Raw genomic sequence first — 56,191 nt, 5'->3', positions numbered from 1 at the left:
ACCTGGCGCTGTTCTTCGGGTATCACGTGCTCTGGCCGGAGGGCTTTGCCGGGGCGTTCGATTGGGTGTCGGCGCTGATCACCCTCGGTGCGGGCGTGGCGTTGCTGGGTTTCAAGCGTGGGGTGATCGAGACCATTGCCGGGTGCGCTGTCGTCGGGCTGGTGGCGCATCTGTTGGGTTGAGTGGTGGGTTATTCGGTGCATTGCGTGGCGGCGCTGTTGCGCGTCGCCACCCACTGGGCTGGCGGGGCTGTGATGGCCGGGCGCGCTGTTCGGCAGGCGCCATGTGGTGGCTTGAGGAGGGTGTGGCGAGTGAATCGAAATATTCTTTAGTTATAAATAAATCGTTATTTATTCTTTTTGTTTCGTTTCGTTCCTGAGCATAGTGAGCACCACGCAAGCGACTGCCAAGGAGCACGATCATGACCATCCGCCTGGGCGATATCGCCCCCGACTTCGAGCAGGACTCCAGCGAAGGCCGCATTCGTTTTCACGAGTGGCTGGGCGACAGCTGGGGCATCCTTTTCTACCATCCGGCTGACTTCACCCCGGTGTGCACCACCGAACTGGGCTTCACCGCCAAGCTCAAGGATGAATTTGCCAAGCGCGGCGTCAAGGCCATTGCCCTGTCCGTCGACCCGGTGGATTCGCACATCAAGTGGATCGACGACATCAACGAGACGCAGAACACGGCGGTCAATTTCCCGATCATCGCCGATGCCGACCGCAAGGTATCCGACCTCTACGACCTGATCCACCCGAACGCCAACGACACCCTGACCGTGCGCTCGCTGTTCATCATCGACCCGAACAAGAAGGTGCGCCTGACCATCACCTATCCGGCCAGTACCGGGCGCAATTTCCACGAAATCCTGCGCGTCGTCGATTCGCTGCAACTGACCGACAACTACAAGGTGGCCACCCCGGCCAACTGGCAGGACGGTGATGAGGTGGTGATCGTGCCATCGCTGAAGGATGAAGCCGAGATCGCTCAGCGCTTCCCGAAAGGTTATCGCGCGGTGAAACCTTATCTGCGCCTGACCCCGCAGCCGAACAAATAAGGAGCGATCTGCTGCGCGTCGGCCCTACTGCGTTAAAACCGGGCTCGGACTGCTCATTTACAGCTCGTAAACTCCGCGCCCTCGCCCGGTTTTGCCTTGTATGGCTCTAGCTCGCGAGATCGTAAAAACGCTTAAGGAATCATCATGCACGTCGTGTTGCTCTCCGGCAGCCCTGCGGCGCGTTCGCGCACCGAGGTGCTGCTGGATTATGTACGCCAGCGTCTCGAGGCGCAGCGGGTGGAAGTGAGCTTGCTCAAGGTGCGCGACTTCCCGGCTGAAGATCTGCTGCATGCGCGCTTCGACAGCCCGGCTGTTCAGCAGCTGCAGGCCGTGGTGGCCAGCGCCGATGGCTTGGTGGTCGGTACGCCGGTGTACAAGGCGTCGTTCACGGGTGCGTTGAAGGTGTTGCTGGATCTGCTGCCCGAGCGCGCCCTGGCGCACAAGGTGGTTCTACCCCTGGCCAGTGGTGGCAGCCCGGCGCATCTGCTGGCGGTGGACTACGCGCTCAAGCCGGTGCTGGCCGCGCTGAAGGCACAGGAAATGCTCTCCGGTGTGTTCGCTGTGGACAAACAGATTGCCTACCCGGAAGGAGACAGGCCCGCGCAGATCGACGACGAATTGCGCGAACGCCTCGATGATGCGCTGGAACAATTGGGCGCAGCCCTGGCGCGACGGCCGAAGCCGATCGACCCGAACCTATTGAACGACCGGCTGGTAAACGCCCGCTGGAGTATTTGATTCACCCCGTAACACCTCGCCTTACTCGCCCGCCAACGGGCAAGCAGGTTGCCAACCAAGACATCACCGCAAAGGGAGAGCGCCATGCGCACCATTACTTTGCGTCGAAGCCTGGTCGCCCTGTTTGCTGCGGCCATTTCCTTCGGCGCCATCACTCAAGCTCAGGCCGAGACGTTGCGTATCGGCTACCAGAAATACGGCACCCTGGTGCTGCTCAAGGCCAAGGGCACCCTGGAAAAACGCCTGGCCGAGCAGGGCGTGGAGGTCAAGTGGACGGAGTTCCCGGGTGGCCCGCAGTTGCTCGAAGGGCTCAACGTTGGCTCCGTGGACTTTGGCGTCACCGGGGAAACCCCGCCGGTGTTCGCTCAGGCGACTGGCGCCGACCTGCTTTACGTCGCCCACGAGCCGCCGGCGCCAACGGGCGAGGCGATCCTCGTACCCAAGGACTCGCCGATCCAATCGGTAGCTGAGCTCAAGGGCAAGAAGGTCGCCCTGAACAAGGGTTCCAACGTGCATTACCTGCTGGTGCGCGCGCTGGAAGACGCCGGCCTCAAGTACGGCGACATCACCCCAATCTACCTGCCGCCGGCCGATGCCCGCGCTGCCTTCGAGCGTGGCAGTGTCGATGCCTGGGTGATCTGGGATCCCTTCCAGTCCGCCGCCGAGAAGCAGTTGCAGGCGCGCACCCTGCGTGACGGCAGCGGTTTGGTCGACAACCACCAGTTCTACCTGGCGACCCGCAGCTATGCCGAGAAGAACCCGCAAGTGGTCGGTGCGCTGGTCGAAGAAATTCGCGGTGTCGGCGAGTGGGTCAAGGGCAACCTCGACGAAGCCACCAGTCAGGTCGCGCCGCTGATCGGTCTGTCCCCGGAGATCACCCGCCAGGCCGTGGAGCGCCAGGGCTATGGCGCGCAGTTCATCACCCCGGAGGTGGTCGAGGCGCAGCAGAAGATCGCCGACACCTTCACCGAGCTGAAGCTGATCCCCAGGCAGCTGACCATCAAGGATGTGATCTGGACTCCGCCGGCCAAGGTCGCGCAGGCCCAATAGAACCCTCACCCCCAGCCCCTCTCCCGGTGGGAGAGGGGAGCGAATCCAAGGAGACAACTCCATGAGCCTCAACATCTTCTGGTTCCTGCCTACCCATGGTGATGGCAAGTACCTGGGCACCGCCGAAGGCGCGCGCGCCGTCGACCATGGTTATCTGGCGCAGATTGCCCAGGCGGCTGACCGCCTCGGTTTCGGCGGCGTACTGATCCCCACCGGGCGTTCCTGCGAGGATTCCTGGCTGGTGGCGGCTTCGCTGATCCCGCTCACGCAGAACCTGAAGTTCCTCGTCGCCCTGCGCCCAGGGATCATTTCGCCGACCGTGGCCGCGCGCCAGGCGGCGACCCTGGATCGTCTGTCCAACGGCCGTGCGCTGTTCAACCTGGTGACCGGGGGCGACCCGGACGAGCTGGCCGGCGATGGCCTGCACCTGTCGCATGCCGAACGCTATGAGGCATCCGTCGAATTCACCCGCATCTGGCGCCGCGTGCTGGAAGGCGAAACCGTCGACTACGCCGGCAAGCACATCCAGGTGAAGGGCGCCAAGCTGCTCTACCCGCCGATCCAGCAGCCGCGTCCGCCGCTGTATTTCGGTGGTTCCTCCGACGCCGCGCAGGATCTGGCCGCCGAGCAGGTCGAGCTGTACCTGACCTGGGGCGAGCCGCCGGCCGCCGTGGCCGAGAAGATCGCCCAGGTGCGCGAGAAGGCGGCCAAGCAGGGGCGCGAAGTGCGCTTCGGCATTCGCCTGCACGTGATCGTGCGCGAGACCAACGAGGAAGCCTGGGCGGCGGCGGATCGCCTGATCAGCCACCTGGATCAGGACACCATCGACCGCGCGCAGGCGTCGCTGGCGCGCTTCGACTCCGTCGGCCAACAGCGCATGGCTGCCCTGCACGGCGGCAAGAAAGACAACCTGGAAGTGTCGCCGAACCTCTGGGCCGGTGTCGGCCTGGTGCGCGGCGGCGCCGGCACCGCCCTGGTCGGCGATGGCCCGACCGTGGCGGCGCGGGTCAAGGAATACGCGGAGCTGGGCATCGACACCTTCATCTTCTCCGGCTACCCGCATCTGGAGGAGTCGTACCGGGTCGCCGAACTGCTGTTCCCGCATCTGGATGTGGCCCAGCCGGAGCGTCCGGAAAGTCGCGGCTATGTCAGCCCGTTCGGCGAAATGATCTCCAGCGACATTTTGCCGAAGGCGGCTTCGGCGAGTTGAGGGGAGCGCGGGTACGGGGCTTCCCGGATTTCATCCGGGCTACGGGGTGAAAAGCGCCCTCTCCCCCAGCCCCTCTCCCGCAAGCGGGAGAGGGGAGCCAAAGCGTGCCGCTGGGTATTCCGACGGCACCTGATAGCTCCCTCGTCCCTTTGGGGAGGGTAGGGGAGAGGGGGCAGGCGCACGACTTTCCCGGATTGCATCCGGGCTACATCCAGCGCCGTAGCCCGGATGCAATCCGGGGACAGAGACACAGAATTCTTCGAGGCAATCATGAGCAACACGACCCTTCACACACTGGCCCTGCGCGCCGCGCCCTGGGCCTTGCCGCTGGGGCTGCTGGCCGCCTGGCAACTGGCGGTGGTCAGTGGCTGGCTGTCCAGCCGTATCCTGCCGGCGCCCAGCGCCGTGCTCGCCGCCGGCTGGCAACTGCTGGCCTCCGGCGAAATCTGGCAGCATCTGGCGATCAGTGGCCAGCGCGCCGGGATCGGCTTCGCCATCGGCGGTGGTATCGGCCTGCTGCTGGGCTTTATCACCGGCCTGTCGAAATGGGGCGAGCGCTTTCTCGACAGTTCGGTGCAGATGATCCGCAACGTGCCGCACCTGGCGCTGATCCCGCTGGTGATCCTCTGGTTCGGCATCGACGAGGCGGCCAAGGTGTTCCTGGTCGCGCTCGGCACGCTGTTCCCGATCTACCTCAATACCTACCACGGCATCCGTAACGTCGACCCGGCGCTGGTGGAGATGGCGCGCAGCTATGGCCTGTCCGGCTTCGCGCTGTTCCGTCAGGTGATCCTGCCCGGCGCATTGCCGTCGATCCTGGTCGGTGTGCGTTTCGCCCTCGGCTTCATGTGGCTGACGCTGATCGTGGCCGAAACCATCTCGGCCAGCAGCGGCATCGGCTACCTGGCGATGAATGCCCGTGAGTTCCTGCAGACCGACGTGGTGGTGCTGGCGATCCTGCTCTACGCGGTGCTCGGCAAGCTGGCCGACGTCGCTGCCCGTGGCCTCGAACGTGTGTGGCTGCGCTGGCACCCGGCCTATCAGGCCAAGGCAGGTGGCCAATGACAGCGCTGCATAACATTCGTCAGGGCATTCCCCTGGCGATCGAGAACATCGAGAAGTCCTTCGGCGAGCGCCAGGTGCTCAAGGGCATCGACCTGCATATCCCGGCCGGCCAGTTCGTCGCCGTGGTCGGCCGCAGTGGCTGCGGCAAGAGCACCTTGCTGCGTCTGCTGGCCGGGTTGGATCAACCCAGCGGCGGTCAGTTGCTGGCCGGCAGTGGCTCGCTCAACGCGGTGCGTGAGGACATTCGCCTGATGTTCCAGGACTCGCGGCTACTGCCCTGGAAGCGGGTGATCGACAACGTCGGCCTGGGCCTTTCCGGCAACTGGCGCCAGCAGGCCGAGGAAGCCCTGGCTGCGGTCGGCCTGGCTGATCGCGCAGGTGAATGGCCGGCAGCCCTGTCCGGCGGGCAGAAGCAGCGCGTGGCCCTGGCCCGGGCGCTGATCCACCGGCCGCGCCTGCTGCTGCTCGACGAGCCGCTGGGTGCACTGGATGCCTTGACCCGCATCGAGATGCAGCAACTGATCGAACGCCTGTGGCAGCAGCATGGCTTCACCGTGCTGCTGGTGACCCACGACGTGGCCGAAGCGGTCGCCGTGGCCGATCGGGTGATCCTGATCGAGGACGGCCAGATCGGCCTCGACCTCGATGTGCAACTGGTACGCCCACGCCCACATGGCTCGCCGTTGCTGGCGGCACTGGAAGCGCGCGTGCTCGACCGGGTGCTGGCGCAGCCGCAATTGCCGACGCCCCCGGAACCCGTATCACCCCTGCCCACGCAATTGCGTTGGGCGCTGTGACGCCGTAGCCCGGAGGCAATCCGGGGCGGCTGAAGAATTTCCCGGATTGCATCCGGGCTACATCAGTGAACCATCAGGAGAAACACCATGACCATCAAAGCCATCAACGTGCGTAACCAGTTCAAGGGCAACATCAAGGAAATCGTCATCGGCGACGTGCTCTCGGAAATCGACGTGCAGACCGCTGCCGGCATCGTCACGTCGGTGATCACCACCCGTTCCGTGCGCGAGCTGGAACTGCAGGTGGGCAGCGAGGTGATCGCCTTCGTCAAATCCACCGAGGTGTCCATCGCCAAACTCTGATCAGCAGCCGATGGCTCCCTCGCGTCAGCGTGGGAGTCCAAGCCTGGCCGCTCTGATGCTGCACCAGCATCTGACGCGGAGCGTCTCTGGATGCATTCCCACGCGGAGCGTGAGGAACGATCAGAGCCTGGTTATAAGAAGAAAAGAAAAAGATATTTTTCAGCTATATGTTTTTTCTGCAGAATCACGCCATCAAATAGCCTGCCTGCAGGTTCCTCTCGCGATAAGAAGGACGCCATAGATGCTGAAGAAGATCGTTCTGGCCACCGTGGCCAGTGCCACCCTGCTGACTGGCTCGCTGAGCCATGCTGCGGCCGATACGCCATTCCACAACGCCTCCTACGACATCGCCCGCGAGCTGTTCGGCGAGATCAACCCGCTGTTCGTCGAGCACTGGAAGCAGCAGAGCGGCAAGGAAGTGAAGATCATCCAGTCCTTCGCCGGTACTTCGCGCCAGGCGCAGGACATCATTCAGGGCAAGAAGGTCGACGTGGTCACCTTCAACCAGGTGACCGACGTGGACATCCTGGCCAAGCGCAAGCTGCTGCGCGAGGACTGGGCCGAGCAGTTCCCCAACAACAGCTCGCCGTACTACAGCACCACCGCCTTCCTGGTGCGCGAAGGCAACCCGAAGAACATCAAGAGCTGGGATGACCTGATTCGCGATGACGTGAAACTGGTATTCCCCAACCCCAAGACCTCCGGCAACGCCCGCTACAGCTACCTGGGCGCCTGGCTGTTCGCCAACGAGAAATTCAACGGTGACCAGGAGAAGGTCAAGGCCTTCGTCGGCAAGCTGCTGAAGAACGTCGAGAACTTCCCCACCGGCGGCCGTGGCGCCACCGTAGCCTTCGCTCAGAACGGCCAGGGCGACGTGCTGCTGACCTTCGAGTCGGAAGTGATCAACATCGCCAAGGGTGACGAGTTCAAATCCGCCAACCTGGAAATCGTGGTGCCGGAGGTCAGCGTACTGGCCGAGTTCCCGGTGGCCATCGTCGACAAGGTGGCTGACGAGCGCGGTACTCGCGAGCAGGCCAAGGCCTTCCTCGACTTCCAGTACAGCAAGGACATCCAGCAACTGCTGACCCGCTACAACTACCGTGTGCACAACCCGGAAGTGGTCGAGGCGACCAAGGCGCAGTTCGCTCCGGTGCGCCTGATCAACCCGACCGAGGTACTGGGCACCTGGGACGAGATCACCGCCAAGCATTTCGACAACGGTGGTATTCTTGACCAACTCTTGGCTGAGGGCCGTTGATACTCGCCCTGGATAGCCGATTTTCAGGTTCGTTGGCCGCCCTATTGGCGGCCAACTGCATTTGTAGAGCCGAGCTTTTTCGTGAGTAAACCAACGCTGTTCTTCCTGCAGACTCCGCTGCTGCCTGGCTTCGGCCTGAGCTTCGGCGTCAGCGTGCTGTACCTGTCGCTGGTGATCCTGCTGCCGCTGTCGGCGCTGCTGTTGTACGTCAGCGACATGAGCTGGGCGCAATACTGGTTCGCCATCAGCGATCCGCGCGTGGTGCAGACCTACAAGGTGACCATCTCCGCGGCGTTCTACTCGACTCTGGCGGTACTGGTGATCGGCCTGCTGCTGGCCTGGATCATCACCCGTTACGATTTTCCTGGTCGGCGCATCGTTGATGCGCTGGTCGATCTGCCCTTTGCCCTGCCCACCTCGGTCGCCGGCCTGACCCTCGCCGCGCTGCTCGTGCCCAATGGCTGGATCGGCCAGTGGCTGGGCTTCAAGGTGGCTTACGCCTACGCCGGTATCGTGGTGGCGATGGTGTTCACCAGCATTCCCTTCGTGGTGCGCACGGTACAGCCGGTGCTGCAGGACCTCGGTTCGGAATACGAAGAGGCCGCGCGCACATTGGGTGCCAGCCGCATGCAGACCTTTCGCAAGGTGATCCTGCCGACCCTGACCCCGGCGCTGGTCACCGGCGGTTCGCAGGCATTCGTGCGCAGCCTCGGTGAGTTCGGCGCGGTGATCATGATCGCCGGCAACATTCCCTACCAGACGGAAGTCAGCTCGCTGATGATCTTCGTCCGTCTGCAGGAGTTCAATTACCCGGCGGCGGCGGCCATCGCTTCGGTGATTCTGCTTGCGTCGCTGGCTCTTCTGTTCCTCCTGCAGGTCGTGCAGGGGCGTCTGTTCGCATGGCAACGGCAAGGTCGATGAAAAAACCTCAGGATTGGCGCCAGTGGGCGCTGGTAGTGCTCGGCCTGATGGTCGTCACGTTGATGTTGCTGGTGCCGCTGGCGCTGATCTTCACCAAGGCGCTGGCCGGCGGGCTGGATCTGCTGTGGAGCAACCTCGGCGAGGACTACATGCTCCACGCCATCGGCCTGACGCTGCTGGTGGCGGCGATCACCGTGCCGCTGAACCTGTGCTTCGGCATCTGCCTGGCCTGGTGCGTGACCCACTACGACTTTCGCGGGCGCAAGCTGCTGACCACGCTGATCGACATTCCCTATGCGGTGTCGCCGGTGGTCGCCGGTCTCTGCTACCTGGTGGTCTACGGCCTGGAGAGCTTCGTCGGGCGCTGGTTCTACGATAACGGCATGCAGCTGATGTTTGCCTGGCCGGGCATCGTCATGGTCACGGTGTTCGTCACCGCCCCTTACGTGGCGCGCATCCTGATTCCGGTCATGCAGGCCCAGGGGCAGGACGAGGAGGCCGCCGCCATGTGCCTGGGGGCCAGCGGCTGGCAGATTTTCCGGCGTATCAGCCTGCCGAAGATCAAGTGGGCGTTGCTGTATGGCGTGGTGGTGACCAACGCCCGTGCGGTCGGTGAGTTTGGTGCGGTGTCGGTGGTCTCCGGCACCATCATCAACCAGACCCTGACGTTGCCGCTGCTAGTCGACCAGCTCAACAACGACTACAAGCCGGCAGCGGCCTTTACCGCCGCCGGTCTGCTGGCGTGCATGGCGCTGCTCACGCTGTTCCTCAAGACCTTCATGGAGTGGCGTCAGCGCCAGCTGATGCAGCGCGCCGAGGCGTAAGCCGAGCGCAGCCCCGTGTGAGCGTACTGCACGGGTTCATCTGGTGTCGGTAGCGGGTGCAAACCGGGCAGATAAGGTCGCCAGGGCGGCCTTGCGCAGCTCTCTTCCTTCACTGGTGCATCGTCCTGATTGCGCCGCGGGCGCCGCTTGTGCGCATCGCAGCGTCTGACAGGCATCAGGCAGTGGGCTGGTTTTTTCCGGCCTCGTCGGGCGAGCTGATGTCGGCGCATATAGCGCCTACTGGCTGTGGCCGACCGAAATGGTAGCCCTGGCCATAGTTGCACCCCAGTCCGCGCAGGAAGTCGGCCTGCTCGGGTTGCTCGATACCTTCGGCCAGCACCTTGAGGCCCAGGCTCTTGCCCAGCGCGATCACCGCGCGGGCGATGGCGGCGTCCTCGGGATCATCGGGCAGGCCGCGCACGAAACTCTGATCGAGCTTGAGCTTGTCTACCGGCAGGCGTTTCAACCGCGCCAGCGAGCTATAACCGGTGCCGAAGTCGTCGATGGCCAGGCGCACGCCCAGGGCGCGCAGGCTGGTGAGCAGTTTCAGGGCTGCATCAGGGTCTTCCATGATCGCGCTCTCGGTTACTTCCAGCTCCAGCTGCTCGGGTAGCAGGCCGGTGGCAGCCAGCACGCCGGCAACTTTCTGGTCCAGCTCGCCTCGGCTGAACAGGCGGCTGGAGACGTTCACTGCGACGAAGCTGAGCGTGCTGCCTTCGGCGTTCCAGCGCACCATCTGGCGACAGGCCTGCTCCAACACCCAGGCGTCGATGGCGCCGATCATGCCGTTATCTTCGGCAATCGGGATGAATTCGCCAGGCGCAATCAGCCCGCGCTGTGGGTGCTGCCAGCGTACCAGCGCCTCCATGCCCACCTGGCGGCCGTCGCGCAGGTCGTGTAGTGGTTGGTAGTAAACGCGCAGTTCCTCGTTGTCGAGGGCGTGGCGCAGGCTGCTGGCCAGCTCCACGCGCTGGCGGGCGTAATCGGTCAGTTCCTGAATATAGAAGGCATAGCCTTCGCGGCCGCTGCTCTTGGCCTTGAACAGCGCCGAATCGGCATTGCGCAGGATCTGCTCGACGCTATCCCCATCGTCGGGGAACAGGCTGATGCCGATGCTGGCGCCGATGTAGAGTTCATGACCGTCGAGGCGAAAGGGCGCGTCCAGGCTGCGCAGCAGACGCTGCGCCAGGTCGGCAGCCTGGGCGGCTTCCGTGCAGTTTTCGCTGAGCAGGCCGAATTCGTCACCGCCCAGCCGGGCCAGGGTGCAGCCGGCAGGCAGATCGTCCTGCAGGCGCTCGCCAACGCCCTTGAGCAGCAGATCGCCGACGTTGTGGCCGAGGCTTTCGTTGATGTGCTTGAAGTGGTCGAGGTCGATCAGCAGTACCGCACCCTGCAGTTCTTCGTTGTGGCTGCGTTCCAGGGCATGGGCAACGCGCTCGGTGAACAGCAGGCGGTTGGGCAGGTTGCTCAGCGGGTCATGGTGGGCCAGGTAGTCCAGCTCGCGCTGCGAACGCTTGAGCGCGGTGATGTCGGAGAACACCGCCACGTAATGGCTGATGTTGCCCTGTTCGTCATGGATCATGCGGATGCATTGCCACTGCGGGTAGATTTCGCCGCTCTTGCGTCGGTTCCACACCTCGCCACTCCAGGCGCCGCGGCTCTCCAGGGCATGCCACAGGCTGTGGTAGAAGGCCGCGTCGTGACGCCCGGATTTGAGCAGGGTGGGGCGCTGGCCGAGAATTTCCTCGCTGTTGTAGCCGGTGATGCGGCTGAAGGCCGGGTTGACGTGAACGATGCGCTGCTCGGCATCGGTGACCAAGACGCCTTCCTGGGTCGCATCGAAGACGGCTGCGGCCTGGCGCAGGCTGTCATCGAGGGCGCGTTGCCGGGTGATGTCACTGGCGATGCCAATGAAGCGCATCGGCTTGCCATCGATGTCACAGAGCAGGCGGCCGCGTGACTGAATCCAGCGATAACTGCCATCGGCGTGGCGCATGCGGTAGGTGTTCTGGTAGTCGCTACGTTGCAGGTTGATCTCGATCTTCTGCATGACGCGCTCGCGGTCATCGGGGTGCAGGTACTGGGCCCATTGCTCGCGGGTATCGCCAAGCGCGGCTTTGTCGAGGCCGAGCAGGGCACTGTAGCTGTCCGAGTAGAAAACGCGCTGGGTGGCCATGTCCAGGTCCCACAGGCCGTCACGGGTTGCGTCCAGTGCCAGGCGCAGGCGCTCTTCGCTGGCGGCCAGCGTCTGCTGGGCGCGGCGATAGTGCACGGCGTGCCGCTGCAGGATGGCGTAGAGCAGGATGGCGCTGAGGCATACGAAGAACAGGCCCTTGAACGACTGCAGGGATTTGTATTGGGCGGGGGCGAGCAGGTCGAGCAGGTGGTCGCTGAGAAGCACCCAGAGCAAGGCAGCCAGCAGGTAGGCCAGGGTCAGGCGCAGGGCGGTTCGGTCGATGTGCATGGCGAGCAATGTCGTTCCTGAATTGTGGGCTGGCCGTGGTGGTGGCAGACCAGGCCGAAACATTCTTATCTAAAAGACCAACTGGTTTTCTGACATGGCTCGGGGATAATGCAATAAGTTTCGTCCTTGTAGGACAAACTGCTTACACCTATCAAGAGGCAACGGCACTCATGTGGTACAACGGTTTACTCGACCTGTCGGTCTGGCAATTGGTGGCAGTCACTCTGCTAATGACGCATGTCACCATCGTCAGCGTCACCGTCTACCTGCACCGCTACTCCGCGCACCGTGCGCTGGAGCTGCATCCTGCACTCAAGCATTTCTTCCGCTTCTGGCTGTGGTTGACCACCGGCCAGAACACCCGTGAGTGGACGGCCATCCACCGCAAGCATCACGCCAAGTGCGAAACCGTCGATGACCCGCACAGCCCGGTCATCAAGGGGTTGGGCACTGTGCTGCGCAAGGGCGCAGAACTCTATCAGGAAGAGGCGAAGAATCAGGAGACGTTGCGCATCTACGGCAAGAACTGCCCGGACGACTGGATCGAGCGCAATGTCTACAGCTGCTACCCGATTGGCGGTGTGACCCTGATGGCGATCATCGATCTGGCCCTGTTCGGTGTGCTCGGCATGACCGTCTGGGCGATCCAGATGATGTGGATTCCGGTATGGGCCGCGGGCGTCATCAACGGTCTTGGCCATGCTGTCGGCTACCGCAACTTCGAATGCCGCGACGCTGCCACCAATCTGGTGCCCTGGGGCATCCTGATCGGCGGTGAAGAACTGCACAACAACCACCACACCTACCCCAACAGCGCCAAGCTGTCGGTGAAGAAGTGGGAGTTCGACATGGGCTGGGCCTGGATCAAGCTGTTCAGCTTTCTCGGCCTGGCTCAGGTGCAGCGTGTAGCGCCCATCGCCCATCGCGTCGAAGGCAAGCGCAATCTGGACATGGACACTGCCATGGCCATCCTCAACAACCGCTTTCAGATCATGGCGCAGTACCGCAAGCTGGTGATCGCGCCGCTGGTCAAGCAGGAAATGGCCAAGGCGGACGCGTCCGTGCGTCACCTGTTCCGTCGTGCCAAGCGCCTGCTCTCGCGTGAGCCGAGCCTGCTGGATGAGCAGCACCAGGCGCGCATTGCCGACATGCTGGCGCAAAGCCAGGCACTCAAGGTGATCTACGAGAAACGTCTGGCGCTGCAGCAGATCTGGGTCAAGACCAGCAGCAATGGTCATGACATGCTCGAAGCCATGAAGCAGTGGGTGCATGAGGCCGAGGCCAGCGGCATCCAGTCGCTGCGTGATTTTGCCGAGCAGCTCAAGACCTACTCGCTGCGTCCGGCCGGCGCTACGGCCTGATAGCCGCTCGTCTGCCTGCCTGGGCCCGCCGAACTGGCGGGCCTTTTTGTTTGTCCAAGCGCTCGCACTAGGCTCATTTTCATGAAAGACGAGGGACGGGGTGGCAGCTGTAATGGATGATCAAGGCAAGGCTGTTTCCGAGTTGGAGGCGCTGACCCTGGCCCTGCTGCACAGTCGGGCCGAAGTGGAGCGCCTGGGCGAGCGTGAGCAACTGTTCAGCAGCCTGCTTGACAGCGTCAATGCGGTGCTCTGGGCCTTCGACTGGCACGAGCAGCGGATGATCTATGTCAGCCCGGCCTATGAACGCATCTTCGGTCGCTCCGCGGCCTTGCTGCTGGCCGATTATGGCGAGTGGCGTAACAGCATCTACCCCGATGACCTCGACTATGCCGCTGAAAGCATGGCCAAGGTTCTGGAAACCGGCGCCGTGGAGTCTCGCGAGTACCGCATCATTCGTGCCGATGGTCAGCTGCGCTGGCTCAGCGACAAATGTTTCGTCAGCCCCCGCATGGGAAGCACCGAGCAGGGCTGCGTGATTGTTGGTATTGCCGAAGACATCACCGAGAAAAAGCGTCTGGAAGGCGAGCTGCATCGCCTGGCCACCACCGATGTGCTGACTCAGAGCAGCAATCGCCGGCATTTCTTCGAATGTGCCCGCAGTGAGTTCGAACAGGCGCGCCAGTTCGGCAGCCCGCTGGCTTTCCTGCTGCTCGATCTCGACGATTTCAAGAAAATCAATGATCAGTACGGCCATCAGGTCGGTGATCAGGTCTTGCAGCGCCTGGCTCAGTGCGGCAGCCATGCACTGCGCCGTGGCGACCTGTTCGGGCGTATTGGCGGTGAGGAGTTCGCGGCGCTGTTTCCTGGCTGTGAGCAGGATGTAGCCCTGCAGATTGCAGAGCGGCTGCAGCGTGAGGTGCAGCGCCTCGGCTTCCAGCATGAGGGCAGGCACTTCGGCATCACGGTCAGTCAGGGGCTGACCGTGATGCGTGCGACGGACGCCAGCCTCGATGCGCTCTATGCACGCGCCGATGCCGCCATGTACACGGCCAAGCGTCAAGGCAAGAACCAGATAGTCCTGGTGTGACGTGGCGGTTTTCCGCCTGAGACGCAGTTGTCATGGGCGAAAAATTGCCGACTGATAGTCGTCATCGGCGGGCCACTGATCTGCAGAAAAACTGTAACCTACTGTTCTAGAAGCCTCGCGCGTTTGCGTGAAGTAGCTGGCGCGCTATCTGCATAAGCCCAGCCAGATGCCGCAGGATGTCGGCGCAAAACAACAACGACGAGAGAGTATCCACCATGCATAACTCTGCCCGCCCTATTTCGGTCGCTTCGCTGCGTTCGCCGTTGTTCCGTTCTTCCTGAGTTTTTACGCACTTCATCCGAGCCCGGTTTAAGCCGTGTCCTGGCTCGCGATGGCGTATGCCCCATTCGCCCCGGCCTGCCTCTTCGTGCCGAAGTCTGCGCCGGGCGATGCGTCACCTTAAACACACTGGAGAGAAACATAATGAGAAAGACCTCCCTGGCACTGGCCGTAGCCGCCAGCACCCTGGGCCTGAGCCAAGTGGCCTTCGCCGACCTGGTCGGCGATACCAAAGTCAGCCTGGAAGCCCGTAACTTCTACTTCAACCGTGATTTTCGCCAAGGCAATAGTGAAGTTCCGGCGCAGGCTCAGTCCAAGCAGGAAGAGTGGGCTCAGGGCTTCATTCTGCGCATGAACTCCGGCTTTACCGAAGGCACCGTGGGCTTTGGTGCTGATGCCATCGGCATGTTCGGCTTCAAGCTGGATTCTGGCGACGGCACTGCTGGTAGTGGTTTGCTGGTTCCAGATAACTCCTCGGGTGGCTCCCAGGATAACTACTCCGGTCTGGCTGTAGCGGCCAAAGCCAAGGTTTCCAACAGCACCCTGCGTGTTGGCCAGATGCAGTTCAAGAACGCTGCCATCGGCTCCAGTGACAGCCGTCTGCTGCCGCAGGTCTTTGAAGCAGGGCACGTCGTTTCCCAGGAAATCGACGGCCTGATGCTGGAAGCGGCTCACGTTCGTGAGGTCAATAACCGTAACTCTAATGATTATGAAGATATTGGCATCACCAATAGCTTCAATAGCCGGACAGGAAGCGTCGGGACGCGCGGTATAAATCTTCGTGGTGGCTCCACCACTGATTCCTTCGACTTCATTGGCGGCACCTACAAGCTGACCAAGGATCTGAGCGCTGGCTACTACTACTCCAACCTGGACGAGTTGTACAAACAGCACTCCTTCAACGTTGTGCATGTCCTGCCGCTGGGCGACAAGCAGAGCCTGAAGACCGACGTTCGCTATGCCCGTTCCACTGACGATGGCAACCGTAGCAACATCGATAACAAGGCCTTCGGTGCCATGGTTACCTACGGTCTGGACGGTCATGCCTTCGGCCTGGGCTACCAGAAAATGAGCGGTGACACCGGTTTTGCCTACATCAATGGCACTGACCCGTTCCTGGTCAACTACGTGCAAATTGGCGACTTCGCCAACAAGGATGAGAAGTCCTACCAGGCACGTTATGACTTCAACTTCGCCTCCATCGGCATTCCGGGGCTGACCTTCATGACCCGCTACCTGACCGGCGACAACGTCGACCGTGGTCGTGGCCTTTCCGAGGGTCGTGAGTGGGAGCGCAACACCGAGCTGATGTACGTCTTCCAGGAAGGTGCGCTGAAGAACCTGGGTGTTCGCTGGCGCAATGCATCTGTGCGTTCCAACTTTGCCAACGATATCGACGAAAACCGTCTGATCGTCAGCTACACCCTGCCGCTGATGTAAGGTCTGCATCTATCGGTGCGTCAGACCAGGTCAGTCGCTCCGAAGTGCCACGAAAAGCCCGCATCGAATGATGCGGGCTTTTTTCATGGTGCGGGCATTTTATCGCCAGGGCCTGCCGACGTGGCAAGAATGGCGCTGGCCAGTGCCATATCGTCGGCGTCCTGCAGTTGCGGGTTGGCGCTACGCAGCTGCTGCATCGCGGCCTCCAGGTGCGGGCCGCGGATTTCGCCATTGCTGGCAACGAAGCTGCTGGCGTCTTCTTCGGCCGCTGCAACCAGCTTGCGATCCTTGAAGGTCAGGTAGGTCGAGGCCGTGGTGGCGCCGGAGGACAGAATGTCGCGCAGTAGGCCATCGGCGGCGGCAGTCTGGGCAAACAGGCAGGCACTGAAAACCAGTGCAGCATGACGCGTTACACGCATGATGGAACTCCTTGTGGGGTGGCTCTGATCCTATGAGTGATGCAGGCCAGCGATGGTTCCTCGCAGGCGATGGCCGGTTGCCCGCATTGGTGGTCTATCTAGCGGACAGTCCGGCGCTGGTGTCGCCGCCATAGCAATGCCGACAGTATCGCCAGCATGCCAAACAGCATGAGTTGCCAGGCCCAGTGCAACTCGGGAAGCAGGAAAACCACTGCGCCGACAGCGACAGCCATGAGGCCGACCCAGAGCAGGTAGCCGCCGGCACCAAACACTTCGAAAATCAGCAGCAGGGTAGCCAGGGCCAGCCAGTGCTCGAACGACAGGTTATGCAGATAGGTGATCATGAACGTACTGCACGACCCCGGCTGAGCGTGTTGCTTGCGCGTCCTTCAACATGCATTGCATGGACTCCTTTGCTTGCAGGCTGTTGAACAACTACCTGCCTTGTCTTGCCTGTCTCGCCTACGTTGTTCAGTGGCGTGCCAGAGCGAACAATCTAAGCATAGTCACATGGCCGTTGCCGCCGACCCCTTCGCAGCGTGGACGCATGCCCGTTGAGCGGTGAGAACCCGTTCATATCGAAATGGTTTGTGCTTGCCGCGCTGGTGAGGCAGCTCAAAGAGGCTCAGTGTTTGCCCGCCTGGCCCCCGCCGCTGGCGGGCTGCGCACGCCTCAGCGTTGCTCGCTTTGTGGCGTGACGCGCAGCACTTCCTCGAGGGTGGTCAGGCCGGCGGCGACCTTTTGTGCGCCGGACAGGCGCAGGCTGCGCATACCGTCCTTGAAGGCGGCGCGGCGCAGTGCGGTGAGGTCGGTGTCGGCGTTGATCAGCGGTTTGATGGCGTCGTTGATCAGCATGATTTCGTAGACACCGGCACGGCCACGATAGCCGGTTTCGCGGCACTCCAGGCAGCCGACGGCATGATGAGCCTGCGTTGGCAGTGGCGAGCTCCAGGGGCGGGTCAGGCTATTCCAGGCGTCCTCGTCCAGTTGCACCGGCGCCTTGCAGTGCGGGCACAGGGTACGCACCAGGCGCTGTGCCATGACGCCGAGGAGGGTGGCCTTGAGCAGGTAGTGCGGCACGCCGAGTTCGAGCAGGCGGGTGATGGCGCTGGGGGCATCGTTGGTGTGCAGGGTGGACAGTACCAGGTGGCCGGTCAGCGCTGCCTGGATGGCCATTTCGGCGGTTTCCAGGTCGCGGATCTCACCGACCATGATGATGTCCGGGTCCTGGCGCATCAGCGCGCGCACGCCGCTGGCGAAGTTCAGGTCGATGTTGTGTTGCACCTGCATTTGGTTGAAGGCGCCCTCGATCATCTCGATCGGGTCTTCGATGGTGCAGACGTTCACTTCCTCGGTCGCCAGCTGCTTGAGCGTGGTGTAGAGCGTGGTGGTCTTGCCCGAGCCGGTGGGGCCGGTGACCAGGATGATGCCGTTGGGCTGGCTGGTCATGCTGGCCCAGCGGCGCAGGTCGTCAGGAGAGAAGCCAAGCTGATCCGGGCTTTTCAGCAGCACATCGGGGTCGAAGATACGCATCACCATCTTCTCGCCGAAGGCAGTGGGCAGCGTCGACAGGCGCAGTTCGACCTCGTTGCCGTCGGGCGTCTTGGTCTTGACCCGGCCATCCTGTGGTTTGCGTTTCTCGGCGATGTTCATGCGCCCGAGGTTCTTCAGGCGGCTGACCACCGCCATGGTCACCTGTGCCGGGAACTGGTAGACGGTGTGCAGCACACCGTCGATGCGAAAGCGTACGCTGCCCTGCTCGCGACGTGGCTCGATGTGGATATCGCTGGCGCGTTGCTGGAAGGCGTACTGGAACAGCCAGTCGACGATGTTGACGATGTGCGCGTCGTTGGCGTCCGGCTCCTGATCCTGGGCGCCGAGGCTGAGCAATTGCTCGAAGTTGCCGACCCCGCTGACCTTTTGATCGGTGGCATTGGCGCCGCTGACCGAACGCGCCAGGCGATAGAACTCGGTGGTGAAGCGCTGGATATCGCTGGGATTGGCCACCACGCGTCTGATCGGGCGCTTGAGCACGTGAACCAGATTGGCTTCCCAGCTGTGCACCAGTGGCTGGCTGCTGGCGATGGTCACGCTCTCGCTGTCCACCGCCACGGCGAGAATCTTGTGGCGCTGGGCGAAGGCGTAGGACATCAGCGGGGTGATGGCCGGCACGTCGATCTTCAGTGGATCGATGCGCAGGTAGGGTTGGCCGGCGAAGTCGGCCAGCCAGACGGTAAGGGTTTCCAGGTCGAGCTTCTTGCCCGGGCGCGTCAGGTCGTCGACCTGCTGTGCGGCGAGGAACTCCAGCGGATGTTGGGTGTTGTTCAGTGAGCTGCGGCGAATCGCCAGGCACTGCTCGGCCACGTCCTGCTCGACCCGGCCCTGGGCCACCAGCTCACGCAGCAGGTCGCCAAGATCCAGTACACGGTCAGGGGCGGTAGCGGTGAAGGCGGACATGCGGGCTCCTCGGGTCGGCCTGAACAAGGTTAGCAGGCCGTTTTTCAACGGCCTTGCAGCCTGGCTAGGATGCCCGAAAAGCAGCACAAGGGCGAAGGCCCATGCGTGATTGAGTCGCCGCTTCAGGCCACCTCCGTGACCAGGCTGTGATCCAGGTGTTGCCAGGTCACCTCCCATACGCAGACCAGGCTGCGCAGTTTCTGCGCCAGCACGCCGGCGCGATGCAGCGACAGGCCAGACAGACGCAGGCTGATATGCAGGTCGTCCTGCAGGCGCTGCATGTGCAGGGCGTCGGGTAACAACTGCAACTGGGCGAACAGGCCGAGCAGGCGGCACATGACATCGGCTTCGGCATCGGTGCGCAGCTGGTACTCAACGCAGGCGTCAGGGCGATCCTGCCAGGGATCGCGTCGGGAATGGGCGGACGGAAACGGGGTGGTATCAGGCATGGCGATAACTCGGGCAGATTTTGCCTAATTTTCCGCCTTATTTCGGCAAAAGGTTTGCCTGGTTCGCTGTGTTAATCCATGTTTAATGGATAAGCTTGCCTTGAATTGTGAGTATTGGAGATTATTTATGTCCATTGCTTTGGATGCCTACGATCAACGTATTCTTGCCCTGCTGCAGGAGGACGCCGGCTTGTCCACCGCCGAGATCGCCGAGCGCATTGGTTTGTCACAGTCGCCCTGCTGGCGCCGTATCCAGCGCCTCAAGGAGGAGGGGGTGATTCGCAAACAGGTCACCCTGCTCGATCGCAAGCGCATCGGCCTGCACACGCAGGTGTTCGCTCAGGTCAAGCTCAACGCCCATGGGCGTTCCAACCTGACCGAGTTCGCCGAGGCCATGCGCGAGTTTCCCGAGGTGCTGGAGTGCCATGTACTGATGGGCGCGGTGGATTTCATGCTGCGCATCGTCACCCGCGATATCGAGGCGTATGAGCGCTTCTTCTTCGAGAAGCTGTCGCTGGTGCCGGGTATCCAGGAGGTGAACTCCATCGTCGCGCTGTCGGAGATCAAGTCCACCACCAGCTTGCCGCTTGCCTAAGGCTTGATCACCAGCGCAGGTGACTGCTCTGCGTTGCGCTTGCCAGGTGGCGTAAGGCCCATGGATACGTAGATGCTGGTCAGCTGATCCACCCCCATGTCGGCGGCGCGGATCCACTCTTGCGGTACGTAGAGCAGGCCGCCGCCCACCGGAATCGGCGCGGTGGGAATGAGAATGGCGCAGTAGGCACGGCCTTCCAGTTCCACCGTCTCCGAGCTTGGGCGCAGGGCCAGTACGGCTGCGCCGTCACCGCCGAAGAAACACCAGACCGGCGCCATGGTGGTGATGTCCGGGTTCTTGCTCTTGTCCAGCAAGCCAACGAAACGATCAGCCAGGTTATAGAAGTTGCCGATCAGCGGCGTGCGCCGCAGGGTGCGGTCGAGCAGCCAGGACAGGGGCCGGCGCAGGCCCAGTTGCACGGCCAGGCCCAGTGGATAGAGGCTGGCCAGCAGCACCAGGCAACCCAGTAGATAGGCCAGGTAACTGTTGCTGGAAAACGGTTGGCCGAGGGCGGCAGACAACTGGCCGATCAGGGTCGAGGGGCCGACCAGGCGATTGAGTAGGCTGAATATCCAGGCCAGCAATGCCAGAGTCAGAACCAGTGGCAGCAACGACAACAGGCCTGTAAACCAGGTGGTGACGATGGATTTCAGGCTGCGCTTGATCATGTGACGGTTTCCTTGGCGATATCGAGCGTGACTTTACGTGACCACAGGCGCTTGTGTGCACTGCTGTGGAAATGTGCACGCACTCAAATGGCTACAGTAGTTTTCATCAGATTATTTCGCGCAAAAAAAGCCCGGCACAAAGGCCGGGCAGAGTGGGTACATGGAGTACCAAACAGCGTAGGTTTGAACCCTTACATGCCGAGCATGTTCGGCAAGCCGAGCGACACGGCAGGCACGTAGGTAATGATCACCAGGAAGCTGAGTAGCAGCATCAGCCATGGCATCGCCGCGCGGATCACTGCCGTCAGCGGCATACCTGTCACCGCCGAGGTGACGAACAGGTTCAGCCCCACGGGTGGTGTGATCAGACCGATTTCCATGTTCACCACCATGATGATGCCCAGGTGGATCGGGTCGATGCCCAGTTGCATGGCGATCGGGAACAGGATCGGGGCCAGGATCAGGATGATCGCCGACGGCTCCATGAAGGCACCGGCCACCAGCAGCACGATATTCACCACCAGCAGGAACTGCCAGGGCTGCAGGCCCAGATCCACCACCCAGGCGGTAATGGTCTGCGGGATCTGCTCGGTGGTCAGTACGTGAGCGAAGAGCATGGCGTTGGCGATGATGAACATCAGCATGATGGTCAGCTTGCCGGACTCCAGCAGCACCTTCGGGCACTCGCGGATTTTCAGGTCCTTGTACACGAACAGGGCGACGAAGCCGGCGTACACTGCCGCCACGGCCGCAGCCTCGGTCGGGGTGAACATGCCGCTGTAGATACCGCCGAGGATGATCACCATCAGCAGCAGGCCCCAGAACGCTTCACGCGCGGCGCGCAGCCACTCGCGGAAGCTGGCGCGTGGCAGGGCTGGCAGCTTCTTGATGCGTGCGACGATGTAGATCGCGATCATCAACACCAGGCCGAGCATGATGCCGGGGATGACGCCCGCCATGAACAGCTTGCCTACCGACTGCTCGGTGGCGGCAGCGTACACCACCATCACGATCGACGGCGGAATCAGGATGCCAAGAGTACCGGCGTTACACACGATGCCGGCGCCGAAGGCCTGCGGGTAACCGGAGCGCACCATGCCGGCGATGGCGATGGAGCCGACCGCAGCCACGGTCGCCGGCGAGGAGCCGGACAGGGCGGCGAACAGCATGCACGCCAGTACCGCACCGATGGCCAGGCCACCACGGATGTGGCCGACGCAGGCGTTGGCGAAGTCGATCAGGCGCTTGGCCACGCCGCCGGTGGTCATGAAGGCACCGGACAGCAGGAAGAACGGAATGGCCAGCAGGGTGTAGTGTTCGGAGGTCTCGAACAGCTTGATCGCCAGCGAGCGCACCGAGTCAGGGCTGAACAGCATGATGGTGATCGAGCCGGCCAGGCCGAGCGAGGCTGCAATCGGCACGCCGATGAACATCAGCAAAAACAGCAGCAGGAAGAGGAACAGAACGGTCATTGCTTGGGCTCCTCATGCTCATTGATTTTCAGGGCGTCAGCGGCTTCATCCGCCAGGCCGAGGCCGGTCTGCTGGTCACGCAGAATACGCACGAGGATTTCCAGGAAGCGGATGAACACCATGGCGTAACCGAACGGCACGATCATGCCGATGTGCCATTGCTGGATGCCGTAGTGACCGAGGTCCTCGGCACCGATGCCGGCCTTGAACAGGGTGCTGACCCAGTCGTAGCTGCCGACCGCGATGAGGCCGGCGTAGCCCAGGCAGGCCGAGCAGGCGATGATGCCGATGACGCGCTGTACACCGCGTGGGGCCAGCTTGACCAGGGCATCGACGCCGATGTGGCCGGCGGTACGTACGCCATAGGCCAGGCCGAAGAAGATCAACCAGCCGAACATGGCCTTGGTCAGGGCGTTGCTCCAGGTCATCGCCTGGGCCATGTCGAGAATGGCGTCGCCGATACCGAGCAGAAACTCGTTGCCGCCAAAGGCGTCACCCAGCCAATAGAACAGGGTGTAGAAGTTGTTGAGGATCACGTAGACGAATGTGATCAGCGTCATGGCCGCCAGGAGAAAAGCGATGAAGCCTTCCTCGAAGTGCTCCCAGACGCGCCGCAAGGCGTTCATGGTCGGTTCTCCCGAATGGAAAGGGCGTAAGGCGAACCGAGGGCCGGCTCACCGGTTGCTGCATGTTTCGATGCCCTTTGCGGGCGTCGTGGTGGAGCAGGGCAATTGCACCCTGCCCACCCGGCTCTCCGGCCTTATTGCTGGTTAGCGGCTTGCGCGGCCTTGATCAGGTCGGCACCGATCTCGCCTTCGAACTTCTGCCATACCGGCTGCATGGCGTCGCGCCATTGGCCGCGCTGCTCAGGAGTCAGGGTCAGGATTTCGGTGGTGCCGGCTTCCAGGATGCGCTGCTTGTCGCCTTCGTTGAGGGCGTCAGCCTGTTTGTTCACCTCGACGGTGACCTCGGCGATGATCTTGTTCAGCTCGTCGCGTACGTCAGCCGGCAGGCCTTCCCAGAACTTGGTGTTGGTGATCAGCATGTAGTCCAGCAGACCATGGTTGGACTCGGTGATGTACTTCTGCACTTCGTGCATCTTCTGGCTGTAGATGTTCGAGTAGGGGTTCTCGGCACCGTTGACCACGCCAGTCTGCAGGCCCTGATAGACCTCGGCGAAGCTCATCTTGCGCGGGTTGGCGCGCACGGCCTTGAACTGCTCTTCCAGTACGGCGGAAGCCTGTACGCGGAACTTCAGGCCACGGGCGTCCTTCGGCTCCAGCAGCGCCTTGTTGGCCGACAGCTGCTTCAGGCCGTTGTGCCAGTAGGCCAGGCCGGTGATGCCCTTGTCGGTCATGGAGGTCAGCAGTTTCTGGCCTTCAGGGCTGTTCTGGAAGCGATCAACTGCTGCCATGTCGTCGAACAGGAACGGCAGGTCGAATACCTGCAGTTGCTTGGTGTAATGCTCGAACTTGGCCAGGGACGGGGCGATCATCTGCACGTCACCGAGCAGCAGCGCTTCCATTTCCTTGCCGTCGCCGAACAGCGAGGAGTTCGGGTAGACCTCGACCTTGACCCTGTCGCCCAGACGCTCTTCAGCCAGTTGCTTGAACAGCACGGCGCCCTGACCTTTCGGGGTGTGCTCGGCAACCACGTGGGAGAACTTAATGACGATCGGGTCGGCAGCGTGAACCACGCCAGCGATGGACAGGGACAGGGCGCAAGCCAGCGCCTTGGCAGTCAGTTTGAACATGCGGATGCTTCCTCTTGTTGTGTTTATCGCATTGGCGCCAGTGGCGCTGCTAACGAACGGACAAGAGCAAGTCTAGGCGGCTTGGAGAAAAACGCCGGAGGCATTCGCGAGGCCTGGACTTGTACTTGTGGGTTCGCTTGACGGAAGTCTAGAGCAACCCTTGTGCCAGTCTTTTGCGGGCGAATGCCATGCATCAATGAAAAGCCCGTGGCTGCGGGCTTTGGCGGTGCTTGGTCTGAGGATGGCCGGGCCCGCTGTGGGGCGGTCTTTATCGATGGGGCTGGCGGTTTGCCGCCAGTCAGTCGAAGTCCTCTGGCGAGCTTCCGCCAGCGCCGGAGAAGGTCAGGCCATGTTTGCGCAGTTTGTCGTGCAGGGTCTTGCGCGGTACGCCCAGGGCTTCGGCCAGGCTGCGCAGTGAACCATGTGGGCGGCTCAGTTCGGCGGCGATGAGGGCACGCTCGAAGGCTTCGACCTGTTCGCTGAGCCCGCCATTGACCGGCGGCAGACTAGGCGCGTTGCTGTCGAGTGCCAGCTCCAGGCCCAACGCAAAGCGCTCGGCGGCGTTCTGCAGTTCGCGCACGTTGCCCGGCCAGGGGTGACGCAGCAGCAAAGCGCGCTGCCCTGGCTGCAGTTCGCGTGGCGGCAGGGCATGGCGGGCGGCCGCCGACTCGGCGAAATGCTGGAACAGCAGCAGGGCATCTTCGCCGCGTTCGCGCAGCGCTGGAATGGACAGCGGTGCGACGTTGAGGCGGTAGTACAGGTCGGCGCGGAAGCGGCCGGCATCGGCGGCCTGGCGCAAATCTTCCTTGGTCGCGGCGATGACGCGGATATCCAGCGGGATCAGCTGGTTGCCACCCAGGCGTTCGACCACGCGCTCCTGCAGCAGGCGTAGCAGCTTGACCTGCACGTCCAGGCTCATGCTCTCGATCTCGTCGAGGAACAGGGTGCCGCCGTTGGCGAACTCGAACTTGCCGATACGGCGTTTCTGCGCGCCGGTGAAGGCGCCGGCCTCGTGGCCGAACAGCTCGCTTTCCACCACCGATTCGGCCAGTGCGCCAGCGTTGATGGCGACGAAGGGGCCGTCGCGACGACTGGAAAGATCGTGCAGGGCGCGGGCGACGACCTCTTTGCCGGCACCGGTCTCGCCAAGGATCAGCACATCGGTGGCGATGCCGGCGAGCGCACCGATCTGTTCGCGCAGGCGTTGCATGGCAGGCGACTGGCCCACCAGGCGGCTGGACAGTTGCTGGCGGTCGTTGAGTGCCATGCGCAGGCTGCGGTTATCCAGCACCAGACGGCGCAGCTCCAGGGCGCGGTGTACGCTGTCGAGCAGGTCGTCGTTGGCGAAGGGCTTCTCCAGGAAGTCGTAGGCGCCGGCACGCATGGCCTGTACGGCCAGCGGCACGTCGCCGTGGCCGGTAATCAGCAGCACCGGCAACTCGGTATCACGCTCGCGCAATTGCTCCAGCAGTTGCAGGCCGTCGATGCCGGGCATGCGGATGTCGCTGACCACCACGCCCGGCCAGCCTGCCGGAATGCGTGCGGCCAGGCCCTGCGCATCGCCCAGGCTGAGCACCTTGAGCCCGGCCAGGTCGAGCGTTTGGCTGAGCGCCTGGCGCAGATGGGCGTCGTCGTCGATCAGCAGTACCTGAATGCGGCTGTCGATGGCGCTGTCGCTGGTCATGGCGAAGGATCCTCGGAAGGTTGCAGGTTGACGCCGGGAGCGGCCAGGCGCAGGCGTAGGGTGATCAGTGCGCCACCCTCGGGATGATTGGCCAGCAGTAGTTCGCCGTCCAGTGCACGGATCAGGCTGTCGCAGATGGCCAGGCCAAGCCCCAGGCCCTGGGCGCTGGTCTTGGTGGTGAAGAAGGGCTCACGTGCGCGTGCCAGGGATTCGGCCGAGAAACCGGGACCGTTGTCGCGCAGCAGCAGGTCGAGGTGCTCGGCTTGATGTTCGAGGCTGATCCAGATACGTCGTGGTGGCGCCTTGGCGACCAGCGCATCGAGTGCGTTGCCAAGCAGATTGCCGAGCACCTGGCGCAGGCGTGTCTCACCGGCCTGAACCCAGAGGGTGGCATCCGGCAGGTCGCGAATCAGTTCTACGTCCATGGCCCGGCGGCGCTTGGCCAGCAGGGCCAGGGCATCGTCCAGCGCCGGTTGCAGGGCGACGCGCTCCGGCGCATGGCGGTCGCGGCGGGCGAATGCGCGCAGATGGGCAATGATCGAGGCCATGCGTTCGGTCAGCTCGCTGATCAGCTTGAGGTTGGCACGAGCATCGTCGTTGCGCTGGTGATCGAGCAGGGTGCTGGCATTTTCGGCGTAACTGCGGATCGCCCCCAGCGGTTGATTGAGTTCGTGGCTGATGCTGGCGCTCATGGTGCCGAGCGCCGACAGTTTGCCGGCCTGAACCAGTTCGTCCTGAGCGCGCACCAGTTCCTGCTGGGCCTGCTCGCGTTCGAGCACTTCCTGCTTGAGGCGGCTGTTGAGCAGCTCCAGATCCTGCGTGCGTTCGGCCACGCGTTGTTCCAGTTCGGCCTTGGCGCGGGCGTCGAGGGCGATGCGTTCGAGGTAATGGCGACGGCGCAAAATCAACAGGCCGAGCAGCAACAGCAGCGCCAGCAAGGCTGCCGCGCCCACGGCCACGGCGCTGCGCACGGGGCGGTCGAGGAGGATACGCGGGGCGAGAATGCTCACCGTCCAGCCGGTTTCGTCCAGAACACGACTTTGTGTCAGCCAGGCGTTTGGGTCGAGATCCAGGCGGGGTGGCGCCTGGGTCGGGTAGGGCTGATTGCTGGCGATGGCGGACTGTTCGACGCGGTCCAGTGGGCGGCTGGCATGAAAGCGCCAGTCCGGGCGCGAGGTGAGAATCACCACGCCATTGGTGTCGGTCACCAGTAACTGTTCCGGCGTGTTGCCCCACAGCGTTTCGGTGTGATCGAGGTCGACCTTGACCACCAGTGCGCCGATGTTGTGATCGTCCTCGCGCACCGGGTAGGCGAAGTAGTAGCCGCGCTTGCCGGATGTGGTGCCGAGGCCGAAGAAGCGGCCCAGGCGGCCGGCCAGGGCTTCGCGGAAATAGGGGCGGAAGGCGAAGTTGCCGGCAACGAAGCTGTCGGGCTTGTCCCAGTTGGAGGCAGCCAGGGTGGCGCCGCGATTATTCATCAGGTAGATCACGTCGGCACCGGTCTGCCGCTTGATGCGCGCCAGCAGGCGATTGGCGGTGTCCAGTGCGGCAGGGTCTTCGGACGCGTGAAGGGCTGCGCGTACACCTGGAAGATCACCGAGAATCTGCGGCAGCACCTCGTAACGACGCAGCGTACCGAGCAGGTTGGCGACGTACAGGTCAAGGGTTTGCCGGTTCTGTTCGATCAGCACTTCGCGGTAGTAACGCTCGGCCAGGAAATGCACCGGCCACAGCAGTGGCGCAAGCAGCAGCGCCAGCAGCACGAGGCTGCGCCAGCGCAGGCGACGGGGAGTGGCAGTGTTCGTGCTCATGGCAAACCGTGCAGAAAGGATCGGCGCATTATGCACGTTAAGTGTGCAGCCGGTGATGGGCGCCGGCCGCTAACATCAGTTCATGCGTTGCAGGCAGGCGTCCAGCGCCGTGCGCCAGTCCGGCAGGCGAATCTGCCAGGCCTGCTCCAGGCGTTCGCCGTCCAGGCGTGAATTGAGCGGGCGTTGCGCCGGCGTCGGGTAGTCGCTGCTGGGGATGGGGCGCAGCCTGGCGCAAGGCCTGCCGGCCGCGCGCAGGTGCTCGGCGATGGCGCTGGCAAAACCGAACCAGCTGGTTTCGCCCTGGCAGGTGAGGTGGTAGGTGCCCCAGTGATGGCGACCCTGCTGCCATTTATCGATCAGCTCGGCAGTGGCGCTGGCGATGCTGCCGGCCCAGGTCGGTGCGCCGATCTGGTCATCGACCACGCTGAGCTCCTCGCGCTCCTGCAGCAGGCGCTGCATGGTCAAGAGGAAGTTGCGCCCGTACTGCGAGTAGACCCAACTGGTACGCAGGATCAGGTGGTCGCAACCGCTGATGCGCAGCGCCTGTTCACCCGCTGCCTTGCTGGCGCCGTAGACGCTCAGCGGGCATGGCGTATCGGCCTCGCGGTAGGGTGTGGCCTTGCTGCCGTCGAAGACATAGTCGGTGGAGTAGTGGATCAGCGGGATATCCAGCTCGAAACAGGCGTCGGCCATCACGCCAGGCGCCTCTGCGTTGATGGCGAAGGCCAGCTCAGGCTCCTGCTCGGCCTGGTCGACGGCGGTATAGGCAGCGGCATTGATCACCAGCGCCGGGCGCTCGCGCAGAATGGTTTCGCGCAGGCTGTCCGGGTGCGACAGGTCGAATGCCTGGCGGCCGAGGCTGACCAGCTCGTGTTTGCTCAGGGCCAGTTGAAGTTCACGCGCGACCTGGCCGGTATGGCCGCTGATCAGAATCTTCATGGGAAGGTCTCGGCTTCTGTAAGGCTCAGGCCCAGCTGGTCCTTGGCCGAGAGTTGCGGTGTCAGACCGTCGAGCGGCCAATCGATGGCTAGTTGTGCGTCATCCCAGCGGATACAGCGCTCATGAGTCGGGGCGTAGTAGTCGGTGGTCTTGTAGAGGAACTCGGCGTATTCGCTGAGTACCAGGAAACCATGGGCGAAACCTTCTGGCACCCATAGTTGGCGCTTGTTCTCGGCGGATAGATGCACACCGACCCATTTGCCAAAGTTGGCTGAGCTGCGGCGCACGTCCACGGCCACGTCATAGACCTCGCCGGCGCTGACGCGCACCAGCTTGCCTTGGGCCTGCTGCAGTTGATAGTGCAGGCCACGCAGCACACCGCGCGCAGAGCGCGAGTGGTTGTCTTGGACGAATTCGCGGGTCAGGCCAGTGACCTCGGCAAAGCGCCGGGCGTTGAAGCTTTCATAGAAGAAGCCGCGCTCGTCGCCGAATACCTGGGGCTCGAGAATCAGCACTTCCGGCAATGCAGTGGTAATCACCTTCATGGCAGTTCCTCGGCAAGCTTGTACAGGTAATTGCCGTAGCCGGTCTTGCCCAGCGCCTTGGCGCTGGCGAGCAGTTGTTCACGGTCGATCCAGCCCTGCTGATAGGCGATCTCTTCCAGGCAGGCGACCTTCAGACCCTGGCGTTTTTCTACCGTCTGCACGTAATGCGAGGCATCCAGCAGGCTGTCGTGAGTGCCGGTGTCGAGCCAGGCGAAGCCGCGGCCGAAACGCTCCACGCGCAGGTCGCCACGGGCCAGATAGGCATTGTTCACATCGGTGATTTCCAGCTCGCCGCGTGGCGAGGGCTTGACCGCCTTGGCGATCTGCACCACGTCGTTGTCGTAGAAATACAGGCCGGTCACGGCAAAGCTGGACTTGGGTTGCGCCGGCTTCTCCTCGATCGACAATGCGTTACCGGCGGCATCGAACTCCACCACCCCGAAACGCTCGGGATCGCTCACCCAGTAACCGAATACCGTGGCGCCGCTCGACTGGCTGGCAGCGCGCAACAGCTTCTCGGTGAAATGCTGGCCGTGGAAAATGTTGTCGCCGAGGATCAGGCACACCGAGTCGTCAGCGATGAACGACTCGCCGATCAGGAAGGCTTGCGCCAGACCGTCGGGAGAAGGTTGCTCGGCATACTGCAGGTCGATGCCGAACTGACTGCCGTTGCCGAGCATCTTGCGGAAGTTGGGCAGGTCTTCGGGGGTGGAGATGATCAGGATCTCGCGAATGCCGGCCAGCATCAGTACCGACAGCGGGTAGTAGATCATCGGCTTGTCGTAGATCGGCAGCAGTTGCTTGGACACGCCGAGGGTAATGGGGTGCAGGCGAGTGCCGGAGCCACCGGCGAGGATGATGCCTTTCATTAAACTGCTCCTTAGAGGGCGCCGAGTCGCTGACCCTGATAACTGCCATCCTGCACGCGGCGGCACCAGTCGAGGTTATCCAGGTACCACTGCACCGTCTTGCGCAGGCCTGTTGCGAAGGTCTCTTGCGGTACCCAGCCCAGCTCGCGTTCGATCTTGCCGGCGTCGATAGCGTAGCGCAGGTCATGGCCTGGGCGATCCTGCACATAGGTGATGAGGTCTTCGTAACGGCCGATACCCGCTGGTTTCTCGGGTGCCAGCTCTTCCAGTAGCGCGCAGATGGCTTTCACCACATCGAGATTCTTCTGCTCGTTGTGCCCGCCGATGTTGTAGGTTTCGCCGACCTTACCGTTGGTAACCACCTGCAGCAGAGCACGCGCGTGATCCTCCACGTACAGCCAGTCGCGTACCTGCTGCCCGTTGCCATACACCGGTAGCGGTTTGCCCGCCAAGGCATTGAGGATCATCAGCGGGATCAGCTTCTCGGGAAAATGATAGGGGCCGTAGTTGTTCGAGCAGTTGGTGATCAACACCGGCAGGCCATAGGTGCGCTGCCAGGCACGCACCAGATGATCGGACGCCGCCTTGCTCGCCGAGTAAGGTGAGCTGGGTGCGTAGGACGTGGTCTCGCTGAACAGGTCATCGACACCATGCAGATCGCCGTACACCTCGTCGGTGGAGATGTGATGAAAGCGAAACGCCGCCTTGCGCTCGGCACTCAGGCCAAGCCAATAGGCGCGGGTGCTTTCCAGCAGGCTGTAGGTGCCGACGATATTGGTCTGGATAAACGCAGCCGGGCCATCGATGGAACGGTCGACGTGGGATTCGGCAGCCAGGTGCATGATGGCGTCGGGCTGAAACTCGGCCAGGCTTGCGGCGACTCGTTCGCTGTCAGCGATATCGGCGTGAACGAAGCGATAGCGCGGACTATCGGCCACCGGCGCGAGCGACTCCAGGTTGCCGGCGTAGGTCAGCTTGTCGAGGTTGAGCACCTCATGCCCGGTATGATGGATCAGATGGCGGATTAGCGCCGAACCGATGAAGCCGGCACCGCCGGTAATAAGAATGCGCATCTGCTCATAACCTCAAGATGTAATCTTCGCCATACCCACGCTCCGAATGCGGTAAGTGCAATGAACATGCTGCAGAGTTGGGCAGTGCAAAAATAAAAAAGGCCTGCATGAAAGCAGGCCTTTAATACTAGATGGTGCCGGCACCAAGAGTCGAACTCGGGACCTACTGATTACAAGTCAGTTGCTCTACCAACTGAGCTATACCGGCATCTGAGGCGCGCCATTATATCCATTCGTCAGCCTGAGTAAAGCCAGGTTTTTTCAGGCTCGGCTATCAGCAGCTTTTGGCTTATGCACAAAGAGAAGGCGTGCTCGATAGCTGCGCACTGGTTCTGTGCGCTGGATCACGATTTTTCGCAAGTCATTGTTTTTAATGCCACTTCAGTCTTTGATCGAAAAATGATCAGATGTCTACGGGGCAATTCCCAAGTGGCTTTGCAGCATTTGCCCAGAAAGGATCAACAGAGTTATCCACAGCTTCTGTGCGCAACTCAGCTGCGCTCTGCCAGCAGCAGCAGGTTGCGTGGGCTCAGGCGGTATTCGCAGAAGGTGCCCAGCTTCACGCGGTAGCCCTGTTCCTGCAGATACAGGGCGCGGTCGAGCAGTAGCCAGAGTTCCAATGGGCGGCGGAACAGGTTGCGCAGCAACTCCAGATTGCGCACTTCGGCCAGGCGTTGCCAGCCGCGTGCTTCCAGCTCCAGCCAGTTCTGTTCGCCGGGCGAAGGTACGCCGCGCAGCGCGGCGAGATCGTGGCAGAAGCGGGCGAAGGGTTTGCTGAACCAGTCGCTGGGCAGTGAAGGCGTCGGCAGGTATTCATCGAGGCGGCGTAGCTGGCGCTGTAGCAGGTCGAAGGCCAGGCGCCAGGCCATCGACTGGTCGCGCTGCCGGCGTACGCGCGCGCCGGCAGTGACGGTTTCGCTCAGCGGCAGGCTGAGGTCGTCGCGGGATAGCTGCAGCCCTGACGCTTGCGCGACAGATGAAAGCGGCTGGTAGTGCAGGCCGGCGATGCGGTTGTAGCAGCAGGGTGCGACTGCCAGTTGCGGGCAGTCGTTGTGGCTGGCCAGTTGCAGCAAGCGCACATGCAGGTCACCGCAGGCGTGCAGGGCCACCGGGGTGTGTTCTGGCGTCAGGCGTTCGTTGCAATCATCGGCCAGTACATCCTGTTGGATGTGGGTGGCGTTCAGTTCCAGGCGTTTACTGAGTGCGCTGCCGGATTCGATCAGCGCCGGGTCGTATTCCAGGCAGGTCAGGCGCTGATCGATCTCGGTCAGCCAGCGGCCCAGGTGACCCTTGCCGGCGCACCAGTCGAGCCAGTGTGTGGGGCGTTGCTGAAACTGCAGGCGGCTGGCGAAGGCCTGAATCTGCGCCAGCTTTCTACCGGGGACATCGACGCTCAGGGTGTGCGCGCGTTGCACAGGATCGCCTCCCGGCAACTCACCGATTGTACTGAGCGTCTGCGCCTGGGAGGCCAGCTCAGGGAAGGGCGCCGGTGCCGCCAGTGCGAAGGGATCAGTGGTCTCGGCCTGTTCCAGCGAACGGCGGCGCAGCCAGGCGGCAAGCTCGGGTACTTCAGCCTCCCAGGGCAGGTGCAGATGATGGAAGGGGCGTGGTCGCCAGAGCGCCTGGTGCTGGAGTAAGAACTCGTCCAGCGCCTGGAAGCGCGTCAGCAGATCGTCTGAGGTCAGGAAGGTGGCGGGCATGCTGGTTTATGCGGCTGGCAACTCGGGCTGTCTGTGCAGACAGCCCGGTTGGCTCAGCGACCCTGGCAGGCGTCGACGCGCAGCCAGCGTTCCAGCAGACGGAAGGCGCGCACCAGGACGAAGGCGATGACCAAGTAGAACAGGCCGGCGGCGAAGAAGATCTCCACCGGCAGGTAGGTGCGCGCGATGATGGTACGTGCCATGCCGGTCAGCTCCAGCAGCGTCACGGTGCTGGCCAGGGCGCTGGCCTTGAGCATCAGGATCACTTCGTTGCTGTAGGCTGGCAGGCCGATGCGCGCGGCGCGCGGCAGGACGATGTAGAACATGGTCTTGGCCCGCGACATGCCCAGTGCGCGCGCCGCCTCAACTTCTCCAGGTGGTACGGCCTGGATGGCGCCACGCAGAATCTCGGCGATATAGGCGGCGGTATGCAGGGTCATGGTGATGACGGCGCACCAGTAAGGGTCGCGCAGATAAGGCCACAGCGGGCCCTGGCGCACGGCATCGAACTGCGCCAGGCCGTAGTAGACCAGAAACAGTTGCACCAGCAGCGGTGTGCCACGGAAGAAGAAGATGTAACCGTAAGGTAGGGCGCGCACGTACCAGTGCTTGGACGCACGGGCGATACCCATGGGCAGCGCCAGGATCAGTCCGGCGACGACGGCGATGCCTACCAGCTCCAGTGTCAGCAGGGCGCCCTCGGACAGGCGCGGTAGCCATTTGATGATGACCGCCCAGTTGAGGCTGGAGAGGCTCGACCAGAGTCCATAGGCGACGAGCAGGCCGGCTGCGAGCCAGGCGATGATGGCAGCGTTCTTTCTCATGAGGCGCTCCGCACGAAGCCACGGCTGGCGCGCTTCTCGAGGAAATGCAGGCCGATCATGGCGAGCACGGTCAGGCCCAGATAGATGAAGGCAGCGACCATATAGAAGGTGAAGGGTTCCTTGCTGGCGGTCACGGCGATCTGCGAGCGGCGCATGATTTCTTCCAGGCCGATCACCGACACAAGGGCGGTGTCCTTCATCAGAATCATGAACAGGTTGCCCAGGCCGGGCAGGGCGATGCGCCACATCTGCGGCAGAATCAGCTTCCAGAGAATACGTGCCTTGGACATGCCCAGCGCCATGCCGGCTTCGCGGTGGCCCTTGGGAATCGCCAGGATCGCGCCCCGGAACACCTCGGTGGCGTAGGCGCCGAAACACAGGCCAAGGGCGATGGTGCCCGCAGCGAAGGCGGAAAGCTCGAGGCTCTCGACGCCAAGCAGATCAGCCAGGCTACGCATCAGGCCGACCGTGCCGAAATAGATCAGCAGTACCCAAAGCAGTTCGGGGATGCCCCGCACCAGGGTGGAATAGCTGCCGCCGAGCCACTGCAGCGGCTTGTACGGCGAAGTCTTGGCCAGCGCACCGAGCAGGCCGAGCACCAGACCTACAGCCAGCGCGGACAGCGCCAGTTTGATGGTCATCAGGGTGCCGGCGGCCAGGGCGGGGCCGAATCCGTGGAGGTCAAAAATCATCGGAGGGCTCGGGTAACTGCGCCGCCCAATGGGCGGCGCGGTACCTTCAGGTCATCAGTAGATGCTGAACGGGAAGTACTTGTCGTTGATCTGCTTGTAGGTGCCGTCTTCGACGATGGCTTGCAGAGCAGCGTTCAGCTTCTCGCGCAGTGGGTCGCCCTTGCGTACGGCGATACCGATCTTGTCGTTGTCGAACACCGGGTCGCCCTTGAATTCGAAGTCCTTGCCGGCGTCGCTCTTGAGCCATTCCCAGTTGACGAAGGTGTCGGCCAGAACGCCATCGAGACGGCCCGAGGCCAGGTCGAGGTAGGCGTTTTCCTGGGTGTCGTACAGCTTGATGTCGACCACTTTGCCCAGGTTATCTTCCAACCAGGTACCGGCGATGGTCGCGCGCTGGGCGCCGATCACTTTGCCCTTGAGGCTGGCTTCGTCAGTCTTGAAGTCAGCCGACTTCGGTGCGATGAACTGCAGCTTGTTGGTGTAGTACGGCTCGGTGAAGTCGACCGCGGCCTGACGCTCTTCGGTGATCGACATCGAGGCGATCAGGAAATCGAACTTCTTGGCGTTCAGGGCCGGGATGATGCCATCCCAGTCAGAGGTCACCACTTCGCACTCTGCCTGCATCTTGGCGCACAGTGCCTGGCCGATTTCGATATCGAAACCAGTGACCTTGCCGCTAGCATCGATCAGGTTGAAGGGCGGGTAGGCGCCTTCGGTGCCGAGTTTCAGTTTGTCAGCTGCGACAGCGCTGGTGCCGAAAGCCAGGGTAGCGGCCGCGGCCAGCAGGATCTTCTTATAGTTCTGCATGCATGTTGCTCCGTGTTAGCGATTGCTGGACATGAATTGTTTACAGCGTGCCGAGTTCGGGTTGTCGAACACCTGGGCGGGTGCCCCCTGTTCCTCGACCAGACCCTGGTGGAGGAACACCACCTCGCTGGATACTTGTCGAGCGAAACTCATTTCATGGGTAACCAGCAGCATGGTGCGACCCTCATCGGCAAGCGCGCGAATCACATTAAGCACTTCTTGTACCATCTCTGGGTCGAGGGCCGAAGTCGGCTCATCGAACAGGATCACCTTCGGTTGCATGGCCAGGGTGCGGGCAATGGCTGCGCGCTGTTGCTGGCCGCCGGAAAGCTGGTTGGGGTAAACGTGGCGTTTGTCGGCGATACCGACCTTGGCCAGCAGCGCCTCGGCCACTTCGATGGCCTCGGCCTTGCTCTGGCCGAGCACGCGACGCGGCGCCTCGATGATGTTGTCGAGCACGCTCATGTGCGGCCACAGATTGAAATTCTGGAAGACGAAGCCGATCTCGCTGCGCAGGCGATTGATCTGCTTGTTGTCGGCGGCAACCAGCTCGCCGTTCTTCGCTGACTTGAGCTTGAGCTCTTCGCCAGCGACGAAAATCTGACCCTGATGCGGATTTTCCAGCAGGTTGATGCAGCGCAGGAAGGTGGACTTGCCGGAGCCGGAGGAGCCGAGGATGGAAATCACATCGCCGTCTTTGGCCGTCAGGGAGATGCCCTTGAGCACTTCGAGATCGCCGTAGCGTTTGTGCAGGTTGCGAATTTCCAGCGCTGGCGTGGCCTCGGCCATGGGGTGGGGTCCTCTTCTTCTACGAATGCACTCCGGCGTACGGCGGGCCGTCCTGGCTGGCGGCCAAGCTAGCATGCGTTGCCGTGACCGCCAAGCCGTTTGCTGGGCTGTGGCTTGCTCTATGGTCAGGGTGTCGCCTGGCTGCAGATGGTTGTCGCGCAGGCGAAACAATGGCACGGAGAAAGTGCCGGATGCAGAAAGCAAAAAGCCCCAGCACATGGCTGAGGCTCTTTGTCGTATATCAGTGGTGCAGGTACAGCCCCTGGCCATCGGTGAGCTTATAGGGCTTGTCCTGCGCTTTGGCGGCCTTGATGGCCGAATCGGTCAATGGCGTGACTTTGCGGGGCATTGGGGCACCTTCGTAGGGGCATGATTCATGACCGAACCGGCGATGCCCCCAACAATGCCCCCAAAACTTTGGGCTTACAAGGGTGGGGTAGGGAATTGCAGGCAATAAAAAACCGGCTCAGAGGCCGGTTTTTCGGGGCTTTCAGGCGATTTAGGCATTGCCTGAAAACTAAAGATGGTGCCCAGGGACGGAATCGAACCGCCGACACGGGGATTTTCAATCCCCTGCTCTACCGACTGAGCTACCTGGGCCAACGGGGCGCTATTAGACGGATTTGAAGGGTCAGTGTCAAGCGCAGGTTTGAAAAATATTTAATTATTTCGGGCGCTTAGGTTCGTGAGCGCGGAAAACGGGGAGGGCGAGCCGGGTCTGCGCGCATGGATGTGCGGCGGTTGTCGCGGCTGAAGCCCTTCCCACGGGTGTCGTCACTCGCTTGGCGGCACGTAGCCTTCGGCTTGGGCGTATTCCTCGCCGGAGAGGAACTTGTCCATCTCGGTCTGCAGAAACTTGCGATCCTCGGCGTTCATCATGTTCAGGCGACGCTCGTTGATCAGCATGGTCTGGTGCTTCTGCCACTCGTCCCAGGCCTGCTTGGAGACGTTGGCGAAGATGTCTTCACCCTTGGGGCCGGGGTAGGGTGCGCGATCCAGGCCGGGCAGTTCCTGTTTGTATTTGCGGCACTGTACGGTGCGGGTCATGTCGGTTCTCCAGCGGTAATGGCTTGCGCTGCGCGTTTCAGAAGCTTCTTTACCGGGGCGGCAAGCCCCAGGCGCGGCGGGGTGGCGAGGTTATACCAGAGCCAGTCGGCCTCGGCCACGCGGCCGGGTTGCTCGGTGGCCTCGATCAGCCAGGGTTCGATGGCCAGTTGGAAGTGGCTGAAGGTGTGGGTCAGGCCTTCCAGTTCGCGGCGCTCGCCGAGGCTTAGTCGTTGCTGCCCGGCGAGGTCGTCGAGCTGTGCCAGATCGTCCAGCTCCGGCAGGCTCCACAGCCCGCCCCACAGCCCGGTCGAGGGACGGCGATAGAGCAGGATGTCGCCGGCTGCGTTGACCAGCAGCGGCATCAGGGTGCGCTTCTGCGGCAGCGTCTTGCGTGGCTTGGGTATCGGGTAGCGAATTTCCAGGCCGAGCAGGTGCGCCTGGCAGCCGCTGCGCACCGGGCACAGCAGGCAGGTGGGTTTGCTGCGGGTGCAGAGGGTGGCGCCGAGGTCCATCATCGCCTGGGTGTAGTGGCCGACCCGTTCGTGCGGGGTGAGGCGCTCGGCGATGTCCCACAGCTGCTTGGCCACTTTCGGCTCGCCGGGATATCCCTCCTGTGCCACGTAGCGCGCCAGTACGCGCTTGACGTTGCCGTCGAGGATCGGCGCGCGTACGCCCATGCTCAGGCTGGCGATGGCGCCGGCGGTGGAGCGGCCGATGCCCGGCAGTTCGCTAAGGGCATCGACGCTGCGGGGGAACTCGCCGCCATGCTCGCGCATGACGATCTGCGCGGTCTTCTGCAGGTTGCGCGCGCGGGTGTAGTAACCCAGGCCGGTCCACAGATGCAGCACTTCATCCTCGGGAGCTTCGGCCAGGTCCTTCACGGTCGGCAGGGCGGTCATGAAGCGGTCGAAGTAGCCGAGCACGGTGCTGACCTGGGTCTGCTGCAGCATGATTTCCGACACCCAGACGCGATACGGCGTGATGTTCTGCTGCCAGGGCAGATCCTTGCGCCCGTGCTGGTCGTACCAGGCCAGCACGGCGCCGTTGAACTGCTCGGGGCTCATCGGTTGAACAGGCCCTTGAGTGCGTCCTTCAGATCCGGGCTGACCTTGTCGCCGAGTTTCTCTTCCAGCTTCTCGGTCAGCTTGTTGCCGGCCAGGCGCGCGGCGATCTTGCCGAGGCCGTCCTGATCCAGGCGGCAAGCCTTGGCGCCGAGTTCCAGTGGGCCGCGGCAGCGCAGCGGCCATTCGATGCCGACGTAGCGCTCGTTGACCTGGCAGGCCGGGTCCGGCATTTCGCGTTGGTCGCCTTCCAGGGTGATGCCGACCTTGTAGTCGAGGCCGAGCACGCGCAGGTCGAGGTCACCGTTGCCGCTGACCGCCAGGCCCGGCACCTGGGCCTTGAGGTCGGGGTTGTGGGCGACGCCGTCGCGCACGCTGAGGCTGCCCTTGAGTTCGCGGAAGGGGGTGTCCTTGCCGGTTGGCGGGTTACTCAGCGCCTTGCGGTTGAGGGTGGCGATGCCGCGGCACAGTTGTTGTTCGAGGTTGGCGTCGACCAGCACGCCGTCGTTGAGGACGAAACTGGCATTGCCATTGAGCGCTTCGATCCAGGCCTTCTGGCTGTTGCCGCGGGTGTTGAACTTGGCGTCGAGGTCGAGCTGGCCCTTGATCGGCGAGGGCTGGTCATCCTTCTTCAGCAGCGGTTCCAGCGGCATGCGGCTGAGGCGTTGTTCCAGGCTGAGCATCGGCTCGGCCTGACGCACATCGATGCGACCGCTGCTGACGAAGCTGCCGCCTTGCAGTTTGCCGCGCGCCTCTTCCACCGTGATCAGGCCGCCACGGCCATTGGCCTTGAGATTGACGTCGCTGAACTGATGCTTGTCGTAGGTGAGCTGGGCGAGGCTGAGCGCCAGTTGCAGGTCGAGTTTGCGCAACTGATCCATCGGCAGCACTTTGTCGTCGCTCCAGGCCTGCTGGGTTGGTTTGTTGGGCAGTGGGGTGGAGCCGTCCTTGCCGGCGCCGGCGATGCTGTCCTTGACCTCGGCCTTGCGCGCTGCAGCGGCGCTGTCTTGGCTTTTGGGCGGCAGGTAGCGGTTCAGGTCGAGCTTGTCACCCTTGAGATCGGCGCGCAGGGCCTGCTTGGCGAAGTCGCTCACGCCGAGGTTGCCGGTGAAGGTGCTGCCGTCGAGCTTGAGATTGAGCTCTTCGAACATCATGCCCTGGCTCGAACCGTTCAGGCGGGTGACCAGTTCGAACTGGCTGAGGCTATCGCTGGCCTGCATGGCCGGCAGTTCGACGCCGATACCGTCGAGGAACTCGCGCAGGTTGAGCGAGGCGATGGACAGCCCGCCGGAGATCTTCGCGTCCTTGTCCAGTTCGCGCGCCTTGATCTCGCCAAGGGCGCGCAATTGGTTGGCGGAGAGCTTGAGGCCATTCCACTCGGCGACGTTGGCGGCCAGGTCGACCAGCAGTTGGCCCTGGGCGGAGAAATTCAGGGTCTTGCCCTTGAGCGGCTCGCCCGAGGCTTCGCCAGCCAGTTTCAGGTCTTCGAACTGGTAGCGTTTGAGCGCGCGGTCGAAACGCAGCTGGCCTTCAACCTCGCTGCGTGCGCGCAGCACTGGCTGGTTGGTGCCGAAGAAGGCACTGAGCTTGACCGGGATACTGGCGCCTTCGCGGATGGCGCCGGTTTTCAGCTCGATATTCTCGACGGTGAATTGCTGGCCTTTCTGCGCGTCGCTGTAGTCGATGCGCGAGTTGCTCAGGGTCAGGCTGTCGATATCCAGCTTGAGCGGTTGGCCGGCCGGTTTGTCACTCTGCTGGCTCGGCGGCGTTTCTTCGCTCGGCGCCGGCTCGCTGGGTGTTTGCTGTGGCGCGCTGGCCTGAGCGGGGCGACCAACGCCTTCCCAGTTGCCATGGCCTTTGTCGTCACGCTGCAGATTGAGATTGAGGCCGTCGACGCGGATGTCGCTCATCTGCACTTCCTTGCGCAGCAGCGGCATCACGCGCACTGACAGGCCAATCATGCGCAGGTCGGCGAAGGGCTTGTCCGGTGTGTCGGCGCTGGCCAGGGTGGCGTCGGTCAGTTCCAGGCCCAGCCAGGGGAACAGGCTCCAGCCGATGTCGCCCCTGAGCTGCAGCTCGAGGTTGGCCTTGTCGCGGGCGATCTGGCGGATCTCGTCCTTGTAGTCGTTGGGATCGAACAGATGAGTCAGGGCGAACAGCAGCGCCACTATGATCAGCAGCAAGCCGAGAAAGAAAAGGCCCAGAATCTTGCCTAGCGCTTTCATGGACGGGTCCTTGGTTTCGAGAGCTGGAATGGCGGTGTGCAGAAGACTGCCGATTATAGCGTCATGCCGCTATGCCCAGGCGCCTGCTTGAGGCGCTGAACAGGGATTGGCTCGAGCTTGGATCGGAATAGGTTCGAGCGGTTCCCCGCAGCTGCGCCGTGCCGCGGATTGGCAGTTGTATCGACACCATCTATCACGCAATAGATGAGGTCTTTTGAGTTTTTGCGTAAAAAGCAAAAAATCTGCATAAATTGATAAAAATTGACTTCTTGCGCGGCGATTTGTCGCGCCTCGGTGCTACTCTCCGCAAGCTTTTACCTCGGCGAGTCTATGCGATTGCCCTTGCTTGCTCGTAACCATAAGAAGAGACCTACTCTATGACTGACGCCTTTGTATTGGACGGCGATGTGGCGAAGCCTGCATTTCTGTCCAAGGAGCGCATCATCGCGCGCCCCGGTTTCAACCGTTGGTTGGTTCCGCCAGCCGCTCTCGCCATTCACCTGTGTATCGGCATGGCCTACGGCTTCTCGGTATTCTGGTTGCCGCTGTCGAAGGCGGTCGGTATCACCGCTGCCACGGCCTGCGCCCCGGGAATGGGCTTCTTCGAGCAGATTTTCGCCAGCAACTGCGACTGGCAGATCTCCATGCTCGGCTGGATCTATACCCTGTTCTTCGTTTTCCTCGGCTGCTCGGCTGCCATCTGGGGTGGCTGGCTGGAACATGCCGGCCCGCGCAAGGCGGGCGTGGTCTCCGCGCTGTGCTGGTGCGGCGGTCTGCTGATTTCCGCGCTGGGTATCTATAGCCACCAGATCTGGCTGCTATGGCTGGGCTCGGGGGTAATCGGTGGTATCGGTCTCGGCCTGGGTTACATCTCGCCGGTTTCGACCCTGATCAAGTGGTTCCCGGACAAGCGCGGCATGGCCACCGGCATGGCGATCATGGGCTTCGGCGGTGGTGCGATGGTCGGTGCGCCGCTGGCGGCGATTCTGATGAATCACTTCGCGTCGGCTGAAGGCGTGGGCGTCTGGCAGAGTTTCGTGGTCATGGCGGTGATCTACTTCATCTTCATGATGGGCGGCGCACTGTCCTACCGCGTACCGCCGACCGGCTGGAAACCGGCAGGCTGGACCGCGCCGGCAGCCAAGGCCAACAACGCGATGATCACCAAGGGTCACGTACACGTGAACACTGCGTGGAAGACCCCGCAGTTCTGGCTGGTCTGGGCCGTGCTGTGCCTGAATGTGTCGGCCGGTATCGGCATCATCGGCATGGCTTCGCCGCTGCTGCAGGAAGTCTTCGCCGGCAAGCTGATCGGTGTCGACCTGGCATTCAACGAGCTCAGCTCTGCGCAACTGGTCGAGATCGCCGCCATCGCTGCGGGCTTCACCGGTCTGCTCAGCCTGTTCAACATCGGTGGCCGCTTCTTCTGGGCCTCCTGCTCGGACTTCATCGGGCGTAAGGGCACCTACTTCGTGTTCTTCGGTCTGGGCTTCGCGCTCTACGCCTCGGTGCCGATGCTCGGCCAACTGGGTAGCCTGGCGCTGTTCGTGCTGGCGTTCTGCATCATCCTGTCGATGTACGGCGGTGGCTTCGCCACCGTGCCGGCCTACCTGGCCGACCTGTTCGGCACACAGATGGTCGGCGCGATCCACGGTCGCCTGCTGACCGCCTGGGCGGTTGCCGGTGTGCTCGGCCCGGTGCTGGTCAACTACCTGCGCGAGTACCAGCTGAGCATCGGTGTGGAGAAGGCGGCAGCCTACGACATCACCCTGTACATCCTCGCCGGCCTGCTGGTGCTGGGCTTCATCTGCAACGCCTTGGTGCGTCCGGTGGCGCCGAAGTACTTCATGAGCGAGGCCGAGCTGGCCGCCGAGCGCGCCCATGGCGAGAAGTCGGCGCCGGCAGCGAGCGAGCTGGAGTGGTCGGCTGATCCGTCGAGCAAGCCGGTGGCCGTTGTTGCCTGGCTTGTGGTGGGTATTCCGCTGGCCTGGGGTGTGTGGATCACCCTGCAGAAGACGCTCGTGCTGTTCCAGTAACGCCGTGCTTGTGGAAAAGCCCGCTCAGGCCTGGCGCCTGCGCGTAATCCTGTTCACTTAAGGTTGCACACGTTTGGCTCCCCTCTCCCATGTTATGGGAGAGGGGCTGGGGGAGAGGGCAGAAAACACCGCAAAACTGCCAGTTTCCCCCTCTCCCTAACCCTCTTCCCGGAGGGGCGAGGGGACTGATCGAGCTCGACCGTTTCTTAAGTGAACAGCATTAGGCGCCTGCGCGGGCTTTTTCGTTTCTGCCCGTCCGACCATCGCCGGTAGCCGTTGCCGCCCCGGCACGCCTATAATGCGGGCCTTTTTCCGTTAGTAATTCGTGGAGCTGGTGATGGCCGAACGTACGGCATTCGTCGAGCGCAATACCTTGGAGACCCAGGTCAAGGTCTCGATCAACCTGGATGGCACCGGCAAGGCCAAGTTTGACATTGGTGTGCCTTTTCTCGAGCACATGCTCGACCAGATCGCCCGTCATGGTCTGATCGACCTCGATATCGAGTGCAAGGGCGATCTGCATATCGACGACCACCACACCGTCGAGGACGTCGGTATTACCCTCGGCCAGGCTTTTACCAAGGCCATTGGCGACAAGAAGGGCATGACCCGTTACGGCCATTCCTACGTGCCGCTGGACGAAGCGCTGTCGCGCGTGGTGATCGATTTCTCCGGTCGCCCGGGCCTGCAGATGCACGTGCCGTTCACCCGCGCGGTGGTTGGCAACTTCGACGTCGATCTGTTCCAGGAATTCTTCCAGGGCTTCGTCAACCACGCCCTGGTCAGCCTGCACATCGACAACCTGCGCGGGCACAACACCCACCACCAGATCGAAACCGTGTTCAAGGCCTTCGGCCGCGCGCTGCGCATGGCCGTGGAGCTGGACCCGCGCATGGCCGGACAGATGCCTTCGACTAAGGGCTGCCTGTAAATGCAGACGGTAGCCGTAATCGACTATGGCATGGGCAACCTGCATTCGGTGGCCAAGGCGCTGGAGCATGTAGGTGCCGGCCGCGTGCTGGTAACCTCGGACGCCAAGGTGATCCGCGAAGCGGATCGTGTGGTGTTCCCCGGTGTCGGTGCGATCCGCGACTGCATGGCCGAGATCAGGCGTCTGGGTTTCGATGAACTGGTGCGTGAGGTCAGTGCCGATCGTCCGTTCCTCGGTATCTGCGTCGGCATGCAGGCGCTGCTCGAGCGCAGCGAGGAAAACGACGGCGTCGATTGCATCGGCCTGTTCCCCGGCCAGGTGCGTTTCTTCGGCAAGGATCTGAACGAAGACGGCGAGCGCCTCAAGGTGCCACATATGGGCTGGAACGAAGTGGCGCAGGCGGTCAAACACCCGCTGTGGCACGACATTCCTGACCACGCGCGCTTCTACTTCGTGCACAGCTACTACATCGAGGCCGGCAAGCCGCAGCAGGTGGTCGGTCGTGGCCACTACGGCAAGGACTTCGCCGCAGCGCTGGCCGAGGGCTCGCGTTTTGCCGTGCAGTTCCACCCGGAGAAGAGCCATACCCACGGCCTGCAACTGCTGCAGAACTTCATCGCCTGGGACGGTCGCTGGTAATGGCCCGCGCCAAGGTGCCAAGCCTGGCGCTCGAGCCTGCTCAGGAGCAGGCCGCGCTGCTGATGCTGAAGCGCTTTCTCGACGAGCGTTTCGAGCTGCAACTGGGCACCTTCGAAGTGCAGGAAGTGCTCGACCAGATCACCCGCGAGCTGGCGCCGCACTATTACAACAAGGCGATCCTCGATGTGCAGGCGCACCTGAAAGACAGGTTCGAAAGCATCGAGAGCGACCTCTGGGCGCTCGAAAAGAGCTGACCCTTCTTTTTCGTTTTCAAGACTTGAGCAGGTTCAACCGATGCTGATTATCCCCGCTATCGATCTCAAGGACGGCGCTTGCGTGCGTCTACGCCAGGGCCGCATGGAAGACTCCACGGTATTTTCCGACGACCCGGTGAGCATGGCCGCCAAGTGGGTCGAGGGCGGTTGCCGCCGTCTGCACCTGGTCGACCTGAACGGCGCCTTCGAGGGCCAGCCGGTCAACGGTGAGGTGGTCACCGCCATCGCCAAGCGCTACCCGACCCTGCCAATCCAGATCGGCGGTGGCATCCGCACCCTGGAGACCATCGAGCACTACGTGCGCGCGGGCGTTAGCTACGTGATCATCGGCACCAAGGCGGTGAAAGAGCCCGAGTTCGTCACCGAGGCGTGCAAGGCCTTCCCCGGCAAGGTCATCGTCGGTCTGGATGCCAAGGATGGTTTCGTCGCCACTGACGGCTGGGCGGAAGTCTCCAGCGTACAGGCGACGGATCTCGCCAAGCGCTTCGAGGCTGACGGTGTGTCGGCTATCGTTTATACCGACATCGCCAAAGACGGCATGATGCAGGGCTGCAACGTCGAAGCCACCGCCGCTCTGGCCGCTGCCAGCAAGATCCCGGTGATCGCTTCCGGTGGCATCCACAACCTTGGCGATATCGAGAAGCTGCTGCTGGCGCGTTCGCCCGGCATCATCGGCGCCATCACCGGCCGTGCGATCTACGAAGGCACCCTGGATGTGGCCGAGGCGCAGGCCTTCTGCGACAACTTCAAGAATTAAGCACGCTCTGAAGCCCTCGCTAAGCGAGCGAGCCGCTTCAGACGCAAGGCGCGTGGCGCGCAGCGACGAGGCAGTACTGTAGTACGGCGAGGAGCGAGCACCACGCAACGCCGCGGATGTGCGGCGCAGCCGGTTAGAGAGGGTTTCAGCATGGCATTGGCCAAACGCATCATTCCTTGCCTCGACGTGGACAACGGCCGCGTGGTCAAGGGCGTCAAGTTCGAGAACATCCGCGACGCCGGTGACCCGGTGGAGATCGCTCGCCGCTACGATGAGCAGGGCGCCGACGAGATCACCTTCCTCGATATCACCGCCAGCGTCGACGGTCGCGACACCACCCTGCACACCGTCGAGCGCATGGCCAGCCAGGTGTTCATCCCGCTCACCGTCGGTGGCGGCGTGCGCACCGTGCAGGATATCCGCAACCTGCTCAATGCCGGTGCCGACAAGGTGTCCATCAACACCGCGGCGGTGTTCAACCCCGAGTTCGTCGGTGAGGCCGCGGCGCGCTTCGGTTCGCAGTGCATCGTCGTTGCCATCGATGCCAAGCGCGTAGCGCCGGGCCGCTGGGAAATCTTCACTCACGGCGGGCGCAAGCCGACCGGCCTCGATGCCGTGGAGTGGGCGCGCAAGATGGAAGGGCTGGGCGCCGGTGAGATCCTGCTCACCAGCATGGATCAGGACGGCGTCAAGAGTGGTTACGACCTGGGCGTGACCCGCGCCATCAGCGAGGCCGTGCGCGTGCCGGTGATCGCCTCTGGTGGCGTCGGTAACCTGCAGCACCTGGCTGACGGCATCCTCGAAGGCAAGGCTGATGCCGTGCTGGCGGCGAGCATCTTCCACTTCGGCGAATACACCGTGCCTGAGGCCAAGGCCTATCTGGCCAGCCGTGGCATCGTGGTGCGCTAGTTTTTCTATTCTCGGGCCGCAGTTTTGCGGCCTTGTGGCGGACTCGACAAGGCGGGTGCGAAAGCTGCGGGCGAGTCGACGGCAAAGTGCCTGCGATCCAGCTAGCATTACGCGTTAATCACAAGCCTTGAGAACCCGCGCGATTGCACGGGGCTGCTTGTTGCCGAGCATTTCGACACGGAGTCTGCATGTTTCTTCTTCGATTCGTAACCACCTGGCCCTTGCATCTGGCCTCAGCATTGCCCACGCAGCGCCATTGGTGCTGCTGACGGAAAATATGCCTCCATGTGTCGGTATCCGCTACCAACTATGCCCGTGACGAAGGTGTCACCGGTATCAGCTCGGATATTCTGCGTGCGGTATGCGGGCGTGCAGAGGTCGAGTGCCAGCAGATCCTGCGTTTCCCCTGGCAGCGCGTATACCAGCAGACGCTGGACGATGCCGGTTACGGGGTGTTCTCTACCGCGCGCACAGCGGAGCGTGAGAGCCTGTTCAAATGGGTTGGCCCCATTTCCAGGTACGACTGGGTGCTTTTTGCCAAGAACGACAGCCCGATCCAGTTGGCCAGCATCGAAGACGCGCGGCAATACCGGATAGGCGGCTACAAAGGCGATGCCAAGACCCAGTTCCTGCTGGACAGAGGCATAGAGGTGCAGGCTGCACTGCGTGATGCCGAAAACGTCCGGAAACTCGACAAAGGTCAGATCGACCTGTGGATCGCCTCCAGTCAGGCCGGGCCGCTCACGGCCGGCCAGGAAGGTGTGGATAGTCTCAAGGTCGTTCAGCACTTGAACTCGGTAGATCTTTACCTGGCGCTCAATCTGCAAACCCCGGATGAGCTGGTTCAGAAGTTGCACAGTGCCCCGGACGCATTGCGGGCCGAGGGTGCATTGAAGGGCATCGAGGCCCGCTACTGAGTGAGATTGCCGGCAATCGCTGGGCTGGGGAGGGCTTGGCGGTTATCCTGTGGCGGTCTGCCTCATTACTAGAAAGAGAAATGCCATGTTCAAACGCCTGCTGGTCGCGCTGGGCGGCTCCCTTGTGGTGCTGACCGGTGTCGCGCGCGCCGAAGTGGACCCGAACTACAGCGTGGTCCTGCTGACCGAGAATTTCCCGCCTTACAACATGGCGATCAACGGCAAGAACTTCGCTCAGGAAGACAATATCGATGGCATCGCCGTGGATGTGGTCAGAGAGATGTTCAAGCGTGCCGGGGTCAAGTACAGCCTGACCCTGCGTTTCCACTGGGACCGCATCTACAAGCTGGCCCTGGAGAAACCAGGCTATGGCGTGTTCGTTACCGCACGCCTGCCGGAGCGCGAGGCGTTGTTCAAATGGGTTGGCCCCATCGGCCCGGACGACTGGGTGCTACTGGCCAAGGGCGACAGCCCGCTCAGCCTGGCCAGCCTGGATGAGACCAAGCAGTATCGCATCGGTGCCTACAAGGGCGATGCCATCTCCCAATACCTGACCGAGAAGGGCGTCGAACACAGCACTTCGCTGCGTGATCAGGAAAATGCGCGCAAGCTGATGGCTGGTCAGATCGATCTTTGGGCCACTGGTGACCCGGCCGGCCGTTACCTGGCCAAGCAGGAGGGGATCTCCGGTCTGCGCACCGTGTTGCGCTTCGACAGTGCCGAGCTTTACCTGGCACTGAACAAGGAAATGCCTGACGAGATCGTCGCCAAGCTGCAGGCCGCGCTGGATCAGATGCGCGCCGAAGGCTTTGTCGACGAGACGCTGAACAACTACCTGTAAGCACCGAACACGCGACCGGCCACGAGCCGGTCGCTTGCCATGGATGGCAAAGCCACTGAGTGCCAATGACCGGGCTCAGGCCCATGCAGGGATGTCGCTAGCCATAACCAAAATCATGCGAGCGGTACGTCTTATGCTGAATACTCTGAAGAAAAGCCTGTTTGTCGCTTTGTTCATGCTGTGCGGCTCCGCCCACGCGGAGTTGCCGCAGGATTACAAGGTGGTGCTGCTGACCGAGAATTTCCCGCCCTTCAACATGGCGGTGGACGACAAGAACTTCGCCCGTGACGACGGTATCGACGGCATCAGTGCCGACATCGTGCGCGAGATGTTCAAGCGTGCCGGAATCGACTACACCCTGACCCTGCGTTTTCCATGGGATCGCCTCTATCGCCTGACGCTGGACAAGCCCAACTACGGGCTGTTCTCCACCACCTATACCGAAGAGCGCAAGCCGCTGTTCAAATGGGTGGGCCCACTGGCCAAGACCGGCTGGGTGCTGCTCGCCGCCCCGGGCAGCGATATCAAGGTGTCGAGCCTGCAGGATGCCGCCAAGTACCGCGTCGGTGCCTACAAGAACGATGCGGTCAGCCAGCACCTGGAAAGCCAGGGGCTAGCTCCGATCAACGCCCTGCGTGACCAGGAGAACGTGAAGAAGCTGGTGCGCGGGCAGATCGATCTGTGGGCCACCACCGATCCGGTCGGTCGCTACCTGGCCAAGCAGGAAGATGTCAGCGGCCTCAACACGGTGCTGCGTTTCAATGATGCCGAGCTGTACCTGGCGCTGAACAAGGACACCCCGGATGAGGTGGTCGAGCGCCTGCAGAAGGCACTCGACGAGATGCGCGCTGAAGGCTTTATCGACGATATTACCGAGAACTATCTGTAACCTCTGCGGCTCTCGGGGCCCTGAGTTCCGACCCTGGCGCGCGAGTAGGGCTCGGTGCGCATGGCGCACCCTACGGAGGGTGTGGGTCGCAGCAAAGCGCGTCGACATGAGAAGCCCGGAGAGTTGTCCGGGCTTTTTTCGTATGGCCGGCTGGCTCAGTTGCCGCGTGTGACGTTCAGCCCCTTGAGCAGGTTGAGCGCCTGGTTCAGTTGGTAGTCGTCGTCCTGCGGACGTTCGGCACGTGCTGCCTGTGCGGCCTTGCTCGGGCGATCGGCGCCGCCGTTGCCATTGCCCAGGTGGCCCTGCAGATCGGCTTCCTTGATGCCTTCGGCGTCCTGCTCGCGGGTAACCCTGGCGCGCGCCACTTCGATATCGGGGATGATGCCCTGGGCCTGTATCGAGCGACCATTGGGGGTGAAGTACAGTGCCGTGGTCAGCTTCAGCGCGCGGTCGTTGTTCAGTGGCAGCACGGTCTGCACCGAGCCCTTGCCGAAGCTGTCGGTGCCCATCAGCACGGCGCGTTTGTGATCCTGCAGGGCGCCGGCGACGATCTCCGAGGCCGAGGCGCTACCGCCATTGATCAGTACCACCAGCGGTACGTCTTCGCTGGCATCGGCCGGGTCGGCGTTGAAGCGCAGCTCGGAGTTGGCCAGACGCCCTTCGGTGTAGACGATCAGCCCGCTCTTGAGGAAGTGGTCGGCCACTTCCACGGCGGCCTGCAGCACGCCGCCCGGGTTGTTGCGCAGGTCCATGACCAGGCCGCGCAGCTTCTTGTTGCCGTTCTCCTGGCGCAGCTTGGTCAGCGCCTTGCCGACTTCCTCGCCGGTGTTGACCTGGAATTGCGAGATACGCAGGTAGCCGTAACCATCTTCGAGCATCTGGCTCTTGACGCTGCGCACTTTGATCACGGCGCGGGTCAGGGTCAGGTCGAACGGGCGGCCGCCGTCACGCACCAGGGTCAGTTCGATCTTGCTGCCGGCCTTGCCGCGCATCTTGTCCACGGCTTCCATCATCGACAGGCCCTTGGTCGGCTGGCCATCGATCTTGACGATCAGGTCGCCGGGCTGGATACCGGCCTTCGATGCGGGGGTATCGTCGATAGGCGATACCACCTTGACGAAGCCATCCTCCATGCCGACCTCGATGCCCAGGCCACCGAACTCGCCGCTGGTGCTTTCCTGCAGTTCGGCGAAGGCTTCTGGTTCGAGGTAGGCCGAATGTGGGTCGAGGTTGCTGAGCATGCCCTTGATGGCATTCTCCAGCAGGGTCTTGTCGCTCACCGGCTCGACATAGGCGGCCTTGATGCGGTCCATCACCTCGGCGAAGGTACGCAGATCATCCAGCGGCAGCGGAGCCTTGCCGCTCGCCGTTGCTGCCGGCGCAGGGGCCGGCTCGGCGGCATGCAGGGCTGGAGCGCCGAGCAGCAGCCCGAGGGCCAGGGCCAGGCAGGTGGGGCGGAAGCGATGAGACATGAAAAGAACTCCTAAATGAATGAGGCGCCATCAGGCTCGAGGCCTGACTATCCCTGCGCGCGGCACCACTGTGCCGGATCACTCGGGCGACCGTTCTGGCGAATGGCGAAGTACAGTGCCGAAGCCTCCTGACCGCCGCTGCTGCCAACGGTGGCGATGGGGTCGCCGGCCTTGACCACGTCTCCGGCATTCTTCAGCAGGCTCTGGTTGTGGCCATACAGGCTCAGATAACCATTGCCATGGTCGAGAATGACCAACAGACCGGCACCACGCAACCAGTCGGCGAAAACCACTCGGCCGCCGTGCACGGCACGTACCTGAGTACCGGCAGGTGCACCGATCAGCACGCCGTCCCACTTAGTACGAGCGTCGCCGCCGCGCGGGGTTCCATAGCGTGCTACCAATCGGCCATCTACCGGCCACGGCAACTTGCCGCGTGCACTGGCGAAAGGCCCGCCGTAGACGGCGCCGGTACTGACCAGAGGGCCGCTGGCCGGAGCGCTTGCCGGGGTGCCCGGGCGCGCTTGCTGTGCGGCCAAGGCACGCTTGCGTGCCTCCTCGGCTTCGCGCGCCTGGCGCGCCAGGGTTTCTTCGATGGTCTTCAGTACGCGGCTCAGTTCGGCCTGTTCCTGCTGGCGCGCCTTGAGTCGCTGATCGCGGCTGGCGAAGTCACGGTTGAGCTTGGCTAGCGCCTGCTGGCGCTCCTTGCGGGCTTCGGCGAGTTGCGCGTGACGCTGATCCAGTTCGGCCTTCTGCGCCTGCAACTGGTTCTGGTGACCGAGGATTTCCTGCTCGACATTGGCCAGTTGGCGCAGGGTCTCGTTGAAGGCTGCGAGTTGTTCGAGGCGTGCCTGGCTGAGGTAGTCGTAGTAGGTGAGGGTGCGGGAGAATTTTTCCGGGTTCTGCTGGTTGAGCAGCAGCTTGACGTATTCCTGACGGCCGCTCTGATAGGCCGCGCGCGCCTGGATGGCGATCAGCCGTTGCTGTTCAGTGCGTGCGCTCTGGAGTTTTTTTTTCTCCTGATCCAGGCGGCGGATTTCCTGCTCGCTGTCCTTGAGTTCGCGCTGCAGTTCCCTGACCTGGCCTTCCAGGTCGCCCATCTCGGTTTCGGTTTTCTTCAACTGCTGCTGCACGCCGGATTTTTCCTGCTGCAGCTTCTCCAGCAATTTCTTCAACTCGGCGACGTCCTGGCGTGCCGCTTCCAACTGGCGTTGGGCGTCAGCACGCTGATCGGCGCTGGCTGGAGCGATCAGGCTGCTGAGCAGAATCAGGGCAAGGATGCGAAGCATGGGCGGGGCGATACCTGGCGGAGTAGCGAATGGCGCTTAGTATGCCTAAAAAAGCAGCGGCAAGCTGCATGCCACTGGCGGCAAGACGCGCGAACGTGACGCGTAGCCTGGATGCAATCCGGGGGGCGATTCCCCGGATTGCATCCGGGCTACGATGCTTGCGTCTTATTGCAGCTCAACGATGGTCTTGCCGGTCATCTCGGCTGGCTGTGGCAGGCCCATCAGCGTGAGCAGGGTCGGTGCCACGTCGGCCAGCACGCCACCTTCACGAATGCGCGCCGGGCGCTTGCCGACGTAGATGAAGGGCACCGGCTCGCAGGTGTGGGCGGTGTGCGCCTGGCCGGTGCACTCGTCTTCCATCTGCTCGACGTTGCCGTGGTCGGCTGTGATCAGCGCTTCGCCGCCGACCTTTTCCAGCGCCTCGGTGATGCGCCCGACGCAGGTGTCGAGGGTTTCCACGGCCTTGACCGCCGCTTCGAACACGCCGGTGTGGCCGACCATGTCGCCGTTGGCGTAGTTGACGATGATCACGTCATAACGCTGGTTTTCGATGGCATCGACGATCTTGTCGGTGACTTCCGGCGCGCTCATTTCCGGCTTGAGGTCGTAGGTGGCGACGTTCGGCGAGGGGATGAGGATGCGTTCTTCGCCCTCGAACGGCTCTTCGCGGCCGCCAGAGAAGAAGAAGGTGACGTGGGCGTATTTCTCGGTTTCGGCGATGCGCAGCTGGGTCTTGCCGTTCTTCGCCAGGTATTCGCCGAGCACGTTGGTCAGCGCTTCCGGGGCGAAGGCGCTGGGCGCCGGGATGCTCGCCGCGTACTGGGTGAGCATGACGAAGTTGACCTGCGGTGCGCGCTGGCGCTCGAACTCCTTGAAACCAGGCTCGACGAAGGCTCGGGTCAGTTCGCGGGCGCGGTCGGCGCGGAAGTTCATGAACACCACGGCGTCGCCATCTTCCACCTGCACCGGCGTGCCGATAGTGGTGGCCTTGACGAACTCGTCGCTCTCGCCGCGTTCGTAGGCGGCCTGCAGGCCTTCCACGGCGCTGGCGGCGTTGAACTGGCCGGCGCCGTCGACGATCAGGTTATAGGCCTGCTCGACGCGGTCCCAGCGGTTGTCGCGATCCATGGCGAAGTAGCGGCCGATGAGGCTGACGATGCGGCCCTTGCCGAGGCGGGCGAAGGCGGCATCGAGCAGCTCGATCGAAGGTTGTGCGCTTTTCGGTGGGGTGTCGCGGCCATCGAGGAAGGCGTGCAGGTAGATCTTCTCGGCGCCGCGCTTGGCGGCCAGTTCGGCCATGGCGACGATGTGATCCTGGTGACTGTGTACGCCGCCGTCGGAGAGCAGGCCGAGGATGTGCACGGCCTTGCCGGCAGCCACGGCCTTGTCCACGGCCTGGTTGATCGTCGCGTTCTGGAAGAACTCGCCGTCGCGGATCGCCTTGGTCACACGGGTGAAGTCCTGGTACACCACGCGCCCGGCGCCGAGGTTCATGTGACCGACTTCGGAGTTGCCCATCTGCCCGTCCGGCAGGCCGACATCCATACCGCTACCGGAGATCAAGCCGTGTGGGTAGGTTGCACGCAGGCGGTCGTAGACCGGCGTGTTGGCAGCATGGATGGCGTTGTACTCGGGTTTGTCGCTGTGACCGAAGCCGTCGAGGATGATCAGAACCAAGGGTTTTGGCGTGGCACTCATTGAACTGGCTCGCTCTGCGTCTGAAGGGGCAAGGAAACAGCCAGGCATTTTAGGGCCAAGCGCCTGGCGCGTCACTGCCAGACGGGGTTTGGCCGACCTGTGGGGCTGTGTATACTGGCCGGCATTGTGCGACACGTTGAACGTGTCGTGCTTGGTTTGGTTAATGCGCCTAGGCACCTTAATCCCTTGCTATCAGGGGGTTTGAAGCCAGAAAAAGCATTCAACAAACCGGCTCAGCCTGGTTAATCCACACCCTGGAAACGCTTCGTTTTGGCGGGGATGGATAACAAAAGCTGTATCTGTTTAAACCCTAAAATGGGTCAATGAGCGGTTACAGAAACAGGATAGTAACGTTCAGCTATCATCGAACTGTTACTAAAAATGTCTGACCCGAGGGTGAATTTGCCCTCCGGGCAGAACTCATCCTCGCACGTCTGGCAGTGAGCCAATTCACCGTCGTGAGACGTTGTAGGGTGTTGAACCAAGCACGGAGCGAAAAGCTCCGAATCGCATTGCTCAACTTCGCTTGTATAGGAAGTACCGAGCCTGGCATGTACCTGCCAGTTCATTAGATCGGCATGCGTCAGGGGCCAACCCTGGGGTGTGAAGCCCGATTAACAATGTCTCGCTCTTATGAGGGTGTTATCCGGTGACGGAGAACGCTTTACGTCCGAATTGCACGGACGTAACGAGGCTAATGACCTAACCCGCATGGCTAACGCATGTGAATCGTCGCCTGAACCCTCGTAACCAGTGATGGGCCTACGGCAATTATTGGCCCTAGCCAAAATGGCAATGCAGCCGGTCATCGCAGTGATGTTATGCGGTGCGGTACCACACCGCTGCCGGGGGAAAGACGAAGCCTAAACGGGGAATAGATGCGACTCGGGGAACGTGGCAATCCCGACCACTCGCCTGATCAGCAACAACATGGTCAGGCAGGCAAACCGCAAGGGGCGCTGATGGGTGTGGGGAATGGGAGGATGCAAGAAGCGAATGGCCGCCTGTAATGGGTGGCATACCGGTTGAAACATCACCGGCAGGGGCAACCCTGGCTGACGTGCATCTGGTTTACGAGCGCAAGAAGAGCCGCTGATTCCAGCGATAACCAAACGACCCTATGGGCGACTACAGCCCATAGGGGAGTAGTCCGTCCTGAATGTCGTTCATCTCAGGAGGACTGTATGAAAACGCAACCAGCAACACCGGTCGCGTCTGCGCCCTCCGGTGCGGATTCCACGCCATCCGGCCACCCAGTCCGCTCTCATCTGGCCAGGCATTCCACGGCCATCTGGCCACCTGTTCCACGGCCATCCGGCCGGGCAGTCGGAGCGCAGCGACGCAGGGGTGGCATTGTTAGTCCGGGTTGGCTGGCGTCGTCAATTTCTGCGTCCGTTTGCGCATTGATTCACCCTTCAGATTGATCCGATAAGCGTTGTGCACCAGGCGGTCGAGGATGGCATCGGCCAGGGTCGGATCGCCGATCAGTTCGTGCCAGTTGTCCACGGGCATTTGGCTGGTCACGAGGGTCGAGCGCTGGCCGTAGCGATCATCCAGTAGCTCCAGCATGTCGCGACGCTGTTCGGCGGTGAACGGGGCCAGACCCCAGTCATCGAGGATCAGCAGGTCGGTCTTGGCGTAGCTGCTCATCAGCTTGGCGAAGCGCCCGTCGCCGTGAGCCAGGCCCAACTCCTCCAGTAGGCGCGGCAAGCGCAGGTAACGCACGCTGTAGCCCTCTCGGCAGGCCTGGTGGGCCAGGGCGCAGGCCAGCCAGGTTTTGCCCACGCCGGTGGGGCCGCCGATGATCAGGTTGAGGCCGTCGCGTAGCCACTGGCCGCCGCTCAGTTGCAGGATCAGCGCCTTATCCAGCCCGCGCGGGCTGCGGTAGTCGATGTCTTCGAGGCTGGCGTTGTGCTTGAGCCGGGCCTGGCGCAGGCGGCTGCTCAGGCGCTTGTCGTCGCGTTCAGTCAGTTCGCGGTCGACCAACAGGCCGAGGCGTTCCTCGAAGCTCAGGCTGTCGATGTCCGGGGTTTTCAGTTGCTCGGCGAGTGCCTTGAGCATGCCGTGCAGGCGCAGGGTCTGGAGCTTGTCCAGGGTCGGATGGGGCAGCATGGTGGGATTCCTTGTGTTCAGTGGTAGTAGCCGGGGCCGCGCAGGTTGGCGTGGTCGTCCGGCAGCAGGGGCAGGTTGGCTTGAGCCAACGGCAGGTTTTCCAGCCCCTGGCGCAGGATCGATTCGAGGCTCTTGTAGCTGCACGCACCGAGGCTGAGGGCGCGACGGCAGGCCAACTCCAAGCGCACTTCGCCATGGGTCTTGCCCAGGCGCAGGATGCCCAGGCAGGCCCGGTAGCCTTGGGTTGGGTGGATGCGCCGTTCGAGGATGTGGCTGATCACGCCGGCCGTGTTCGGCCCGGTCTGCTCAGCCCAGCGGATCAGCCGTTGTGGCGTCCACTCGGCGTGCTCGCGATGGCTCTTGGGCATGTGCTCGGCCTGTGTGCTGTGCCGGCCCTTGTGCGGTGAGCGCAGGTGGCTGGCCACCCGCTGATTGGCGTGGAAGCACTCCACCGTGCGCGCTGTCAGGCGTACTTCCAGTTGTTTCTTCACCAGTTGGTACGGCACCGAGTAGTAGTGCCCATCGACCTCGACGTGGTAGTCGATGTGCACCCGCGCCTTCTTCCACTCGGCATACACGTAGGGCTGCTCCGGCAGTGGGCGCAGCGCTGGACGATCCAGGGCTTCGAAGGCCGAGTGCCGGGAGCCCGGCAGCTTGCGAAACGGTCGTCGGTTGAGCCGCTCCAGCAATAAGGCAATGGCGCTGTTGAGTTCGTCCAGGGAGAAGAACTGGCGGTTCCTCAGCGCGGCGAGGATCCAGCGCTCGACCACCTGCACGCCGACTTCGGCCTTGGCCTTGTCGCGCGGTTTGCGTGCCCGCGCCGGCACCACCGCCACTCCGTAGTGCTTGGCCAGGTCGCGGTAGCTGGGGTTGATGTCCGGCTCGTAACGATGGGCCTTGCTTACCGCGCTGCGCAGGTTGTCCGGCACCACGATCTCCGGCACGCCGCCGAGGAAGGCAAAGCAGCGGGCATGGGAGCCTAGCCAGTCCGGCAGCTGCTGCGACCAGGTGGCTTCGGCGAAGGTGTAGCTGGACGCGCCGAGCACTGCGACGAACACCTGCGCCTGGCGGATCTCGCCGCTGTGGCGATCGATAACCGGCACCGTCTGGCCGGCATAGTCGACGAACAGCTTCTCGCCGACGCGGTGCTCCTGACGCATCACCACGTCCAACTTGCCCTGCCAGGCTCGGTAATGCTCACAGAACCAGCTGTACTGAAAGCCCTGCGGCTGGCTCAGGCGGTACTCCTGCCAGAGCAGCGCCAGGGTCACCCCGGGGCGGCGCAGTTCGGCATGCACCCATGCCCAATCGGGTAAAGGCCGCTTCTCGCTGACAACCGCCGGGGCCGGCGGGAACAGTTGCTGCTCCAACTCGGCATCGGACAACGAACAGGGCCAACTGAGACCACTGGCGGCAAAACGATTGAGGTAGTCGCCGACGGTGACACGACCGACCTGCACGCTGACCGCAATCTGGCGAGCTGATAGTCCGACCTCGAACTTGAGACGTAGTACTTCGCGAATCTTACGCATGGATAAACGCTCCACGACGACCTCTCTGCTTCGAAAAAGAGGTCGATGGTAGTGAAGAAATCCTGCGTAGCTGCCTGCCCGGTTGAGTGGCCGGATGGCCGTGGAATCAGTGGCCGGATGCGCGTGGAATGGGTGGCCGGATCAGCGTGGAATCGGTG

General features: G+C 62.6%; 52 protein-coding genes and 2 tRNA genes (1 of these 54 only partly in view). 24 read left to right on the top strand and 30 right to left on the bottom strand.

Annotated features, from left to right (window positions below):
• The 11 genes from chrA to cysW form a co-directional block, all read left to right on the top strand.
• Window positions 1–182: the 3' portion of a chromate efflux transporter gene (gene chrA, locus J7655_RS20445; protein ID WP_230925974.1), read on the top strand. The gene continues 1,153 nt to the left of window position 1, outside the view; only the last 182 of its 1,335 coding nucleotides appear in the window; its start codon lies beyond the left edge, outside the window; its stop codon occupies window positions 180–182.
• 239 nt (window positions 183–421) lie between these two features.
• Window positions 422–1,060 carry a peroxiredoxin gene (locus J7655_RS20440; protein ID WP_230925973.1) on the top strand — a complete coding sequence of 213 codons (639 nt, stop codon included), beginning with the start codon at window positions 422–424 and terminating at the stop codon, window positions 1,058–1,060.
• Window positions 1,061–1,204: 144 nt separating this feature from the next.
• Window positions 1,205–1,798, top strand: coding sequence for an NADPH-dependent FMN reductase (ssuE, locus tag J7655_RS20435; RefSeq protein WP_230925972.1), 594 nt, complete (start codon window positions 1,205–1,207; stop codon window positions 1,796–1,798).
• Window positions 1,799–1,882: 84 nt separating this feature from the next.
• On the top strand, window positions 1,883–2,848 hold the full coding sequence (locus J7655_RS20430; RefSeq protein WP_230925971.1) for a sulfonate ABC transporter substrate-binding protein: 966 nt from the start codon (window positions 1,883–1,885) through the stop codon (window positions 2,846–2,848).
• 61 nt (window positions 2,849–2,909) lie between these two features.
• Window positions 2,910–4,058, top strand: a complete 1,149-nt coding sequence (gene ssuD / locus J7655_RS20425; RefSeq protein ID WP_230925970.1) for an FMNH2-dependent alkanesulfonate monooxygenase — start codon at window positions 2,910–2,912, stop codon at window positions 4,056–4,058.
• A gap of 270 nt (window positions 4,059–4,328) precedes the next feature.
• Window positions 4,329–5,123, top strand: coding sequence for an aliphatic sulfonate ABC transporter permease SsuC (ssuC, locus tag J7655_RS20420; protein WP_230925969.1), 795 nt, complete (start codon window positions 4,329–4,331; stop codon window positions 5,121–5,123).
• Window positions 5,120–5,920, top strand: a complete 801-nt coding sequence (ssuB, locus tag J7655_RS20415) for an aliphatic sulfonates ABC transporter ATP-binding protein (RefSeq protein ID WP_230925968.1) — start codon at window positions 5,120–5,122, stop codon at window positions 5,918–5,920. Before ssuC ends, ssuB begins: the two co-directional genes overlap by 4 nt.
• An 87-nt stretch (window positions 5,921–6,007) precedes the next feature.
• Window positions 6,008–6,223 (top strand): TOBE domain-containing protein, encoded by a 216-nt coding sequence (locus J7655_RS20410; RefSeq protein ID WP_003464423.1) that lies wholly within the window; start codon window positions 6,008–6,010, stop codon window positions 6,221–6,223.
• A gap of 241 nt (window positions 6,224–6,464) precedes the next feature.
• A complete protein-coding gene (gene cysP / locus J7655_RS20405; RefSeq protein ID WP_230925967.1) occupies window positions 6,465–7,481 on the top strand; it encodes a thiosulfate ABC transporter substrate-binding protein CysP in 1,017 nt (338 codons plus the stop codon).
• Between the two features lie 81 nt (window positions 7,482–7,562).
• Window positions 7,563–8,402, top strand: a complete 840-nt coding sequence (gene cysT / locus J7655_RS20400) for a sulfate ABC transporter permease subunit CysT (protein ID WP_230925966.1) — start codon at window positions 7,563–7,565, stop codon at window positions 8,400–8,402.
• Window positions 8,399–9,226 (top strand): sulfate ABC transporter permease subunit CysW, encoded by an 828-nt coding sequence (gene cysW, locus J7655_RS20395; RefSeq protein WP_104727130.1) that lies wholly within the window; start codon window positions 8,399–8,401, stop codon window positions 9,224–9,226. The genes cysT and cysW overlap by 4 nt, the downstream gene beginning before the upstream one ends.
• Before the next feature lie 175 nt (window positions 9,227–9,401).
• On the opposite strand, the gene dibA is transcribed toward cysW, so the two are convergent.
• A complete protein-coding gene (gene dibA / locus J7655_RS20390; protein WP_230925965.1) occupies window positions 9,402–11,690 on the bottom strand; it encodes a phosphodiesterase DibA in 2,289 nt (762 codons plus the stop codon).
• A 170-nt stretch (window positions 11,691–11,860) separates the two neighbouring features.
• Between dibA and desA the strand changes: the two genes are divergently transcribed.
• From desA to J7655_RS20375, 3 genes are all read left to right on the top strand, one after another.
• Window positions 11,861–13,051: a delta-9 fatty acid desaturase DesA gene (gene desA / locus J7655_RS20385; RefSeq protein ID WP_230925964.1), complete on the top strand. Its 1,191-nt coding sequence runs from the start codon at window positions 11,861–11,863 to the stop codon at window positions 13,049–13,051.
• 112 nt (window positions 13,052–13,163) lie between these two features.
• The gene (locus J7655_RS20380; RefSeq protein ID WP_230925963.1) at window positions 13,164–14,138 is read left to right on the top strand and encodes a GGDEF domain-containing protein; all 975 of its coding nucleotides are present in this window, start codon (window positions 13,164–13,166) and stop codon (window positions 14,136–14,138) included.
• Window positions 14,139–14,561: 423 nt separating this feature from the next.
• Complete coding sequence (locus J7655_RS20375; RefSeq protein ID WP_230925962.1) at window positions 14,562–15,857, top strand: OprD family porin; 1,296 nt, start codon at window positions 14,562–14,564, stop codon at window positions 15,855–15,857.
• Between the two features lie 83 nt (window positions 15,858–15,940).
• Here J7655_RS20375 and J7655_RS20370 read toward each other — a convergent pair whose 3' ends face one another.
• The 4 genes from J7655_RS20370 to J7655_RS20355 all read right to left on the bottom strand — a co-directional run bounded on the left by J7655_RS20370 (window position 15,941) and on the right by J7655_RS20355 (window position 19,182).
• Entirely contained in the window at window positions 15,941–16,276 is a 336-nt protein-coding gene (locus J7655_RS20370) for a DUF2388 domain-containing protein (RefSeq protein WP_230925961.1), read from the bottom strand.
• Between the two features lie 98 nt (window positions 16,277–16,374).
• On the bottom strand, window positions 16,375–16,620 hold the full coding sequence (locus tag J7655_RS20365) for an NfeD family protein (protein WP_147809896.1): 246 nt from the start codon (window positions 16,618–16,620) through the stop codon (window positions 16,375–16,377).
• Window positions 16,621–16,948: 328 nt separating this feature from the next.
• Window positions 16,949–18,733 carry a type IV pilus assembly ATPase TfpB gene (tfpB, locus tag J7655_RS20360; protein ID WP_230925960.1) on the bottom strand — a complete coding sequence of 595 codons (1,785 nt, stop codon included), beginning with the start codon at window positions 18,731–18,733 and terminating at the stop codon, window positions 16,949–16,951.
• Window positions 18,734–18,855: 122 nt separating this feature from the next.
• Window positions 18,856–19,182, bottom strand: a complete 327-nt coding sequence (locus tag J7655_RS20355; protein ID WP_230925959.1) for a hypothetical protein — start codon at window positions 19,180–19,182, stop codon at window positions 18,856–18,858.
• Between the two features lie 127 nt (window positions 19,183–19,309).
• Here J7655_RS20355 and J7655_RS20350 point away from each other — a divergent pair, with 127 nt between their 5' ends.
• The gene (locus J7655_RS20350) at window positions 19,310–19,777 is read left to right on the top strand and encodes an Lrp/AsnC family transcriptional regulator (protein ID WP_003464367.1); all 468 of its coding nucleotides are present in this window, start codon (window positions 19,310–19,312) and stop codon (window positions 19,775–19,777) included.
• Here the strand turns inward: J7655_RS20350 and J7655_RS20345 are convergent.
• The 20 genes from J7655_RS20345 to J7655_RS20250 form a co-directional block, all read right to left on the bottom strand.
• Window positions 19,774–20,445, bottom strand: coding sequence for a DUF502 domain-containing protein (locus tag J7655_RS20345; protein WP_230925958.1), 672 nt, complete (start codon window positions 20,443–20,445; stop codon window positions 19,774–19,776). The two genes, J7655_RS20350 and J7655_RS20345, sit on opposite strands and share 4 nt — an antisense overlap.
• 191 nt (window positions 20,446–20,636) lie before the next feature.
• Window positions 20,637–21,917 (bottom strand): C4-dicarboxylate TRAP transporter large permease protein DctM, encoded by a 1,281-nt coding sequence (gene dctM / locus J7655_RS20340; protein WP_230925957.1) that lies wholly within the window; start codon window positions 21,915–21,917, stop codon window positions 20,637–20,639.
• Window positions 21,914–22,543, bottom strand: coding sequence for a TRAP transporter small permease (locus J7655_RS20335; RefSeq protein WP_230925956.1), 630 nt, complete (start codon window positions 22,541–22,543; stop codon window positions 21,914–21,916). Before J7655_RS20335 ends, dctM begins: the two co-directional genes overlap by 4 nt.
• Window positions 22,544–22,677: 134 nt before the next feature.
• The gene (dctP, locus tag J7655_RS20330) at window positions 22,678–23,670 is read right to left on the bottom strand and encodes a C4-dicarboxylate TRAP substrate-binding protein DctP (protein WP_230925955.1); all 993 of its coding nucleotides are present in this window, start codon (window positions 23,668–23,670) and stop codon (window positions 22,678–22,680) included.
• Window positions 23,671–23,968: 298 nt separating this feature from the next.
• Window positions 23,969–25,354 carry a sigma-54-dependent transcriptional regulator gene (locus J7655_RS20325; RefSeq protein ID WP_230925954.1) on the bottom strand — a complete coding sequence of 462 codons (1,386 nt, stop codon included), beginning with the start codon at window positions 25,352–25,354 and terminating at the stop codon, window positions 23,969–23,971.
• Window positions 25,351–27,165, bottom strand: coding sequence for a sensor histidine kinase (locus J7655_RS20320; protein WP_230925953.1), 1,815 nt, complete (start codon window positions 27,163–27,165; stop codon window positions 25,351–25,353). The genes J7655_RS20325 and J7655_RS20320 overlap by 4 nt, the downstream gene beginning before the upstream one ends.
• A gap of 75 nt (window positions 27,166–27,240) precedes the next feature.
• Window positions 27,241–28,104, bottom strand: a complete 864-nt coding sequence (gene rfbD / locus J7655_RS20315; protein ID WP_230925952.1) for a dTDP-4-dehydrorhamnose reductase — start codon at window positions 28,102–28,104, stop codon at window positions 27,241–27,243.
• Window positions 28,101–28,649 (bottom strand): dTDP-4-dehydrorhamnose 3,5-epimerase, encoded by a 549-nt coding sequence (gene rfbC / locus J7655_RS20310; protein WP_230925951.1) that lies wholly within the window; start codon window positions 28,647–28,649, stop codon window positions 28,101–28,103. The genes rfbD and rfbC overlap by 4 nt, the downstream gene beginning before the upstream one ends.
• Window positions 28,646–29,518 (bottom strand): glucose-1-phosphate thymidylyltransferase RfbA, encoded by an 873-nt coding sequence (rfbA, locus tag J7655_RS20305; protein ID WP_230925950.1) that lies wholly within the window; start codon window positions 29,516–29,518, stop codon window positions 28,646–28,648. Before rfbA ends, rfbC begins: the two co-directional genes overlap by 4 nt.
• A gap of 11 nt (window positions 29,519–29,529) precedes the next feature.
• Window positions 29,530–30,591, bottom strand: coding sequence for a dTDP-glucose 4,6-dehydratase (gene rfbB / locus J7655_RS20300; RefSeq protein WP_230925949.1), 1,062 nt, complete (start codon window positions 30,589–30,591; stop codon window positions 29,530–29,532).
• Window positions 30,592–30,723: 132 nt separating this feature from the next.
• Window positions 30,724–30,799: transfer RNA gene (locus J7655_RS20295), tRNA-Thr, on the bottom strand.
• A 283-nt stretch (window positions 30,800–31,082) separates the two neighbouring features.
• Complete coding sequence (locus tag J7655_RS20290) at window positions 31,083–32,291, bottom strand: methyltransferase (protein ID WP_230925948.1); 1,209 nt, start codon at window positions 32,289–32,291, stop codon at window positions 31,083–31,085.
• A 53-nt stretch (window positions 32,292–32,344) separates the two neighbouring features.
• On the bottom strand, window positions 32,345–33,115 hold the full coding sequence (locus J7655_RS20285; RefSeq protein ID WP_230925947.1) for an ABC transporter permease: 771 nt from the start codon (window positions 33,113–33,115) through the stop codon (window positions 32,345–32,347).
• A complete protein-coding gene (locus tag J7655_RS20280) occupies window positions 33,112–33,807 on the bottom strand; it encodes an ABC transporter permease (RefSeq protein ID WP_230925946.1) in 696 nt (231 codons plus the stop codon). The genes J7655_RS20285 and J7655_RS20280 overlap by 4 nt, the downstream gene beginning before the upstream one ends.
• Before the next feature lie 54 nt (window positions 33,808–33,861).
• Window positions 33,862–34,614, bottom strand: a complete 753-nt coding sequence (locus tag J7655_RS20275; RefSeq protein WP_147812328.1) for an ABC transporter substrate-binding protein — start codon at window positions 34,612–34,614, stop codon at window positions 33,862–33,864.
• 15 nt (window positions 34,615–34,629) lie between these two features.
• Window positions 34,630–35,403 (bottom strand): ABC transporter ATP-binding protein, encoded by a 774-nt coding sequence (locus tag J7655_RS20270; protein ID WP_230925945.1) that lies wholly within the window; start codon window positions 35,401–35,403, stop codon window positions 34,630–34,632.
• Window positions 35,404–35,927: 524 nt separating this feature from the next.
• A tRNA-Phe gene (locus J7655_RS20265) sits at window positions 35,928–36,003 on the bottom strand.
• Window positions 36,004–36,177: 174 nt separating this feature from the next.
• On the bottom strand, window positions 36,178–36,450 hold the full coding sequence (locus tag J7655_RS20260) for an oxidative damage protection protein (protein ID WP_003464177.1): 273 nt from the start codon (window positions 36,448–36,450) through the stop codon (window positions 36,178–36,180).
• Window positions 36,447–37,514, bottom strand: coding sequence for an A/G-specific adenine glycosylase (gene mutY, locus J7655_RS20255; protein ID WP_230925944.1), 1,068 nt, complete (start codon window positions 37,512–37,514; stop codon window positions 36,447–36,449). The genes J7655_RS20260 and mutY overlap by 4 nt, the downstream gene beginning before the upstream one ends.
• Window positions 37,511–39,736: an AsmA family protein gene (locus J7655_RS20250; protein ID WP_230925943.1), complete on the bottom strand. Its 2,226-nt coding sequence runs from the start codon at window positions 39,734–39,736 to the stop codon at window positions 37,511–37,513. Before J7655_RS20250 ends, mutY begins: the two co-directional genes overlap by 4 nt.
• A gap of 377 nt (window positions 39,737–40,113) precedes the next feature.
• On the opposite strand from J7655_RS20250, the gene J7655_RS20245 reads away from it, so the two are divergent.
• The 9 genes from J7655_RS20245 (at window position 40,114) to J7655_RS20205 (ending at window position 47,930) form a co-directional block, all read left to right on the top strand.
• Complete coding sequence (locus J7655_RS20245) at window positions 40,114–41,772, top strand: OFA family MFS transporter (protein ID WP_230925942.1); 1,659 nt, start codon at window positions 40,114–40,116, stop codon at window positions 41,770–41,772.
• Window positions 41,773–42,109: 337 nt separating this feature from the next.
• On the top strand, window positions 42,110–42,703 hold the full coding sequence (hisB, locus tag J7655_RS20240; protein WP_099526028.1) for an imidazoleglycerol-phosphate dehydratase HisB: 594 nt from the start codon (window positions 42,110–42,112) through the stop codon (window positions 42,701–42,703).
• Window positions 42,704–43,342 carry an imidazole glycerol phosphate synthase subunit HisH gene (hisH, locus tag J7655_RS20235; RefSeq protein ID WP_230925941.1) on the top strand — a complete coding sequence of 213 codons (639 nt, stop codon included), beginning with the start codon at window positions 42,704–42,706 and terminating at the stop codon, window positions 43,340–43,342.
• Window positions 43,342–43,596 (top strand): DUF2164 domain-containing protein, encoded by a 255-nt coding sequence (locus tag J7655_RS20230; RefSeq protein ID WP_230925940.1) that lies wholly within the window; start codon window positions 43,342–43,344, stop codon window positions 43,594–43,596. The genes hisH and J7655_RS20230 overlap by 1 nt, the downstream gene beginning before the upstream one ends.
• A gap of 40 nt (window positions 43,597–43,636) precedes the next feature.
• Entirely contained in the window at window positions 43,637–44,374 is a 738-nt protein-coding gene (gene hisA, locus J7655_RS20225; RefSeq protein ID WP_230925939.1) for a 1-(5-phosphoribosyl)-5-[(5-phosphoribosylamino)methylideneamino]imidazole-4-carboxamide isomerase, read from the top strand.
• Window positions 44,375–44,524: 150 nt separating this feature from the next.
• Entirely contained in the window at window positions 44,525–45,283 is a 759-nt protein-coding gene (gene hisF, locus J7655_RS20220; RefSeq protein ID WP_003464161.1) for an imidazole glycerol phosphate synthase subunit HisF, read from the top strand.
• Between the two features lie 287 nt (window positions 45,284–45,570).
• A complete protein-coding gene (locus J7655_RS20215; protein WP_230925938.1) occupies window positions 45,571–46,200 on the top strand; it encodes a substrate-binding periplasmic protein in 630 nt (209 codons plus the stop codon).
• Window positions 46,201–46,285: 85 nt separating this feature from the next.
• Complete coding sequence (locus J7655_RS20210; protein WP_230925937.1) at window positions 46,286–47,041, top strand: substrate-binding periplasmic protein; 756 nt, start codon at window positions 46,286–46,288, stop codon at window positions 47,039–47,041.
• A 133-nt stretch (window positions 47,042–47,174) separates the two neighbouring features.
• Window positions 47,175–47,930, top strand: coding sequence for a substrate-binding periplasmic protein (locus J7655_RS20205; protein ID WP_230925936.1), 756 nt, complete (start codon window positions 47,175–47,177; stop codon window positions 47,928–47,930).
• A gap of 155 nt (window positions 47,931–48,085) precedes the next feature.
• Here J7655_RS20205 and J7655_RS20200 read toward each other — a convergent pair whose 3' ends face one another.
• From J7655_RS20200 to istA, 5 genes are all read right to left on the bottom strand, one after another.
• Entirely contained in the window at window positions 48,086–49,402 is a 1,317-nt protein-coding gene (locus J7655_RS20200; protein WP_230925935.1) for a S41 family peptidase, read from the bottom strand.
• Window positions 49,403–49,449: 47 nt separating this feature from the next.
• Complete coding sequence (locus tag J7655_RS20195; protein WP_230925934.1) at window positions 49,450–50,691, bottom strand: murein hydrolase activator EnvC family protein; 1,242 nt, start codon at window positions 50,689–50,691, stop codon at window positions 49,450–49,452.
• Between the two features lie 165 nt (window positions 50,692–50,856).
• Entirely contained in the window at window positions 50,857–52,389 is a 1,533-nt protein-coding gene (gene gpmI, locus J7655_RS20190; protein WP_230925933.1) for a 2,3-bisphosphoglycerate-independent phosphoglycerate mutase, read from the bottom strand.
• A gap of 1,356 nt (window positions 52,390–53,745) precedes the next feature.
• On the bottom strand, window positions 53,746–54,501 hold the full coding sequence (gene istB, locus J7655_RS20185; RefSeq protein ID WP_230925724.1) for an IS21-like element ISPpu7 family helper ATPase IstB: 756 nt from the start codon (window positions 54,499–54,501) through the stop codon (window positions 53,746–53,748).
• Window positions 54,502–54,518: 17 nt separating this feature from the next.
• Entirely contained in the window at window positions 54,519–56,033 is a 1,515-nt protein-coding gene (gene istA / locus J7655_RS20180; protein ID WP_230925932.1) for an IS21 family transposase, read from the bottom strand.
• Window positions 56,034–56,191: the final 158 nt, after the last annotated feature.

Origin of the sequence: Pseudomonas wenzhouensis (assembly GCF_021029445.1) — a bacterium.
In the GTDB taxonomy this organism is placed as follows: domain Bacteria; phylum Pseudomonadota; class Gammaproteobacteria; order Pseudomonadales; family Pseudomonadaceae; genus Aquipseudomonas; species Aquipseudomonas wenzhouensis.
Note: the sequence above shows the minus strand (reverse complement) of the source record. Positions and strands in the feature narration are given on the sequence as shown.

Bases quoted from the DNA above. Each gene is read 5' to 3' on its own strand.
- J7655_RS20440 (WP_230925973.1), top strand. From the start codon at position 422: ATGACCATCCGCCTGGGCGATATCGCCCCCGACTTCGAGCAGGACTCC.
- ssuE (WP_230925972.1), top strand. From the start codon at position 1,205: ATGCACGTCGTGTTGCTCTCCGGCAGCCCTGCGGCGCGTTCGCGCACC.
- J7655_RS20430 (WP_230925971.1), top strand. From the start codon at position 1,883: ATGCGCACCATTACTTTGCGTCGAAGCCTGGTCGCCCTGTTTGCTGCG.
- ssuD (WP_230925970.1), top strand. From the start codon at position 2,910: ATGAGCCTCAACATCTTCTGGTTCCTGCCTACCCATGGTGATGGCAAG.
- ssuC (WP_230925969.1), top strand. From the start codon at position 4,329: ATGAGCAACACGACCCTTCACACACTGGCCCTGCGCGCCGCGCCCTGG.
- ssuB (WP_230925968.1), top strand. From the start codon at position 5,120: ATGACAGCGCTGCATAACATTCGTCAGGGCATTCCCCTGGCGATCGAG.
- J7655_RS20410 (WP_003464423.1), top strand. From the start codon at position 6,008: ATGACCATCAAAGCCATCAACGTGCGTAACCAGTTCAAGGGCAACATC.
- cysP (WP_230925967.1), top strand. From the start codon at position 6,465: ATGCTGAAGAAGATCGTTCTGGCCACCGTGGCCAGTGCCACCCTGCTG.
- cysW (WP_104727130.1), top strand. From the start codon at position 8,399: ATGAAAAAACCTCAGGATTGGCGCCAGTGGGCGCTGGTAGTGCTCGGC.
- dibA (WP_230925965.1), bottom strand. From the start codon at position 11,690: ATGCACATCGACCGAACCGCCCTGCGCCTGACCCTGGCCTACCTGCTG.
- desA (WP_230925964.1), top strand. From the start codon at position 11,861: ATGTGGTACAACGGTTTACTCGACCTGTCGGTCTGGCAATTGGTGGCA.
- J7655_RS20380 (WP_230925963.1), top strand. From the start codon at position 13,164: ATGGATGATCAAGGCAAGGCTGTTTCCGAGTTGGAGGCGCTGACCCTG.
- J7655_RS20375 (WP_230925962.1), top strand. From the start codon at position 14,562: ATGAGAAAGACCTCCCTGGCACTGGCCGTAGCCGCCAGCACCCTGGGC.
- J7655_RS20370 (WP_230925961.1), bottom strand. From the start codon at position 16,276: ATGCGTGTAACGCGTCATGCTGCACTGGTTTTCAGTGCCTGCCTGTTT.
- J7655_RS20365 (WP_147809896.1), bottom strand. From the start codon at position 16,620: ATGATCACCTATCTGCATAACCTGTCGTTCGAGCACTGGCTGGCCCTG.
- tfpB (WP_230925960.1), bottom strand. From the start codon at position 18,733: ATGTCCGCCTTCACCGCTACCGCCCCTGACCGTGTACTGGATCTTGGC.
- J7655_RS20355 (WP_230925959.1), bottom strand. From the start codon at position 19,182: ATGCCTGATACCACCCCGTTTCCGTCCGCCCATTCCCGACGCGATCCC.
- J7655_RS20350 (WP_003464367.1), top strand. From the start codon at position 19,310: ATGTCCATTGCTTTGGATGCCTACGATCAACGTATTCTTGCCCTGCTG.
- J7655_RS20345 (WP_230925958.1), bottom strand. From the start codon at position 20,445: ATGATCAAGCGCAGCCTGAAATCCATCGTCACCACCTGGTTTACAGGC.
- dctM (WP_230925957.1), bottom strand. From the start codon at position 21,917: ATGACCGTTCTGTTCCTCTTCCTGCTGCTGTTTTTGCTGATGTTCATC.
- J7655_RS20335 (WP_230925956.1), bottom strand. From the start codon at position 22,543: ATGAACGCCTTGCGGCGCGTCTGGGAGCACTTCGAGGAAGGCTTCATC.
- dctP (WP_230925955.1), bottom strand. From the start codon at position 23,670: ATGTTCAAACTGACTGCCAAGGCGCTGGCTTGCGCCCTGTCCCTGTCC.
- J7655_RS20325 (WP_230925954.1), bottom strand. From the start codon at position 25,354: ATGACCAGCGACAGCGCCATCGACAGCCGCATTCAGGTACTGCTGATC.
- J7655_RS20320 (WP_230925953.1), bottom strand. From the start codon at position 27,165: ATGAGCACGAACACTGCCACTCCCCGTCGCCTGCGCTGGCGCAGCCTC.
- rfbD (WP_230925952.1), bottom strand. From the start codon at position 28,104: ATGAAGATTCTGATCAGCGGCCATACCGGCCAGGTCGCGCGTGAACTT.
- rfbC (WP_230925951.1), bottom strand. From the start codon at position 28,649: ATGAAGGTGATTACCACTGCATTGCCGGAAGTGCTGATTCTCGAGCCC.
- rfbA (WP_230925950.1), bottom strand. From the start codon at position 29,518: ATGAAAGGCATCATCCTCGCCGGTGGCTCCGGCACTCGCCTGCACCCC.
- rfbB (WP_230925949.1), bottom strand. From the start codon at position 30,591: ATGCGCATTCTTATTACCGGCGGTGCCGGCTTCATCGGTTCGGCGCTA.
- J7655_RS20290 (WP_230925948.1), bottom strand. From the start codon at position 32,291: ATGCCCGCCACCTTCCTGACCTCAGACGATCTGCTGACGCGCTTCCAG.
- J7655_RS20285 (WP_230925947.1), bottom strand. From the start codon at position 33,115: ATGAGAAAGAACGCTGCCATCATCGCCTGGCTCGCAGCCGGCCTGCTC.
- J7655_RS20280 (WP_230925946.1), bottom strand. From the start codon at position 33,807: ATGATTTTTGACCTCCACGGATTCGGCCCCGCCCTGGCCGCCGGCACC.
- J7655_RS20275 (WP_147812328.1), bottom strand. From the start codon at position 34,614: ATGCAGAACTATAAGAAGATCCTGCTGGCCGCGGCCGCTACCCTGGCT.
- J7655_RS20270 (WP_230925945.1), bottom strand. From the start codon at position 35,403: ATGGCCGAGGCCACGCCAGCGCTGGAAATTCGCAACCTGCACAAACGC.
- J7655_RS20260 (WP_003464177.1), bottom strand. From the start codon at position 36,450: ATGACCCGCACCGTACAGTGCCGCAAATACAAACAGGAACTGCCCGGC.
- mutY (WP_230925944.1), bottom strand. From the start codon at position 37,514: ATGAGCCCCGAGCAGTTCAACGGCGCCGTGCTGGCCTGGTACGACCAG.
- J7655_RS20250 (WP_230925943.1), bottom strand. From the start codon at position 39,736: ATGAAAGCGCTAGGCAAGATTCTGGGCCTTTTCTTTCTCGGCTTGCTG.
- J7655_RS20245 (WP_230925942.1), top strand. From the start codon at position 40,114: ATGACTGACGCCTTTGTATTGGACGGCGATGTGGCGAAGCCTGCATTT.
- hisB (WP_099526028.1), top strand. From the start codon at position 42,110: ATGGCCGAACGTACGGCATTCGTCGAGCGCAATACCTTGGAGACCCAG.
- hisH (WP_230925941.1), top strand. From the start codon at position 42,704: ATGCAGACGGTAGCCGTAATCGACTATGGCATGGGCAACCTGCATTCG.
- J7655_RS20230 (WP_230925940.1), top strand. From the start codon at position 43,342: ATGGCCCGCGCCAAGGTGCCAAGCCTGGCGCTCGAGCCTGCTCAGGAG.
- hisA (WP_230925939.1), top strand. From the start codon at position 43,637: ATGCTGATTATCCCCGCTATCGATCTCAAGGACGGCGCTTGCGTGCGT.
- hisF (WP_003464161.1), top strand. From the start codon at position 44,525: ATGGCATTGGCCAAACGCATCATTCCTTGCCTCGACGTGGACAACGGC.
- J7655_RS20210 (WP_230925937.1), top strand. From the start codon at position 46,286: ATGTTCAAACGCCTGCTGGTCGCGCTGGGCGGCTCCCTTGTGGTGCTG.
- J7655_RS20205 (WP_230925936.1), top strand. From the start codon at position 47,175: ATGCTGAATACTCTGAAGAAAAGCCTGTTTGTCGCTTTGTTCATGCTG.
- J7655_RS20200 (WP_230925935.1), bottom strand. From the start codon at position 49,402: ATGTCTCATCGCTTCCGCCCCACCTGCCTGGCCCTGGCCCTCGGGCTG.
- J7655_RS20195 (WP_230925934.1), bottom strand. From the start codon at position 50,691: ATGCTTCGCATCCTTGCCCTGATTCTGCTCAGCAGCCTGATCGCTCCA.
- gpmI (WP_230925933.1), bottom strand. From the start codon at position 52,389: ATGAGTGCCACGCCAAAACCCTTGGTTCTGATCATCCTCGACGGCTTC.
- istB (WP_230925724.1), bottom strand. From the start codon at position 54,501: ATGCTGCCCCATCCGACCCTGGACAAGCTCCAGACCCTGCGCCTGCAC.
- istA (WP_230925932.1), bottom strand. From the start codon at position 56,033: ATGCGTAAGATTCGCGAAGTACTACGTCTCAAGTTCGAGGTCGGACTA.